This window comes from Flagellimonas lutimaris (assembly GCF_051494225.1).
Classification (GTDB): domain Bacteria; phylum Bacteroidota; class Bacteroidia; order Flavobacteriales; family Flavobacteriaceae; genus Flagellimonas; species Flagellimonas lutimaris_A.
In genome coordinates, this window is sequence record NZ_JBNPYE010000002.1 from 403701 (window position 1) to 461371 (window position 57671).

Sequence of the window (57671 nt, forward strand, 5' to 3'; positions counted from 1 at the left end):
AAATCCGAAATGGCCAAGGCTGTTGAGGCCGGCGTATTGGAGAAGGACGTTTTTGATGACTTTGTGGTGGGCGACATGAGCGAGTCGAACTACGACAAAATCGATTTACATAAAAATATAGTGGATGGCATTACTTTGGTTTCCCCATCAGGGCAGCCGATGAAACGCGAAGCAGACCTTATCGACGTTTGGTTCGATAGTGGTTCCATGCCTTACGCGCAATGGCACTATCCTTTCGAGAACAAAGAGCTGATTGATGATGGTGTTGCATTCCCGGCCAACTTTATAGCCGAAGGTGTGGATCAGACCCGTGGTTGGTTCTATACCCTCCATGCTATCGCCACTATGGTTTTTGATAGTATTGCTTATAAAAATGTAGTCTCGAACGGACTTGTTTTGGATAAGGAAGGCAAAAAAATGTCCAAACGATTGGGCAACGCAGTAGACCCCTTCGAGGTTTTGCCAGAGCATGGACCCGATGCTACACGTTGGTACATGATTTCCAATGCCAACCCTTGGGATAACCTTAAGTTTGATATTGAAGGAATTGTTGAGGTAAAGCGAAAGTTCTTCGGAACGTTGTACAACACCTATTCCTTTATGGCACTTTATGCCAATATTGATGAATTTGATTATTCCGAGGCAGATATTCCGTTGAAGGATAGACCAGAGATAGACCAATGGATTTTGTCCGAGTTGCATACTTTGATCAAGAATGTGGATGAAGCCTACGGAGATTACGAAGCCACTCGTGCAGCACGAATGATTTCCGATTATGTTCAGGAAAACTTGAGCAACTGGTATGTTCGTTTGAGCAGGAGGCGTTTCTGGAAAGGGGATTACCAACAAGATAAAATTTCTGCGTATCAGACTCTTTACACCTGCTTGGCTACCGTAGCCAAATTATCCGCACCGATTGCCCCATTCTTTATGGACCAGTTGTACCGGGATTTGGATGCTACAACGGAAAAGGATGGATTCGAAAGCGTGCATTTGGCTGAATTCCCTGTTTTTGATGCCAATATGGTGAACAAAGACCTGGAGCGCAAGATGCAGTTGGCCCAAAAGATTTCATCTTTGGTGCTTTCCATCCGTCAGAAGGAAAAAATAAAGGTGCGTCAACCGCTTCAAAAAATTATGATTCCAGTATTGGATGATGAACAACGAAGTGATATCGAAGCTGTTTCCAATTTGGTAAAGTCTGAGGTAAATGTGAAGGAAATTGAGATGTTGGACGATGCTTCTGGAGTTCTTGTAAAGCAAATAAAGCCCAACTTTAAGGTTTTAGGCCCAAAATTTGGTAAGGATATGAAAGCAATCGCTGCTGAGGTATCAAAATTGGGTCAAGAGGATATTCAAAAAATTGAACACGAAGGAGAATTATTACTACAGTTGGAAAATAAAACCGTTAATTTACAGTTAACCGATGTAGAGATAAGTTCCCAAGATATCGAAGGTTGGTTGGTTGCAAGTTCTGGTTCCTTAACTGTAGCTTTGGATGTGACCATAGATGAGACTTTAAGAAAAGAAGGTATCGCAAGAGAACTGGTAAACCGAATTCAGAACCTTAGAAAGGAATCAGGATTTGAAGTAACAGATAAAATTGACATTAAAATATTGAAGGATGGCCTAGTGGAAAATGCTGTTTCCAGTAATGAGGATTACATCAAAACGGAAACGTTGACCGCTGAGCTAAACTTTGAAGAGAAACTTGAAGAAGGTGTTGCAATAGCCTTTGATGAGGTGAACACAAAATTGTTTATTCAAAAACATTAAGAAAATGGCAGAAGATTCAACAGTAAGATACTCCGATGCGGACCTTGCAGAATTCAGGGCTCTAATAGAGGAAAAAATAGAGAAGGCCAAAAAACATTTGGACCTTTTGAAGAGCTCTTATATGAACGATGGGAATAACGGTACGGACGATACCTCACCAACGTTCAAAGCATTCGAAGAAGGTTCCGAGACTATGAGCAAAGAGGCGAACACACAGTTGGCCATCCGACAGGAGAAGTTTATACGCGACCTTAAAAACGCCTTGTTGAGAATAGAGAACAAAACTTACGGTGTCTGCAGAGTAACCGGAAAGCTTATCAACAAAGAGCGTTTAAAGCTTGTGCCCCATGCTACATTGAGCATCGAGGCGAAGAACATGCAGAAATAATCGAAACGCCTTCGGGCGTTTTTAGTTATGAGGGCGTTATTGTTTTTTGTGGTCTTTTTTACGCTCGTGAATCTTCACGCGCAAAAATTAATAAGGAAGGCCTTTATTGATCCGCGAACAGAAACCATTCAAATTGATGCCCAATATTGCTACAGAATTGATTTGAAGACCGCATCTTCCAATGAGGTTGAAATCTCTGCCAGTATGGAAGGAGAATATGCCAAAGATTTATTGATTTCTATTGAGCAAAGCGGTACTACCGCTATGATAAGAGCAGATTTCCAACCTCTTTTTATAAACCCTAACGATAAACTCAGCGCGCACAAAGTTGTTTCCATTGCTTTGGAAATAAGTGTGCCCGAGTACAAATACGTAGATGTATTTGGGACCAACACCAACCTGTATGCCACGGGAAAATTTGAGGATTTAAATGTTACCTTGTCCGATGGACGCTGCACTTTGGAGAATGTTTCGGAATCCGTTGAGGTAACAACTCAAAATGGGGATATTTTACTGACAACTCCAAGTGGGGATATTTCTGCTGAGAGTACTTATGGAAAAGTGGAAAGGGAAACAATTCCCTTTGGTTACAACCAATTTGTTCTGAAGACAATAGAAGGGGATATCTTTCTCTCTAAAACAAAATAATATCTATATTTTTGCAATCCTTTTAGTAAAAGCATGAATTTAAAAAAGTCCCTTATTATCATTATACTGATCCTACTGGTGGACCAGATAAGTAAAATCTATATCAAAACCAGTTTTATCCTGGGTGAGGCCCATGTGGTGGCCAGTTGGTTCAAAATTCTTTTTATCGAAAATGAGGGTGCTGCTTGGGGAACAAAACTTAGCGATTTATTGCCAATTTCGGAACCTGTCGGAAAATTGATTTTGACCATATTCCGAATTTTTGCCGTTTTTGGAATTGGATATTGGTTGTGGGATATTATAAGAAAGCAATCACCACGGACATTGATATTGGCAGTTTCTTTAATATTCGCTGGGGCTGTGGGGAATATTATAGACTCAGTTTTCTATGGAATTATTTTTGACCACAGTAACGGACAAGTCGCTACCTTATTTGCCGATGAAGCATACGGAAGCCTATTTCACGGCAAGGTGGTAGATATGCTGTATTTTCCTTTGATAGATACCACATGGCCGGATTGGGTTCCATCTGTTGGTGGAAAACGTTTTCGCTTTTTTGAACCTGTTTTTAATATTGCCGATACTGCCATCAGTACAGGGGTAGGTATTTTGATTGTGTTCAATAAGAAAGCATTTCCAAAAAGTTCGGAAAAGAAAGAAGAGGTTACTGATCAAAATGTATAGATCTTTTCTGGGGTAACACAATAATCCAACTTCACATCATTTTCATGTACATCGCTGATTAGATCACTTTCTGCATCAAAAAAGGATAAACCGATTTTTACAGTTTCTTTTCGACATTTGTGTAAAAAGGTATCGTAGAATCCTTTGCCGTACCCAACACGGTTGCCTTTACTATCAAAAGCCAATAGAGGTACAAAAACTACATCGATTTTGGTTTCAGGTATTTCAATTCCATCCAAAGGTTCAGGAACACCCCATTCACTTTTCTTAAAAGCAGTATTGTCGGTGAGTAAATAGTTTTCCATGGAATGGTTACTTACAACTTTGGGAACTACAACGTTTTTATCCCTCCCCTGCAATAAGGTGATTAGTGGTATAGTGTCCACTTCGTTCTTTTCCTCAATGCTTAAAAATGTATGGTAATAAAAAAAATCCCAGATAGGGATTTCGAGTAAACTGTTTGCTAAGATTAAACTAAAGTCCGAAGCTTGAGATGGAGTAATACCCGTTCTCAGATTTTTGTACTTTTTTCTTAGTTCACGTTTCAACATTTAACTGTTGAAGATTTTGGGTTTGTTTTGGGGCTTTGGATTACTACTCTCCTTTGGTTGCTACGGAGAAAAAGATTTTGAAGAAAAGCATCAAAATCAAGTACATTCCCAAAACAATAATATAGTTTTCCATAGGTTTGTAATTATATGGTTAAATGTAAGTAAAACATTTTGAAAAATCACCATGAACTGCACGTTTAATCGATGAAATGCATCATTTTTAGTAACTGTTTAACAATTTAGACCGAACCTTATCTAGTAAACAGTAGTTTTTCCATAGTTTTTTTACGGAAAAGCCCCAGTTTTGACTTATATGGCTTTTTCTTCTAAAATTCTGATTTTGTGTATACCCAGAAGATTTATTGCATTAAAAAAGATAAATAATAATGTAAATGGGAATTGATAAAGTTTAACAAGAATCCCCATAATTAAAATATAACTTTGTTATAAAGTCTAAACAGTTCATTTTTTAGAGCTAATATGTCCGAGCCGGTTTCTTTAAAAGTACAGTTAAGTTCCCTCCCGAACAATCCTGGGGTTTATCAATTTTATGATTCCGATGATAAAATTCTTTACGTTGGAAAGGCCAAAAACCTTAAAAAAAGGGTTTCCTCTTACTTCAATAAAAAACAGGAATATGGCAAAACTCGGGTATTGGTTAAAAAGATTCATTCCATTAAGCATATTGTGGTGCCCACGGAGTCGGATGCCCTTTTGTTGGAGAACAATCTTATAAAAAAACTGCTGCCCAGATACAATGTTTTGCTCAAGGATGATAAATCCTATCCATGGATTTGTATCAAGAATGAACGTTTTCCCAGAGTCTTCTCCACACGAAAACTCATTAAGGACGGGTCAGAATATTTTGGCCCTTACACAAGCATGAAAACAGTAAGGACCCTTTTGGATTTAATCAAAAGTCTGTATCCACTGCGCACATGCAATTTTGACCTTTCCAAAGAAAAAATAGAAGCTGGAAAGTATAAAGTATGCCTCGATTATCATTTGGGTAATTGTTTGGGGCCTTGCGAGGGGTTTCAAACCGAGAAGGAATATCATGACCAGATTGAAGATATTAGGCAAATCATAAAAGGTAACCTAAAAAGCTCCATACAGACCTTTAAGCAGCAAATGAAAGATTTTGCGGAAAAAATGGAGTTTGAAAAAGCACAGCGCATCAAAGGTAAAATCGATGTTCTTGAGAATTATCAGGTAAAATCTACGGTGGTGAACCCAAAAATCAACAATGTAGATGTATTCACCATAATTTCTGATGAGACACATGCCTATGTCAATTTTTTACAGATTTCCCACGGGGCCATAATTCGGTCGCATACGCTGGAAATAAAGAAAAAGCTGGATGAAACCGACGAAGAATTGTTACAATTGGGTATAACGGAGTTAAGACAACGATTTAATTCAAAATCCAATGAGGTGTATTTGCCTTTTCCGGTCGCGGTGGATAATGATTTAAAGATAACCCTCCCCAAGTTGGGGGATAAACGTAGAATCTTGGACCTCTCGGAACGCAATGCCAAATTTTACAGACAAGATAGATTGAAGCAAATCAAAATAACAGACCCAGACAGACATGTCAAGAGGATAATGGGGCAAATGAAATCGGATTTGCGACTTTCGGAGGAGCCAAGGCATATCGAGTGTTTCGATAATTCCAACATTCAAGGTAGCAATCCTGTAGCCGCATGTGTTGTTTTTAAGGACGGGAAACCTTCAAAAAAGGACTATCGTCATTTCAATATAAAAACAGTTGAGGGCCCGGATGATTTTGCCAGTATGGAAGAAGTGGTCTTTAGAAGATATAAAAGGTTGCTCAACGAAGAAGAACCTTTGCCACAACTTATTGTAATTGATGGAGGGAAGGGTCAATTATCCTCCGCGTTAAAAAGTCTGGAAGTTTTGGGGCTTCGTGGAAAAATCGCCATTATTGGTATAGCGAAGCGCTTGGAGGAAATCTATTTTCCGGACGACCCTGTGCCACTTTATTTGGACAAAAGATCGGAATCCCTAAAAATAATCCAACAGCTCCGGAACGAAGCACACCGGTTTGGCATCACTCATCATAGGAACAAAAGAAGTAAGGGTGCCATTAGTTCAGAATTGGTTAATATTGAAGGAGTTGGCGAAAAAACGGCCCAACAGTTGTTAAAGAGCTTTAAATCCGTAAAACGAATCAAGGAGGCATCCCTGGAAAATTTGACAGCATCTGTTGGAGCGTCCAAGGCAAAAAAAATTTATAAAACCTTTCATAAGTAAGCAATGAGAAAACAAGCTACCATCTTTACAATTCTGTTAGCCTTACTTGGTTTTGTAGGTATGGCCCAAAACACTTCAGAAAACAAACCACCCAAAGTGGGTCTTGTTTTAAGTGGAGGTGGGGCCAAAGGTTTGGCTCACATTGGCGCACTAAAAGTTATTGAGGAGGCGGGAGTTAAAGTTGATTACATCGGAGGAACAAGTATGGGGGCTATAATAGGTGCACTGTATGCATCAGGTTATTCCGCCCAGCAATTGGACTCCATTTTTAGGAGCACCAATTTCGCCACCTTGATTCAGGATAATGTTCCAAGAAGTGCAAAAACATTTTACGAGAAAGAAGATTCAGAACGGTATGCACTTTCGCTACCCTTTGAAAATTTTAAAATATCCTTTCCTCAGGCAATTTCTGGAGGGCAAAACATCTATAATCTTTTGGTGCAGTTACTTTTTCATGTGAAAGATGTACAGGATTTTAGAAAATTGCCCACACCATTTTTGTGTGTAGCCACCAATGTGGAAACTGGGGAAGAAATCCTATTGGACAAGGGATACCTTTCTGAAGCTATAGTGGCCAGTGGAACATTCCCATCTTTATTTGAGCCTGCAGAAATAGATGGCCAAATTTTAATTGATGGGGGCGTTGTGAACAACTATCCGATCAATCACGTAAAGGCTATGGGTGCGGATATCATTATTGGGGTCGATGTGCAACATGATCTGGCAACTAGAGAATCGCTCTCTTCCGCTACAGAAATTCTTCTTCAGATCAATAATTATCGCACGGTAAACGATATGAAGGAAAAGTCCAAGAAAACAGATATTTATATCCGGCCTGATATTGATGAGTTTTCCGTTATCGACTTTGAAAAAGGAAACCAAATTGTAAAGAGCGGTGAAGTATCTGCCAGGGACAAAATTGATGAGTTGAAACAAATAGCCCTGGATCAAAACAGAACTCCAAAACAAAGCAAGAACATCCAGATGATGGACAGTTTAACCGTTAATAGGATGATCATTGAAGGGAACGATAGATATACAAGAGGTTATATAAAAGGTAAATTAAGGTTCAACTTAGCGGAAAAGATTTCCTTCGAGGATTTAAGGCAAGGCATAAACAATCTTTCTGCCACAGGAAACTTTAAGGCGATAAGATATGATCTTGTATCCAACGGGCTGGGTACGGATTTGATTTTGAAGCTCAAAGAAAACCCAACCAAAATGTTCATTAAAATGTCTGCCCACTATGATGATTTATATAAAAGTGCCGCCCTTATAAACTTAACCAAGAAGAATTTTTTATTGAAAGATGATGTGGCGTCTTTTGATTTTATTTTGGGAGACCATATTAGGTATAACATGCAGTATTACTTGGACAAAGGCTATTATTGGAGTTTTGGGGTCAATTCCAAATTAACAAATTTTGATGCGGAAACCGATTTTTCACTGATAAGGGGCAATTTTAATGTACCGAACGACCCTAATATTCAAACAATCAATGTAGATGTAACAGATCTTACCAATCAAGTTTACCTACAAACCGTCCTCCAAGAAGAGTTTGCCTTCACTGTGGGAGCGGAGCATAAATTTTTAAACTATAGCACAAGGACACTGAATCAAATAGATGTAGATGCTGAAATTGTGGCTTCTGCCTCAAACCAAAGAACCACTTTTGATAATTCCAATTATTTTAGTGCTTTTTCTCAAATCAAATTGGACACCTATGACGAAAAATATTTTCCTACAAAGGGACTACTGTTTGACGGGGACATTCATTTTTATGCTTTTTCATCGGACTATAACGAAAACTTCTCCGAATTTGCCGTTGCAAAGGCCAAACTGGGAGGTGTATTTTCCTTATTTCACAATTTAAGTCTAAACCTAGAAACAGAAGGAGGTGTAAAGTTGGGAACATCCCCGGTAGCTTCCTTTGATTTTATTCTGGGAGGTTTTGGAAATAACTTCGTAAATAATTTTGTGCCCTTTTTTGGATATGATTTTCTTAGTATTCCCGGCAATAGTTATGTAAAGGGGTCCGGGCGATTGGATTATCGCTTTGCTCCAAAGCATCATGCACTTTTTTCGGTCAACTATGCCAATGTTGCCGATGACCTTTTTCGTACAGGAGACTGGTTTGAAGAGCCAAGTTTTTCAGGTTATGGATTAGGCTATGGTTTTGAATCTTTCTTGGGGCCTATCCAATTATACTATTCTTGGTCGCCAGAGATAAATGACGGTAATTTTTTCGTTAGTGTTGGGTATTGGTTTTGATGTTATCCCCATATCAAAACACCCAATTATCTTAATAATTTGTCAAAAAAAATGGCAAAACCAATCAATTTACTAGGGGTTTAGTTAAAGTCCGTTAAAAACACTTTTTCCTTCAAAACCTTGACTTATCTTTGACCCACATAAGGGGTGGTTCCCTTATAACTTTAAGTATTGGTTTTTCATAATTTAAAGTTTGGTTGGTTATTTAGGAAAAGCCCAGTCTCAAGACTGGGCTTTTTTTTGTTTATACTATTTTGGAATAAGTTTTGTTTAAGTATAAGTGAACAGCGTGACCCCTAAGGTGATTTTACTAATTTTATACCAATAAAATTGCAAATGAAAAAGATAATAACACCCATACTATTGCTTCTTTTGGCAATGCCGGTTATGGGTCAAAGTTCACGCCCAGCCTTTAAACCAGGGGAATGGCTGAAATTCAGAATCCATTATGGATTCCTGAATGCAAGCTATGCTACAATGCATTTAACTTCAGAAACATTGAACAATGTTCCTGTTTATCATGTTGTAGGAAAAGGAAAAACCACGGGTTTTGCCAGTATGTTTTTTAAGGTGGATGACACCTACGAAAGTTATTTTGGCCAAAAACATGGTAAACCCTACAAGTTTGTCCGAAAAATTAATGAAGGTGGCTATACCAAGGATTTGGAAATTGAATTTAATTATGAAAGGGACAAAGCCGTTTTAATAGATAATAAGAATGGAACAAAACAAGACTTCCAAATTCATGATCAAATTCAAGATCTTATTTCCGCCTCCTATTTTTTGCGGAGCAACTATAACCATGAAGAGTTTGAAGTAGGAGATTCTATCGATTTGGACATGCTTTTTGATGATGATGGGGTTTTTAGGTTCCAGTTGAAATATTTGGGAAAAGAAATCCTCCGGACAAAGTATGGAAAGGTGGAATGTCTTAAATTTAGGCCGTTGGTTCAGTCCGGTCGTGTTTTTAAAGAAAAAGAGAGTCTCACGCTTTGGGTTTCGAACGATTGGAACAAAATCCCTATCCGAATCAAGGCAGATTTGGCCGTGGGATCTTTAAAAGCAGATTTGGATGGTTATAATGGACTAAAGAACCAATTTAAAATATTAATGAAATAGTTTGGCTTTAATGGATAAGGATGCAAAAATCGCTTCCCAAATCAATAAACTAGAGGAAAAGTACAAGAACTCAGGTCAAGACCTTAGTTCTTATTTGGATGGACTTCTTTATCAAAGATATCTCACATATTGGGATTATATACACTTGGATACCCTACTCAGCCTTCAGGTACCACGGACGCATTTTCCTGATGAGGAAATCTTCATTATGTACCATCAAATCACAGAGCTGCACTTTAAACTGATCCTTCATGAACAGAAACAGATTGTAGAGGACAAGTCTCAAGACGTTCAATTTTTTATAGAAAAAGTTAGGCGGGTCAATAGTTATTTCCAGGCGCTAATATCTTCTTTTAGCATTATGATAAAAGGGATGGAGAGGGAACAATTCCTTAGGTATCGAATGGCATTGCTCCCCGCAAGCGGATTCCAATCAGTACAATATAGGATGATAGAATTTTACGCTACTCCTTTAGAAAATATGATTCACTCCTCCGAAAGGGAATCATTTTCATCAGAAAACAGCATAGAAGAGCTTTTTGAGCATGTTTATTGGAAAAAAGGGGCGACCGACATGGCGACTGGTGAAAAGACATTGACTCTTAAACAGTTTGAAGTAAGGTACACACCAAGACTTTTACGAATAGCCAACCAAGTGAAGAACAGTACCATATATCAAAAATATCTTCAACTTCCCGATGCATCCAGAAACAATGAAGAGCTGATTTTAGCGTTAAAAGAGTTAGATTTGAATGCCAATGTAAATTGGCCGTTGATGCACATGGGATCGGCACACAGATATTTGGCAAGGGAAGGCAAGGATGTGGAAGCAACTGGAGGTACCAATTGGAAGGAGTATTTACCACCAAGTTTCCAGAAAATAATTTTTTTCCCAACTTTGCATACCAAAGAAGAGTTGGATACATGGGGTAAGCAATGGGTAGATCATGTTTTTAATCCCGACAAAAAATAAACAAGGAATAGAAGAACGATGCGGAAAATTATTGGGGCAATTTTGACGCTGGCAGTGCTGGTGTCTTGCAAGCAAGCGAAGGAACCGGTCAATGAAATAGCGAAGGCGGAAACAATTGAAAAACTTCCGGAGCTGCAGTATGGATTTAATCTAGATGAATTTCATGTGGTTCACGATACGGTTCGCAGGGGAGATAGTTTTGGCGAGCTCATGCTCAAGAACAAAGTGGATTACCCTAAAATCGCTGCCATTTCAGAAAATTATCGAGATACTTTTGATGTTCGAAAAATTCAGGTAGGAAAACCCTATGTGATATTAAAATCCAAAGACACTTCTGAAGTAGCTGAGGTTTTTATTTATCAGAACGACAAAATTAATTACACCGTTGTAGATCTTCGCGATTCTACAAAAGCCTACAAGAGCAAGAAAAAAATAAAATTGGTGGAGCGTGAGATAGGTGGAGTTATCGATCATAGTTTATCCATGTCCATTGATACTTTGGGAGTAGATTATAATCTTACTTTTGCACTTTCAGATATTTATGCATGGACCATCGATTTCGGACGATTGGACAAAGGAGACAAATTCAAGGTCGTTTTTGAGGAGCGTTATATCAATGATAGCATTTATGCAGGGATTGGCTCTGTAAAAGCAGCTTATTTTGAGCATAAAGGAAAAACCATTTACGCCTTTCCATATATTTCCGATGCTACCCAGAATATATTGGAGTATTTTGATCAAGATGCCAATAACTTACGCAGTACCTTTTTACGTGCACCGGTTAAATTCCAGTATCGATTGTCTTCTCGTTATAACTTAAGAAGGAGGATTGCCTACTACGGTAATAAGGTAAGACCTCATAAGGGAACCGATTTTGCAGCACCTATTGGAACGCCTATTGTAGCTACGGCAGACGGAACTGTTACCGAATCGACTCGAAGAGGAGGAAATGGTAAGTACGTTAAGATTAAGCACAACGGAACCTATAGTACGCAATACCTGCACATGAAGGCCCAAAATGTAAAACGAGGTGATTTCGTGCGACAAGGCGATGTAATTGGTTGGATCGGGATGACGGGCAATACGGGAGGACCACACGTTTGTTACCGTTTTTGGAAGAATGGAAGACAGGTGGACCCATTTAAAGAGGAACTCCCTGCTGCAGAACCTATAGCAGATTCATTGCGTGCAGACTACTTGGCATACATTCAACCTTTACAAGATCAATTGGATTGTATCGAATTCGTTTACCCAACCCCAGTAGAATCCGAAGAAACCTTAATATCATACACCCAGTAATGGCGCTACCCACAATCAACCCTACCACAACAGAAGCCTGGAAAAAACTCCAAAAACATTACCAAGAAACCAAAGATGTACATTTAAGGGAATTGTTTTCTAAAGAAGAAGATCGTGGAAAAAAGTTTTCTATACTTTGGAACGATTTTTTGGTGGACTATTCAAAGAATAGGCTTACAGATAAAACCCTGAAGTTGCTTTTGGAACTGGCCGATGAGGTGGGACTAAAAGATGCGATAAAAAGTTATTTTGGTGGAGAACTCATCAACCAAACCGAAGGTAGGGCCGTACTCCATACTGCTCTCCGCGCCCAAAAAGGCGATGAGATTTTTGTAGATGGGGTTAACATTGTTGATGAGGTTTTTGAAGTAAAGGAAAAAATAAAATCCTTTTCGAAAGCCGTTATTTCTGGAGAACGAAAAGGGCATACAGGCAAAGCCTTTACCGACATAGTTAATATTGGAATCGGCGGGTCGGATCTTGGACCTGTAATGGTGACCGAAGCACTCAAATTTTATCAGAATGACTTAAAAACCCATTTTGTAAGCAATGTGGATGGTGATTTGGTCCACGAAGTGTTAAAAGAACTCAATCCGGAGACCACATTGTTCGTGATTGTTTCAAAATCGTTCACTACTCAAGAAACTTTGAGCAATGCTTTGACCATTAAAAAGTGGTTCTTGCAAAGTGCATCCGAAAAAGATGTAGCTGCCCATTTTGTTGCGGTGTCCACTAACCTTGAAAAAATTGAGGAATTTGGTATTGCCGAAGATAATGTGTTCCCTATGTGGGACTGGGTCGGTGGAAGGTTCTCACTTTGGAGCGCCGTTGGCTTGTCTATTGCCCTATCAGTGGGCTACGAAAACTTCGAATCACTTTTGGAAGGAGCCAACGAAATGGATATCCACTTCAAGGAAACTCCTTTTGAGGAGAACATACCGGTGATGTTGGCATTGATCAGTGTTTGGTACAATAATTTTTATGGGGCAGAGACCGAAGCCATTATCCCTTATACACAATACTTGCACCGTTTTTCCGCGTACTTGCAGCAAGGTATCATGGAGAGCAATGGAAAAAGTATGGATCGGTCTGGCAGTAAAGTAGGCTATGAAACTGGAACCATAATTTGGGGAGAGCCAGGTACCAATTCGCAGCACGCCTTTTTTCAGTTGATACATCAGGGAACAAAATTGATTCCAACGGATTTTATTGGTTACAAGAAATCCCTTCATGGAGATGTGGATCATCATAATAAGTTGATGGCCAATTTCTTTGCGCAGACCGAGGCCTTAATGAATGGTAAAACTGCAGATGAGGTAAAGCTAGAGCTGGAATCACAAGGGCTTTCAGGAGAGGAACTTCAAAAATTGCTTCCGTTTAAAATATTTGCAGGAAACAAACCTACCAATACCATATTAATCGAAGAACTGACACCAAAAAGCCTAGGCGCACTCATTGCACTTTATGAGCATAAGATATTTGTACAAGGCGTGGTTTGGAACATCTTTAGCTATGACCAGTGGGGTGTGGAATTAGGGAAACAATTGGCCAAAAATATTTTGGCTGACATCGAGAATTCAACAATCAGCAAACACGACAGCTCCACATTAAACCTTTTGCATTTTTTTAAGGGGTAAATTATCATCTTTTTAAATCCGTCCAAAAACTCTAAGCAATTGTTTTTCAGATAACTTGTTTTGTTAATTTAGTGTTAACTATATTTGCATGATTTTAACTTTGGCTTAATCGCAGAGTGTCAAAAATAAATCACTTTTGCAGGGCTAATTAAACACTTAAACACTGATTAAATGAAAAGAATCTACTTGGCTATTGCGGCTATTTTTGTTTCCGCGATGGCATTTTCACAAGGAACTCTTACTGGTACGGTTGTCGATGGAGATAACGGCGGGCCACTACCAGGGGCAACTGTAATGGTTAAAGGAACCAGGACAGGAACATCAACCGATTTTGATGGAAACTTTACGTTGGAAGTAAACCAAAGCTCAGGTACTTTGATTGTTTCCTATATTGGATTTGTTTCCAAATCAATTCCTTTTTCCTCTGCAGGTAATTTAGGAAGCATTTCTTTGTTACCAGATGCCGAAGAACTTGGTGAGGTTGTGGTAATAGGTACCGGTATTATTGACCTTGCAACGGACAGACAGACACCAATCGCTGTTTCTTCTGTGCCGATTAAAACGATTCAAGAGAAGATAGGTACTCAAGATGTTACCATGACATTGGTTAACACGCCTTCTGTTTACGTTTCAGGTCAAGCAGGTGGTTTTGGTGATACCAACATGAGAGTAAGGGGATTTGATCAGGATAACACTGCCTTCCTTTTGAACGGTCAGCCAATCAACGGCATGGAAGATGGGAAGATGTATTGGTCAAACTGGTCCGGTATCAATGATATTGCTTCGGGTATTCAAATTCAAAGGGGTCTAGGTTCCTCAAAATTAGCCATTTCCTCTGTAGGTGGTACGGTTAACTTTGTAACGAAAGCCACAGAAATGAACGAAGGTGGTTTTGGTTATGCAACCGTTGCCAACAACAATTATATAAAAACATCTGCTGGGTACAATACTGGTATTTCTGACAAAGGATGGGGTATGAGCGTTATGCTTTCTCACTGGCAAGGTGATGGTTACAACGAAGGTAACTTTGGAGAAGGACAAACCTATTTCATCTCTGTAGGATATAGACCTAACGATTCACATAACTTCAACTTTTTGATTACCGGTGCTCCTCAGTTCCATGATCAAAACTTTACTAAACCAATTGCTGATTACTTGGAGTATGGTAGAAGGTACAACAACAACTGGGGAACCTACAACGGTCAATATTTGACTGAAAGAAGAAACTTTTACCACAAACCGGTTGCTAACCTTAACTGGGACTGGAATATTAGTGAAACTGCTAACCTTTCTACTGTACTTTACGCTTCTTGGGGTAACGGTGGTGGAACAGGTAACCGAGGTAATAGGATTAGAACGGACGAAGGACGTATAGATTATGACGCTATTTATGCATTCAACCAAAGCGTACCAGATGGTGCGGGAGGGTATTTTGCAGCAGGTGGAGGTTATGTGACAAGAGCATCCATGAACTTGCACAATTGGTACGGTTTGATTTCAAACTTTGAAAAACAACTTAGTGATAATTTGACTTGGAATGTTGGTTTCGATTTAAGGACCTACTACGGTAAACACTTCAGGGTGGTTTCTGATTTTCATGGTCTAGATTCTTGGCAAGAAAACATTCGTTTGGTCGACCAGAACAACAACCATGAGCCTTACGGTACTTACGGTACATACAAACAAGTAATTGCTACTGAATCCTTCAGGCCATCTGGTTGGGCAGCTGCCTTCAATTCTTACCCAGAGGACCAAAAGATTGCCTATAGCAACGACGAACGTATCTCTTACGGTGGATTTTTCACTCAATTGGAGTATGCTACAGATACATTCTCTACCTTCTTCCAAGGTTCTCTCTCAAATCAGTACCACCAAAGATTTGATCCATATCAATATGCGGACCAAGCTTTGATCGATGGAACTTCTTCTCAATGGACAGGTGAGCCATTGCCAGCTGGTATCGAGCCGGGTACGGATTCTGAAAAAGTGAATAATTTTGGTTACAATGCAAAAGCAGGGTTTAGTTACGCCCCAACATCTCAACATAGTTTTTATGCAAATGCTGGGTACTATAGCCGTCAGCCATATCACGACAACATTTACTTGAACTTTACCAACCAAGTGAATCCATTGACCGAAAATGAGAAGATTCTTGGTCTGGAAGCAGGATATGGTTTTTCTAGTTCCATGTTCTCTGCTAACTTGAACTTGTACAGAACTTCTTGGAAAGATAGGGTTGTAACAAGCTCTGACGTGGTGGACGACGTGGTTACGTTTGAAACAAACTTTGGTACAGAACAATTGCACACAGGTGTGGAAGTAGACTTTAAATTCAGACCGGTTTCAGGACTTTCCATAAATGGTTTCGCATCCATCGGAGATTGGAAATACCAGGGCAATGCTGTTACTCAAGTTACCGATGAGGAAAGAAATGTAATCAGTACTGAAACTAATGATTTTGACGGAGGAAAAGTTGGTGGGGCTGCTCAAACTTCCGGTGGACTTGGATTCTACTACAGAATCAACGACAAGTTTTCTATTGATTCTGATTGGAGATATTATGGAGACCTTTATTCTGATGTTGGAGCTGTAAAGGAAAATTTGAAATTGCCTGCATATAGCTTAATGGATGCTGGAGCAACTTTTAGCGTGCCATTGGGGGTAAATAAAACAAAGCAGTTGAAAATTAGAGCTAACGTGAACAATGTATTGAATCACATCTATATTTCTCGTTTAACAACAACTAATTTTGTTGAAGCCGGTGATGAGACCTATAAAGGAATCAATGTCTCCAATCAAGGTTATTTTGGATGGGGTAGAACATGGAACGTAACATTACGTTACGATTTCTAATCAGGCCTTTTTATAAAATCAAAAGCCCTTCGCTTCTGCGAGGGGCTTTTTTTATGTTCAAAATTCCGTACTTTTAAGCACACAAACTATACCTAATGGAAATCATCAAGAACCTACACTCATATTTGGCCTACGTGGTTTTGGCCGTTTTAGTAATTGCCGTAGTCAATGCCATAGCCGGCTGGTTGGGCAAAAAGGATTTTACCATGCAAAAGGACCTACGTGTAAGTCTATTTGCACTTATACTAAGCCATATTCAGCTTTTGGTGGGTCTGCTATTGTTCTTTACATCAGCGAACGGACTTAAGGCGATTCAAACCTTGGGAATGGGCGGATTAAATGCTCCTGCACGTTTATTGGCGGTAGAGCATCCATTTATCAATATCATAGCCTTGGTTTTGATAACCATTGGGTGGTCGCGTCACAAAAAGTTCATGGAAAGCGATAAAAAATTCAAGACCATCTCCATTTTTTATGGCCTTGGATTGTTATTGATTTTAAGCCGTATTCCTTGGGGACAGTGGTTTGCATAAAAGCAATGTAATGTCTTCCCACGAAGGCGGGAATCTCAACCAAGTTATTTCAACAACCCTTAAATGGTCACGTAGTTTACCTCTGTGATTATAATGTGGTCCAGTAGTTCTATTTCCAAAATGGCAGCAGCTTTTTCCATACGTTCCGTAAATGCTATGTCCGCCTCACTTGGCTCTAATTTACCTGAAGGATGGTTATGGCAAAGGACAATCTTATGACATTGCTTGGCTGCGGCCAAACTTAAAACTTGTACTGGCGTAACAATATTTCTGTTGCTCGTGCCAATCGTCACCAGTTCAATATATTCAATGTCATTGGTGGCGTTGAGCCCAATGGTCCAAAAATATTCTTTTTGCCTGTGGAGTCTGTTTTGTCGCCACAAAACCTTTTGCATAATACGGGCAATATCATCGGTGCCAGATATATGCTTGTCCTCGTCTTTGGGAAGTCGTACAGTCATGAGTTAAAGATATTAAATGTTTTGTCACCTTGAGCGCAGTCGAAAGGTAGGGAAAACATCTCGACTGCGCTCGATGTGACATTCAGTTGGGAATCCATCACTCCACCTCCTTCAGCAAAAATAAATACGCCGGAAAGTGGTCGCTATACCCGGCCGTATAACTGCCGCCCGAGTAGGTGCGTAACGGATAGCCTTTAAACCGTCCTTTGTCGGTTCGGATAAATGCGGGTGCAAAAATGCCCGCTTTCCAGAAGGAAAGAGTTGTTCTGTCTTTGGTTACCAAATTGGAAGTCATAAACATCTGGTCGAATAGGTTCCATTTGTCCCGGTAGGCCAACGAACCCACGCCTTTTTTAAACATCGCTTCCATGGGGTTGTACAGGCTCACACTATCCAACTGACGTTTTTTACCCTTGGTTTTCAGGATTTTTTTCAAGCTGTCATCGATTGGGTCGTCATTTAAATCGCCCATAGCTATGATTTTCGCATCCAAATCCAATTCCTGAATGGAATCTATGATACGTTTGTTCAGCAAAGCCGCTCTTACCCGTAATGGCGAACTCTTTGCGGACCCGCCCCTTCGGGAGGGCCAATGGTTCACGATAAAATAGATGTTTTCACGATCCATAGTGCCGCCAACCACCAATTGATCACGGGTGTATTTCCTTTCGCTCATTTCATCAAACAATAATAGCCGATGACTTTTAAACGACGATGGGATAAACGCTGCCTTTTTATAAAGTAGTGCCACATCAATTCCGCGCGCATCCGGGGAATCAAAATGAATGATACCATAATCCTTTTCCCTTAAATTGTGGTGTTGCACTAAATCTTCAAGCACATCCAGATTTTCCACCTCGCACAACCCCACGATATCCGGCGAGGTTTTAGAGGTGTCTTCTCCAATTTTAGAGATGACCTTGGATAGGTTTTCAACCTTTTGAAGGTAACGCTCCTGTGTCCAATGATAGCGTCCCTCGGGAGTGCGGTCATCATCAAAAGTGAGTGAATCGTTTACCGTGTCGAACAAGTTTTCACAGTTGTAAAAAGCAATTGTTCTTAAGGTGTATGTCTTGGACTTTTGTCCATAAAGTGAGGTCGATATTAATACAAGTAGGCATATTAATAATCGCATTTTATTTTGATTTTGCAGCTAAAATAAGTACAATTGTCCGTTTTTTCGCAGTTTGTACAGCAATTACAACCCCTTTTTTATTAATTAACCTACAATAAGTTATGAGGCTAGCCATATCAGTGGCCGTGCTTTGTTGTTGTAAATCGCTGTGTGGACAACAAAGTACTCTAATTACAGGGCAATTGTTGGAAAAGGGTTCGGATACGCCCATTTCCAATGCAACAATTACCCTTGAAAGCACCTCCCAAGAATTTACGACCACCAGTGGAAAATTTGAAATTAACGTATCTCAAACGGGAGAGCAAATGCTCCGTATTTCCGCATTGGATTTTATTTCGAAGCGGTTTTCGGTGTATGTGGAAGGAAATCCGATTGATTTAGGAATAATTTATCTGGAAAGGGATATCGTCCACGAACAAACCGATAATTTAATTTCACTCACAGATGGGGATTTGTCGGATGATTTTGAATCCATTTCCAGCTCGATGGGATTGTTGCAATCCACTAGGGACATATTTCTGAACCGTGCCGCTTTTGATTTTGGCCAGGCCTTTTTCAAGGTCCGAGGTTACGATTCACGAAATGGACAAGTGCTGATGAATGGCGTTCCGATGAACAAATTTTTTGATGGCAGGCCGCAATGGAACAATTGGGGCGGACTCAATGATGTGGTTCGTAACCAAGAATATACCAACAGCCTAACCTTGAACCCAAACACCTTTGGTGGACTATTGGGCAACACCAATATCAATACCCGCCCTTCCCATTTTCGTCCTGGATTGCGCTTGTCCTCATCAATGTCCAACCGTACCTATCGAAACAGGCTGATGGCCACTTACAATTCAGGAGAAAAACCAAGCGGGCTGGCCTATTCCGTATCCGCTTCGCGCCGATGGGCCAAAGAAGGTTATGTGGAAGGCACCTTGTACGATGCCTACTCCTTTTTTGGAGCCGTAGAGTATCAATTCAATCCACAAAATAGCATCACTTTTACTGCGATATTGGCGCGAAACCGACGGGGACGTTCTTCTGCTTTGACCGAGGAGGTTTTTGATTTGATGGGTGGTCAATACAATCCGTATTGGGGCGAGCAAGATGGTAAAATTCGTAACTCCAGAGAGCGAGAGATTTTTGAACCCTTGTTTCTGTTCAATTATTCGCTGGAAAAAAAGAAATTCAATTTAAATGTAGGTCTTGCCTATCAAACGGGAATCAATACAAGGAGTCGACTAGGGTATTACAATGCGCCGAATCCCGACCCGACCTATTACCGCTATTTGCCCAGTTACCACATCAACAGTTCCATTGGAGCGGATTTTATCAATGCAAACTTGGCAAAAGAAGCATTTTTGGAAAATCCACAGCTCAATTGGGAGCAATTGTACACGGCAAATGCCAACAATGGCGAAAAAGCAGCCTATTTACTTTATGATGATGTAGCCCAGAACACGACCATTTCGGGCGCCACTAATTTTAATTATGTGATGAACGATTTCATCAAATTGGGATTTGGAGGGAATTACAAGACCACGACATCCGAGAACAATGCAGAAATTTTGGATTTATTGGGCGCCAGTTATTATGAAGATATGGACACTTTCTCCAACACCTTGAACGATGTTGATGGAGCAATACAGAAAACCGAAGGCGAAAAGTTCAATTACCATTACAATTTAGATGCCTCGCAGATGGAAGGATTTGCACAAATACAATTGACCTCCAACAAATGGGATGGATTTGTCTCGGCTTCGTATTCCAGTTTCAATGTGCAGCGTAATGGATTCTTCAAAAATGAGCGCTATTTGGAAAATTCCTTTGGAACAGGCGAAAAAGAATCCTTCTCCAACTTGGCATATAAAGGAGGATTTACGTATTTCTTGACTGGGAGACATTGGTTCACGGCCAATGCTGCAATGGTGGAGCGGCCACCCATTATTCAGAACATATTCATTAATCCACGGGAAAACAACGAAATAGTTCCCGAGCTTCAAAAAGAGGTAGTAAGCAGTGTGGATTTAAGCTATTTCGTCCGTTTGCCCAGCTTAACGGGTCGTATCAGTGCATTTTACACACGGTTTCAACATACCACAGACATCAATTTCTTCTTTGTGGATTCAGGACTCGGCTCCGATTTTGTGCAGGAAGTGATTACAGGTCTTGACAGGCTTCACAAAGGCATCGAGTTCGGATTTGAATACGAAGCATCATCCAGTGTAAAATTGACCGCAGCCGGAAATGTAGGCCATTATGTATATGCGAGCGACCCATCCGTTCAAATCAATTTTGATACAGCGGGCGCCGAAGAAGACCTCATCGCTACCGAAGGAAACATAGATTTGGGTATCGCCACGCTCAAGGATTTAAAACTGGCCCAAGGACCACAAACTGCAATGGCTTTTGGCGTTTCCTACAGAGCCCCAAAATATTGGTGGATAAGCGGCACGACCAATTATCTCACAAATAATTACATTAATCTTTCCACCATTACCAGAACGTCCAGTTTTCTGATGGACCCCGAAACAGGTGAACCTTTTCCAGGCGCATCTGAGGAGAATGTGGCAAAATTGTTAAAGCAACATAAACTGGATGACATCTACTTGCTCAATCTGGTCGGTGGTAAATCTTGGCTGATAGATGGCAAGTACATCAGTTTTTTTGCCAGCGTAAACAATGTTTTTGATACGGTTTTCCGCACAGGCGGCTATGAGCAGAGCAGAAATGGAAATTTCGGTCAGTTGAAACGGGATAATCAGAGTGGTTCCCCATCTTTCGCACCAAAATATTGGTACAGCTACGGAAGAACCTATTTTTTGAATTTGGCCATTAGCTTTTAATCTACTTCTTATGCAAAATTTGATTTTTAAAACCGTTTTAATTATTGCTTTAGCCACTTTTTTAAGTTGTGCAGATGGTAGGGAATTTGACATGCGGAAGAATAATTGCACGACCGACATTTCCGCCAATATTACTTTTGACGAGTTGGATGCATTGGTGCAAGATGACGTGATTCAGATTCAAGACGATTTGATGTTGGAAGGCTACGTGATTTCATCAGACCGAGCCGGGAATTTTTTCGGGGTACTTTACCTGCAAGATGCATTGAGCAATCCATCAAAAGGAATTCAACTGGAAATTGATTTGAGGGAATCCCACTTATGGTTTCCGGAGGGAAGCAAAGTTTTGGTGAAACTGAAAGACCTCTATCTTGGTAAAAGAGGTAGCAACATCAGAATCGGTAGTGTTTTCTCCTCTTTTGGGAATCTTTCGATAGGAAGATTGCCCTCGGGGAAAGTTTTTGACCATCTTTTTGTGTCTTGCGATGAACAAGGGCCTCCAGAACCATTGATTACCACCATTCCCGAAATTGAAGAGTTGCCATCAAACATATTAGTCCAACTGGATGGTATAGAGTTTGAAGAAGATATTCTAGACGAAACCTACGCCGTTGCCCAAGAAGAAACTGAACGAACGCTTTTGGATTGCGAAGAAAATGAGATTACGCTTTTAAATAGTGGTTATGCCGATTTTCAAGACGAACTATTGCCCGAATCAAATGGCACGCTCACGGCAATTTTAACCAAGGATGGAGACACTCCTCAGTTGATAATACGAACGTTGGAAGACGTAAATTTCACAGAAGAGCGATGCCCGGAGATTATTACTGAGTTTACATCCAATCAAATCTTTATTTCTGAAATGGCCGACCCCGACAATAATTCTAGTGCCCGTTTTGTAGAACTGTATAATTCGACATCCGAGCCTTTGGATTTGAACCTTTGGACCCTCCGTAGATATACCAACGATAATACTGAGGTAAGTTCCACTATTGATTTGTCAGGTTTGATTGTTGGACCAGAAAGTACTTTGGTAATTTCTCCCAATGCAGCAGAATTTGAACTGGTCTATGGATTTGCTCCCGATTTAGGCGTTTCCACCAACAGTCCTGCTGATTCCAATGGAGATGATAATTTGGAGCTGGTAGACCCTTTTGGAACCGTAATCGATGTGTTTGGAATAGTTGGAGAAGATGGTTCGGGAACCAATCATGAATTTGAGGATGGGCGTGCCGTTCGTAATTTAGATATTTTGGATGGAAATCCTGTTTACACTTTTAGTGAATGGACCATTTTTAACGATTCGGGCGAAGCTGGCACCACGGATTTACCCCAAAATGCCCCTGAGGATTTTACACCTGGTCAGCGGGAGTGAGAATAAGAAGGGGTACCAATGCATTGTGTTTTTCTTCCAAACAAAGTAAACTAAAAAACAAACAGTAAATTTTACCAAACATCAGACAATCAGAAGGTTGTAGTTAATTGTTAAAAAAATACGTAAATTGAACTACAACCTTAAAACTAAAATTATGAGAACACTTGTACTAACGTTGTTATTTGTCTTTGCCCTTGGTTTACATTGTGAAGCGCAGCGGATTTCAAAAAATGCACTTGGAGTGCGTATTGGCGATGATGATGGATTTGACTCTCTTGGAGCTGAGATCAGTTATCAATTGGGCCTTACTGATGCAAAAAGATTGGAGTTTGATTTGGGGATAAGAAGGGAAAAAGATGTTTATGATGCTTTTAAAGCAGTCGGCTTGTACCAATGGGTAATGCCATTGGACAATTCTATTCATTGGTATGTTGGCGCAGGTGGGGGAATAGGAAATGTTGATTATAAAAACTTTGGGTCCAATACATTTGTATTGGCGGCAGGAAATATAGGCATTGAATATAATTTTAAAATTCCGCTATTATTGTCGTTGGATGCTCGTCCCGAATTTGGTTTTGGAGAACAGGATGACTATGGGGATGGTTTTGATTTTGATTTGGGACTTGGAATACGATTCCAATTTTAATTATAATAAAACACCCCTTTTTAAGGGGTGTCTGATTTAAAAAGCTTTATACTTAAATTTTTGCCCACCTACCGAAGCATCGGCCATAAGGCCCGCTTTGGGCAGGGCGAAAACAGCTACGCCATCTTTGTATTTGGCCTCAAATGCAATTCCAGATTTCAAGGCAACCGCAGAGGTTTCTGCCGCAAATTGGAATTTCTCGGTTTTAAAACGTTGCAGGTCCACATTGGTCTCAAAGAAAATCACCTCAATAATAGCTTGCCCACCAGCTTGTAGTCCAATATTTAATTTTTTAAGGTCGGCCATACCAATGGCATTGCCCTTTTCGTAAACTACACCATTACCCGATGCACCACCGATAATAAAACCACCTTTCCCAACATTAGGAAAGATGACATACCCGGCCGATTCATTAAAAAAGCGTTCCAAACCTGAGCTTGTCTCCAATAAGGTGGTTTTGGCCTTTTCCGCATCGGCCATAATCTTTCTATCTTTTTTATTCTGTGCAATAGTACTTGTGCCAACCAAAAGCACTGCAATTACTAGAATAGATTTAATGAGTTTCATAGTGTCTCTTTTTTAAGAATTATTCAAAATTAAAGAAAGAACCCCTTCTTTTATGGAAAGTCTTTGCCAATTAATGTTAAGAAAAGCCAAGTGATTGAAGTTTCCAATTTATTCTATTTGGTTCTATAGATAACAACTATGTTTTAATAGTATTTTAATATCAAACCTCTATACAAACAACTAACATTTTCGTATTTTTAAGTTGACTAAAAATCTAATTTTAAACAACATACTATCATGAGTAAAGAAATAGCAAATGGCGCAGATGAAGGCATGTGCCCATTTTTAAATGGCGAACTTAACCAAGCTGCAGGTGGGGGTACTTCCAACCGCGATTGGTGGCCCAATATGTTGAATCTAAATATACTTAGACAACATTCATCTCTTGCCAATCCAATGGATGAAGATTTTGATTATGCTAAAGAATTTAAATCTTTGGATTTGGAGGCTGTAAAGAAAGATTTGGCGGATTTAATGACCGATAGCCAAGATTGGTGGCCAGCAGATTATGGACATTACGGACCGTTTTTTATTCGTATGGCATGGCACAGTGCAGGAACTTACCGAATCTCGGATGGTAGAGGTGGAGGAGGTACCGGCAACCAACGTTTTGCTCCACTGAACAGTTGGCCCGATAATGCCAATCTGGATAAGGCAAGATTGTTGCTTTGGCCTATCAAACAGAAATATGGTAAAAAGATTTCTTGGGCCGATCTTATGATTTTGGCAGGTAATGTTGCCCATGAAACCATGGGATTGAAAATGTTCGGTTTTGCTGGTGGCCGTGAGGATATATGGCAACCCGAAGAAGATATTTATTGGGGCTCGGAAAATGAATGGTTGGACAATAAAGATCGATACAATGAGGACGGAGAGCTCGAAAAGCAAATGGGCGCTGCGCACATGGGATTGATATACGTTAACCCTGAAGGACATAATGCCAATCCAGACCCTGTTGAAGCGGCCCACTATATAAGGGAGACCTTCGGTCGTATGGCAATGAATGATTATGAAACAGTAGCCCTTATTGCAGGAGGACATACCTTTGGTAAAACCCACGGTGCCGCTTCCGATGCAGAATATTTGGAACCAGAACCGGCAGGAGCTCCTATAGAGATGCAAGGATTGGGTTGGAAGAATAATTTTGGAACAGGAAAAGGCTCTGATACCATTACTAGTGGTTTGGAAGGAGCTTGGACCGATACTCCAACAAAATGGAGCCACACCTTTTTGAACAACTTGTTCAACTACGAATGGGAATTGACGAAGAGTCCGGCTGGAGCACACCAATGGAAACCTAAAGGAAACGCTGGCGCGGGAACAGTGCCAGATGCTCATGACCCCAACAAAAAGCACGCGCCTTTTATGCTGACTACGGATCTTTCACTTCGTTTTGACCCAGAATATGAGAAAATCTCCAGACACTTCTTGGAAAACCCCGAGGAGTTTGCAGATGCCTATGCCCGTGCTTGGTATAAGCTGACGCACCGTGATATGGGACCTGTTTCTCGATATTTAGGACCAGAAGTACCTCAAGAAGAATTGATTTGGCAAGACCCAGTTCCTGCAGTAGACCATGATTTGGTTGATGATGAGGATATAGCAGATTTAAAGTCCAATATTCTAGCTTCTGGTTTGAGTATTTCAGAATTGGTAAGCACTGCTTGGGTTTCAGCTTCCACATATCGGAATTCTGATAAGCGTGGAGGTGCCAATGGAGCGCGCGTACGCTTGGCTCCTCAAAATCAATGGGAAGTAAACAATCCTGCACAGCTGAAAAAAGTATTGGATACATTGGAAGGCATTAAGGATGAGTTCAACCAAGCACAATCTGGTGGTAAAAAGATATCCTTGGCCGATTTAATTGTACTAGGGGGATCTGCTGCCGTTGAAAAAGCAGCAAAAAATGCTGGTAAAAATATTACTGTTCCATTTACTCCAGGTAGAACAGACGCTTCGGCTGAAAAAACTGATATAGAGGCTTTTGAGGCTTTAGAGCCACTAGCCGATGGCTTTAGAAACTTCACAAAAATGAAGTTCAGTGTTCCTACTGAAGAATTGTTGGTGGACAAAGCTCAACTTATGACCTTGACTGCCCCCGAAATGACCGTCCTTGTTGGAGGTATGAGAATGATGGGTGCTAACCAAGATGGATCCAAACATGGTGTCTTTACAGATAAATCTGAAGCATTGACCAACGACTTTTTTGTAAATCTTTTGGATTTGGGAACAGAATGGAAAGATGTTTCTGGTGATGAGCAAGTGTTCGAAGGCAGAGACCGAAAAACAGGAGAAGTAAAATGGACCGGAACTCGCGTAGATCTAATTTTTGGGTCTAATTCTGAGCTTAGAGCTATCGCTGAGGTTTATGGTTGCGCAGATTCCCAAGACAAGTTTATAAAAGACTTTGTTGCTGCGTGGACCAAAGTAATGAACCTAGATCGCTTTGATTTGGATTAATTAATCCATTCAGAGTAAAAAAATAGAAAAAGAAAATTAATTTCAAATGCTGCCATAACCCATAAGGTTGTGGCAGTTTTTTTATAACTTTCACATAGCTATGAACCAAAAAGAAGAACTCTTCGATCAAATACGTAATGGGAACTCACAATCCGTTGAGAACCTATTGGAAAACAATCCAAAATTTCTGGAGACCAAAGACGAAAGGGGTTCCACCCCATTATTGTTGGCGGCTTATTATGGGCATGAGGACATTGTAGAACTTTTATTGAACAAAGGAGCCCAAGTGGACGCTCTGGACGGTTCAGGAAATACTGCTCTAATGGGTGTTTGCTTCAAAGGGTTTACCAGCATTGCACAAAAATTGATTGGTGCTGGGGCCAATGTCGGTCAAAAAAATGCCATGGGTGCAACTTGCCTCATCTACGCTGTAACCTTCAATCGAAAAGATATCGCTGAACTCCTCCTAAAAAATGGTGCTGATGCCTCTGTAAAAGATACCAGAGGAAAAACAGCGATGGACTTGGTTTTAGAGCAAGGAAATAAGGAAATGGAAGAAATTTTAAAAAAATACTAGATGCCCACAACTTTGAACATTGCCTTGATTCAGTCGGATTTATACTGGGAAGACCCGGTTAGCAATCGGAATATGTTTGAAGAAAAGATAGGTAGCATTCCCGATAATATAGATTTGATCATATTGCCTGAAATGTTCACAACGGGTTTCACCATGGAACCAAATAACATTGTCATATCCGAAGGAGAAGGCACGGTAAAATGGATGAAGCGAGTGGCACAAGATCACAAGGTAGCACTTATTGGAAGCATCATTTTCCAGGAAGATGGGAAATTCTTCAACCGTTTATATTTTATTTCATCAGAAGGAGAGATAGAAACGTATGATAAAAAACACACTTTTACCTTGGCAGGTGAAGATGAAGTTTACGAAGCAGGCAGTAAAAAACTCATTTTTGAATACAAAGGATTCAAAATTTGTCCCATGATCTGCTATGATCTCAGGTTTCCGGTTTGGGCCAGAAATACGGAAGATTATGATGTACTGATCTATGTGGCCAATTGGCCCAAAAAAAGAATCAATGCTTGGGATACGCTCTTAAAAGCAAGGGCAATAGAAAACATGGCCTATTGTATTGGAGTGAACAGGATAGGGAATGACGAATTGGGATTTGAATACCCCGGTCATTCCGGTGTATATGATGTGCTTGGGGAACCAATGGCATTTTCCAAGGAAGAAGAAATACTATATGCAACGTTGGACAAAGAACATATTGAGTCGACCCGAAAAAAACTAAAGTTTTTAGAAGATAGGGACCGTTTTAGTTTGATAGAATAAAGGTTTCTTCCTTTTCCCAGTTGGCCCTAATTTCAATAACACCTGGATAATAGCTTACTCTTTCAGGCTGGATTTTTTCGAGATAGTTTCCTGTGTCCAATTTGCCGTTTCCATTTTCATCCAAGATAACACGTGCTATATAGTTGCCCGGATCTAAATTATTGAATTCGAAAATTTTGGATTCAGAAGCAATGATCTCTCGTTGTACTTCTCCTTTTTCATTGGTCAATTGTACAATTACAGGAAAGGTTATATCACCACCAAGAACCATTCTTAAAGTACCATAATCTGCAAGGCTGCCTGTGGATAAATTGTAGGCCAATGTATCATTTTTAACGCCAAAGAAATCGGTAATGGCCCCTGGCAATAACGAAAAGGAATATTTTTGATTGGGCTCTTTTTCAAAATCAAAATCAATTTTGTTTTTTAAAGTGTCCAATGCATAGGTGTATCTTACAGGAATGGAATCGCTCACATTCAACGAAATATTGCTAGTATCCAATTTTGTAACGGGCGTATTGGCCAAAATACAGAAAGTGTCCTCAAAATTAATTTTTCCGCTAACCGAGGTAGATAGTTTTAGTGAATCCATAGGGAGGTCACGGAGTTTAACCGTAAAAGTATCAATTGCTTGTACTTTACTATTCCTGACCGTAAATATGATGGAATCCATATCGGTAGGGGTAAACCAATAATTAAGGGTGTCCTTGTCCCTTTCTTTTAAGATTTTGGTCCTAACGGAGTCGGGTAGCGAAGTCAAGGTTTCAATATTAAAATCCCTATAATCCCCCTGATACCCAAATATAATCTTGTTTTTGGCCACGAAACTTGGAACGGAAAGTTTGTAATTCAACTGTTCCCTGAACAGATTCAATAAATATATTGAATCGGTTGGAATTGAAACAGTATCCTCGATAAAGCCAATTTTATCCTGTCCTTGGTCGAACATGTTGTTCTTGTTTACATCTTTTAGGCCAAACAATGCATATTTTCCCGCTTTCAGGTTTCTTAACTCAAAAAGGGGCAAACTATCCCCTGTATTGGTAATATATAATGGCGGTTGTTTATAAATGATAGAATCGTTGTATGTACTATCCATTTCATAGAGCATAACGCTAATAAAGTCATCTACTTTTCTGTTGATAGCATCTTTTACCGCACCAGAGAGTGTAAGTGAGTCAAGATAATCCCCAGTGGAGAACACATAACTCAAGAAACTATTCGGGTTACCTTCGTTATTGTCAACAATACTTTGTCCAAAATTAATGGTGTATGTGGTATTTTCTCGGAGAGTATCCTTGATTACTACCTCAATATATTTGCTGGGCGTACCCATAGGGATTATTTCGGCCGGGTGCTTAAATGGGGGTGACACCACTAATTGGTTCTGTACATCTTCCAACTTGATGAGTTCATCAAAATAGAGGCGTATTTTTTTTGCCTTAAAATTGGTGGAAAAATTTTCGGGTTCGGTCCTTAACAGTCTTGGAGGTGTAACGTCTTTTGGGCCACCGCTGGGAGTACCTCGTTTGGCACATTGCCATAAGGCCAGGGCCATGAAAGCGAAAAAAAGAAGTCCCAACGATTTTTTTAAGTGCACCATGCCTAAAAATAATGTGGAACAAAGAAACAACTAATTTGAAAACTGGGATACCGCATTAATAAATTTTAACCCTCTGGTACCATGGCCATACTCAATACCGAAACCTCCATGTTTTTTTGTTGGAGAAGTGTTTGTGCACAGGATTCAATGGTTGCTCCCGTAGTAATAACATCGTCCACCAAAAGCACATGTTTAAATGTCCGGCTTTTTGAAGTATCTAGTTTAAAGGCATCTTTTGAACTTTTCCACCGCCATTGTCGACCTTTTTTGGTCTGGGTTTTTATGTTCTTTACTTTAATCAGCCAATCATCACAATATTCTGCTCCTATATTTTCTGCAATCTTAAGAGCAAATTGAGCAACTTGGTTATAACCTCGCTTTTTTTGTTTTTTAGGGTGTAAAGGAACTGGAACAACGGCATCAATGTAGTTGAGATGTCCATCCTCTTTTAAACGGGCACCACACCAATCTCCAAAAAAGCTTCCAATTTGCTCCTGATTTTTGTATTTGAGCCAATGCAATAAATTTTTTACAAGTCCATTTTTTGAAAAAAACACAAAAGAAGCAGCTTTTTCAATAGGAATTCTACCATAAAATATACGGTCCACTTCATTTTCTTCCAGATAGTTATGATCGGTGAGTGGCACATCGTGTCGACAAACGGCACACAAAATGTATTCTCCACCATATAATTGGGCATTACATCCAAAACATACCCTTGGCAATAGGATGTTGTTAATCTCGTTTATTATCTTAGCCAACCTTTTTGGTGTCAAATCTTTTACATTTTTAGAGTAGTCTGTCAATCTCATGAACCCCCAAGATAACAATTTCAACTACAAGATTATCTTTGCCGCAATGGCAGCGGTTATTGTGGGGATTCTTATTGCCTTTTATTACAGCTACGCACAATCCAAAAACCAAATGATTTATTTGGAAGAGGAAAAGGGGCTTTTAGTAAAAGATTTAACATTGATGAGAGCTGAGGTTGATCGTTTATCAGGTCTTAATGAGGTAAACGAAATTGAGTTACAAACCTCTCGATTCAGGGTACAACAACTGCTCGATTCTGTGGGTAGGTTAAACTTCAGTATTACCAAATTAAAAGAAACCAGAAAGGAACTTCGCAAATTGGAACTGCGTTTTGACAGCCTAAAGCTCAAGAACAACTTTCTTCGATACAACAATAGCTTATTGGCAAGTAAGTACGATGAAACCTTAAAACAGTTGGAAGAACTGCGGGGCAGGGCCAACAACATGCAACAGACAGAATCTTTGCTGCGCGAGACCAATAAGGAACTTACTAGGGAACTCCGAATAAAAAGCTATTTAAAATTGCAGGATGCCGAAGGTAGCGGATTTAGGTTAAGGGCAGGCAGACCCATCAAGACCAATAAGGCTTCAGTAGTGGAGAAGCTGAGGGGGTGTGTCACCGTTCTAAGTGACCCCAATTCGGATGGGGACATTAAAGTGCTGTATCTTCAGTTTTTGGGTCCAAACATGGGGGTTATCGAGGATAATGCCAGTACTATTTCAGTAAGTGGGAACACTTACAGTAAAAAAGTGGAGATTATATATACTGGAAAGGAAATCAGTATTTGTGATGCCATCACTGTTCCAGAAGGCTCTCTGCCCGAGGGAATTTATACCCTAAATGTCTTTGAAGACGAAAGATTGTTGGCTTCTACTGAATTTCAACTGAAATAGCATACTTCTTTTTGGGTAAAATTCTATTTTTGCCCAATGGCAAATCAGGAAGACATTTTTAAGAAGGTTATCTCCCACGCAAAGGAATACGGATATGTATTTCAATCCAGTGAGATTTATGATGGACTCAGTGCAGTTTACGACTACGGTCAAAACGGAGCTGAGCTAAAGAAGAACATTCGCGAATATTGGTGGAAGGCCATGGTGCAGCTCAACGAGAACATTGTTGGTATCGATGCCGCCATATTTATGCATCCAACTACTTGGAAGGCCTCGGGCCACGTGGATGCCTTTAACGACCCTTTGATTGATAACAAGGATTCCAAAAAAAGATACCGTGCCGATGTTTTAATCGAGGATTATGTAGCCAAGATTGAAGCCAAGATTGAAAAAGAGGTAAAAAAGGCTGCCAAACGATTTGGCGATAGCTTTGACAAAGAACAATTCCTTGCGACCAATAATAGGGTAATCAGCTATCAGGAAAAAGCTGATAGTATCCTAAAACGTATGGGAAAATCTCTCGAAAATGAAGATTTGGCCGATGTAAAGGCTTTGATCGAGGAATTGGAGATTGCATGTCCACTTTCAGGATCTAAAAACTGGACAGATGTCAAGCAGTTCAACCTAATGTTTGGAACAAAGTTGGGAGCATCTGCCGATAGTGCCATGGACCTGTACCTTCGTCCAGAAACAGCACAAGGTATATTTGTCAACTTTTTGAACGTTCAGAAAACTGGAAGGATGAAGATTCCGTTTGGGATTGCCCAGACAGGTAAAGCCTTCCGTAACGAGATCGTAGCCCGTCAGTTTATCTTCCGTATGCGGGAATTTGAACAGATGGAAATGCAATTCTTTATAAAACCAGGCACCCAAATGGAGTGGTATGAAGCTTGGAAGGAAAAACGTATGAAATGGCATCTTTCCCTTGGAATGGGTGAGGACAATTACCGTTTCCACGACCATGAAAAATTGGCCCACTATGCCGATGCCGCTGCGGATATCGAATTTAAGTTCCCTTTCGGATTCAAGGAGTTGGAGGGAATACATTCCCGTACCGATTTCGATTTGAGCAAGCATGAGGAATTCTCAGGTAAAAAACTCCAATATTTTGACCATGAGGAAAACAAGAGTTATACCCCTTATGTGTTGGAAACTTCCATAGGATTAGATCGTATGTTCTTGGCGGTTTTCTCCAATTCATTGCAAGAAGAGGAACTTGAAAATGGTTCAACGCGTACTGTACTTAAGATTCCAGCAGTTCTTGCGCCTAACAAGGTAGCTGTACTTCCATTGTTGAAAAGGGACGGTCTCCCCGAAGTTGCCCAAAAATTGGTGGATGACCTAAAATGGGATTTTAATGTGGATTATGATGAAAAGGATGCGGTAGGTCGTCGTTACCGTCGCCAAGATGCGGTAGGAACACCATTCTGTGTCACGGTTGACCATCAAACATTGGAAGACGAAACGGTTACCATTAGGCATAGAGATACCATGGAGCAAAGTCGTGTGAAACTTTCAGAGGTGAAGGATATCATCTCCAAAGAAGTGGATATGCGCTATTGGTTACAGAAAATCTAAGGTTTAGAACAAGCCCGTAATTTCACCATCATCATTGATGTCGATTCCTTCGGAAGCTGGATGCGCTGGCAATCCGGGCATGCGCATAATGTTACCCGTTATCGGAATCAAGAAACCAGCGCCAACGGCAATTTCAATCTCTCGCACCGTAATGATAAAATCCTTGGGTCTGCCCAACAGTTTTGGATTGTCTGACAAGGATTTTTGGGTTTTTGCAATACAAACGGGCAATTGATCTAGACCAAGGTCAGTAATTTTTCTTAAATCAGCTTTGGCTTTGGAGGTATAATCCACGTATTCTGCACCATAAATTTCGGTAGCAATGGTTGCTATTTTGTCTTTTACAGTTGATTTCCAATCATAAAGTGGTTTGAATTCCGAAGCATTGGATTCTACGATTTCAATAACTGATTTGGCCAAATCTTCTGCACCTTCACCGCCCTTCTCCCAAACATTGGCAACGGCTACTCGAACACCTTTTGATACCGCTAATGCTTTGATTGCCGCAATTTCTTCATCGGTGTCCGAAACAAACCGATTGATGGAAATTACGGGAACCACGTGGAACTTGGCAATGTTTTCCAAATGTTTTTCCAAATTGGGGAGCCCTTTTTTCAAAGCTTCCACATTGGGTTCTGTCAAGGATTTTAAATCCGCACCCCCGTGATATTTCAACGCTCGTATAGTGGTGGTAAGTACTACGGCCTTGGGTTTCAATCCTGCACTTTGACATTTGATATCAAAGAATTTTTCAGCTCCCAAATCAAAGCCGAAACCGGCTTCTGTTACGGTGTAATCAGAATATGACATCCCCATCAAGGTAGCGATCACTGAATTGGTTCCTTGGGCAATATTGGCAAAAGGACCTCCGTGAATAATGGCCGGGTTCCCTTCAATGGTTTGTACCAAATTGGGTTTAATGGCATCTTTTAATAAGGCTGCCATGGCACCTTCAGCCTTTAAGTCTTTGGCATAGATAGGTCTTTTGTCGTAGGTATACCCCACAAATATGTTTCCCAATCGCTTTTTTAGGTCACTCAGGCTTTCGGCCAAGCAGAGTATGGCCATGATTTCCGAAGCGGCCGTAATATCAAAACCGGTTTCCCTTGGTATTCCCGAAGTAGTACCTCCAAGTCCCACGATTATATGACGGAGGGAACGGTCGTTCATGTCCATTACTCGTTTCCAACCAATGGTTCGAGGGTCCAAGAGTACGGAATTGGTCTTACTCTGAATATTGTTGTCAATAATGGCCGATAATAGGTTGTGTGCCTTTTCAATGGCTGCAAAATCACCCGTAAAATGTAGGTTGATGTCCTCCATGGGCAATACTTGGGAATAGCCACCTCCAGTTGCACCTCCTTTTATCCCGAAAACAGGTCCTAAGGAGGGCTCGCGTAAAACTACTGTGGATTTTTTGCCCAATCGATTTAACCCTTCGGAAAGTCCGATGGACATGGTCGTTTTTCCTTCTCCAGCTGGAGTGGGCGAAATGGCCGAGACCAAAATAAGGTTACTTTCTTGTGCTTTTTTTCGATTTATGGCTTTCAATGGAAGCTTTGCCTTGTATTTCCCAAACATTTCGATGTTCTCAGGGTCGATTCCAAATTTTTCTGCAATGGTGGAGATGTGTTTCAAAGAAACACCTTTGGCGATTTGTAAATCGGTCATAGTGTAGTTTTTTGTGCGTAGGGGGAACAAATATTTTTCCCGAAATTGATAGACAAGATACTATAATTCGAGGAGTAAAACTATGACATTTGTAACCCTTGGGAGATCTAATCCACTCTGTGGCCTTGGGTAGTGAAGGAAAGTCCTTGTTGTCCCGATGTTGAAATCATGACACCTTCAAAATAGGGTTCGTGGGAGTTGGGTTTTATGGACCATTGAAAAAGGAAGTTGGCACCAGTTCCACCGGACTGGTCTTTTTCATCAATCACAATCTCCACGGTTTCCATGGGTCTGATGTAAATGGGCTTATCAAAATAGGTTCTTATTGGTGTGCCCTTGGTATCAAAATATTCTGCTTTATTAATGTATATGGTATCCTTAAGGTTGGTGTTCCGCATACTGATGGTACTGGTGAGGTTATGGGTACGATGTTCCGTTTCACTATAAATCTCGGAATATACAGACAGATACGAAGTGCCATTCACCAAAGAATCTTGTTCCGAAATGGTTGCAGTGCGGTTATTCCAATTCACGGGGTCCACAGAACTTACTTCTTTGGGTTGCTTTTCGGAACAGGCTGCCAGGACCATCAATGATAAAAATAGAAAGAGGTGCTTTGTCATGGTATCGTGGAATTGGTTTCTAAGATACGGATTACGCCTCAAAAGAAGTTTTAGGACAACCACATTTTTAATTCCTCAAAAAGTTCCTCGTTGGCCGAATAAATGCCATTGAACTCGGAGATGAGATAGAGGTCGTTTTCGTGTGCAAACTTAAAACGGATTGGGGCCCAGGAGTTCTCATTGTCCTGGGTGTTGAATGTTTTAAAAGTGTCGTCATAGCCATAGTACAATTGTTCTATCTCTTCTTTGGGAATGTTGAACTGTATTTCTTCGTCGTGAAAGATGTCGTAGCCCACAAAGGTGATGCCACTCGCATTAAAGGTAATCGACCCCTTGTAGTGAAAGGGAGGTGGGGCAACTACAATGTTGGATTGAATCCAGTCCAGCCAAGTTCGGTGCTTGAAATCACTTTTAAAGATCAAAAAGCTGTTCTTTACGACCATGCTCCTTTTTTAAGGTTTGTTACCCTAAAATTAAAACATTAATATGGCTTTTTAGGTCGATTTTTGCTGTTTTCTGTATAACAGATAGGAATATATGACGGGGATCAAGACAATAACTAAAGTGATGGTCAAAAACATCTTGGTATTCACCTCATTTTTCAATAGTAAACTGCAAACGATTACCAAAAGACCACCTATGAACCAGACCTTGCCTCCCAATCTGTGGGTCTCCTTCCATATGGATTCGCTTTCGAGCGTCCACGGGGTACGGATGCCGATAAAGTAATTGGCCTTTATGGTCTTGAAGTAGTTGCCCAGGATCACGTACATCACCCCAAGGATAAGGAACATGGTGTTCGGGTTCCCAAAACTACCTGTTTTGGTAGTATGGATGATGAACAGGGCCAGCACCGACATAAATGTAGTAAGGATCAGTTTAAGGGATTGGTATTTGTTCCCCATTTTTTGGATCTGCTTTTTTGGGTCGATGTATGGCACTACCAAAAAGATAGCATAAATCAATACAGGTAACAAAATGGGAATCAGGATCAATTCCGATTTATCACCGTAGCGGTCCGCTTCGCCCGTAATGTTGTAGTGCAAGGGTACCTGCTCGGGCAATTGGTTCCACACATAGGCCAAATACAGAAAGGGGAGTAGCACAATACCGATCAGCGGGAGTTCCTTTTTTAGATTCATAATTATTTCTTTAAGGTTAGTATCCAATTGAGCAAATCTTCCAAAATGGTGGTGTTAAGGGAGTATTCCACAAATTGTCCCTTTTTTTCGCTGGTAACCAGGTTGGCTTGGCGCAGTATGTCCAAGTGGTGTGAAATACTGGGCTTGGAAATGTTGAACCGTTCGGCGATCTCCCCCGCGTTCATGTCCTTTTCCTTGAGCAGTTCCACGATTTGCCTACGGGTTGTATCATTCAGGGCCTTGAACAGCGAATTCATTTACTTTGTTTAGTTATTTAGACAAATATCTAAATAATAATTCATTTTTCAAAACTATTTATTGATAAACAGGTGTTTAGGGGGTAATCACTACTTCATCCCATACAACGCCTTCCCAGCTTCCTCGTATTTGTCGCCAGCATTCCAAAATAGGGTGTCTGGGGTGTTGGCAATCAACCGCCCGGTGTATACATAGCCTTGGTAAAATTTTAAGAGGTAGCCGTAATCCAAAGAGTCGGCCTCATCAGCAGCCTGATGGTAGTATTTAAAGATTTCGTCGTTAAAACTACTGAACCCGGTGGAGTAGGTAGGGGCAGGAACTCCTTTTTGGGCAAAACTCACATTATCGCTGCGGTCAAAAAGTCCTTGTTCGGGAGCTGGGTCGCCAATGGCCTTTAGGCCAAATGTGGAAGCCCCTTTTTCGATCAAGGGTTGGGCCGAGGTACGCTCCAAACCGATAATGGTGGCCAAAGAAGTATCGTTATATCCGCCACCATCGGTATTAAAGCAATAGGACATTTGGTTTAGCGGAATCATGGGATGGTCCGCATAATATTTACTGCCCAACAAGCCTTTTTCCTCCGCTGTGAATAAAATGAACAGGGCCGAACGTTTGGTAGGGTATTTGCCCAAGTTTTCAGCCATCGAAAGTACAGCGGTGACCCCAATGGCATTGTCGCGTGCTCCGTTGTAAATGGAATCGCCTTCGGCATTGGGTTGGCCAATACCAATATGATCGTAATGTGCGGAATAGATCACATATTCGTTTTTCAGTTTTGGGTCCGAACCTTCGATCATGCCCACCACGTTTTGGGTATGCAAAGTGGTCTTGGACTGCCCGTCCGATGCAAGACTGTACAATAGCTGCATGTCTTTGACAAAACCTGGGTCATCGGTTTTGGTGTTCACCCAAGCATGGGGCATTTCGGCAGTCTCCGTGTTTTCATCGGGATTTTTAACTTGGGTACTTCCACCGATGTAATGTTTCAGTCGGGTCCACATGGCTTCATCAAACTGTACCAGTTCCAAAAGACCTTTGGCTCCGGCGTCCTTGGCACGTTTCACCTTTTCCCTACTGCTACGGAACATTTGGCCAGGGTCTTGCCCTGCCTCACTTCCTCCCAGCACAACCACCATTGCACCGGAAACGTCCATGCTTTTAAAATCGTTCTCGGTACCATAACCCAAAAACACGGCTTCACCGGATTGGTCAATTTCCGGCATGGTAAAAGCGGCCAATAAAGGGTAGGTTGTTCCATTTAAACTGAGCTCCATATAATTTGGGGCACCGGTTTGTATCAAATCAAATTTTTGGTAATACGAATCGGTTTCGGGAACGGGCTGAGCTCCATTCCTACGCAATTCATTGGCCAAATAACTGGCTGCAATTTTATTGCCCCGAGTTCCTGAAGCCCTACCTTCCAAAAGATCGTCGGCCAAAAAGTAGATGTGGCTTTTTATGGTGTTCTCGTTTACCGTGGCAGCGGCTTTCTCCTGGTCTGTTTGTGCGGAAAGGGTTCCAACGAACAAAAATGCGAAACAAAGGATGGTAAATTTTTTCATGAAGTGTCTGTGGTTTTGAGGGTAATGTTTTTAAAGATAACCAAAAAGCTTATTGGCCCGAAGGGATGGTACCCTGTTCGTTCAGGATGCCCTCCATTTTTAAGTGGGTAATCACTGGCTTTTTGGCCATGCGAACCAAACTTACATGATCAAAAGCCATAGAGTCCTGCGGATTCTGACTTCCACCCGTGGTGCCCAAAATGGTATAGCTATGTCCTTTGCGCATTTGGTTGGAAAAGGAGTGGAAATGCCCGTTAATTACGGTGTATTCACGGTCGGACAATACATCTTCCAAAGGTCCGAGACCTTTTTCGTCTTCGCGCATCCAAAGTGGTTTATGCATAAGGACAAAAGTCCATTTTACATTGGGATTAGCTTCCAGCACTTCTGTAAAGTAATCCAGTTGAGCTTGGCTCATCCCACCTATTCTACGTTCTGGCATGTGGTAATATTCCGACTCTTCATAAGTGCCTTCAATTTCGCCATCAATGATTTTTAATGCTTTAGCTCGGGCTTTATAGATTTCCATCATGCGTTCTTCTTCATAATCTTCGGAGTCCATCATTAAAAACAAAACGTCTTCATATATAAAATGATAGTAGCGGGGCCCAAAACGGTTTTTCCAGAACTCACGCATCACGGGATTGGTAAGGTCGTGATTGCCTCCTAAATGGAAAAAGGGCATGTTCAATTTTGCGGTCCGATCATCAAAAGAATCCCACTCTTTTTTAAGTTGAGTTGTATCCTCGGTACCGCCATCAATTAAATCGCCCACACTGAGCACAAAAGTGGGGTCGAGCATGTTCAATTGCTCAACGGCTGTGATATAAACGCCTTCCCTTTCCCCTCCGTTGAGGTCAGAGATAATGGCAAACGTAAAATCGTCCTCCGTGGGTTCAAATGTTTCGCTGGTCCAAGGTTTGGGCCCTGTGTTTACATCGTGCTCGAACTTTGAGACTTCGTTTTTAATTGTGGGTTCTACGTTTTGTTTACATCCAATTAAGGCCAATAAGGCAAGGAAAAAGAGAAGGTTTGTTTTCATTGTTTTTAGTTTTTTCTGTAATCTAATGCAGGCTTTCTATCACCCAATAAAGCTTCGTATTTAAAATCGGAACCTCTTCTTTTATTGAAATCGGCTTTTACGGCATCCAAAAGTTTCGGGTTTTTGAACAGGTCCATGGCAGATAAAGCTATGGTTTTGGCAGCCACCATCATCCCTTTAAAACCAATATCGGTTCCTCCAGCGGCTACGGCTTGCCAACTGTGTGCAGGTGTTCCGGGCACCCAAGTGGCCGTATTTACCGCTGCTGTTGGAGCGTTCCAGCTCACATCGCCCGTATCTGCGGAAGCTTTACCATAGGTAAACTTCATTGGTTGAATTTCACCAGCGCTTTCAATGGGTTTGGGAACTCCTAAAGTTTTTTGAATTTCTTTGGCGAACTCAATGTCCTCCGGAGTGTATTCCACACCACCGACAAGAGTCATGTTATTGTGCATTATTTTGGAAAGCGGTTCATTCGGTAGTTTCTCATAAGTTCCACCGATAATCTCGTAGGTCATTTCGGTTTCAGTTCCAAGAGCAGCACCTTCTGCAGCTTTAACTACACGGTCCCAAACAGCTTTAACTTCTTTTCTGTTAGAGTGGCGAATTACGTAGTATACTTCAGCTTCTTTTGGGACAATGTTGGGAGCGTCTCCACCTTTGGTGATGACGTAATGGATACGGGTTGATTCGGTAGTGTGCTCGCGCAACATGTTCACCAAATCGTTCATTCCTTCTACGCCGTCCAAAGCGGAACGGCCCAATTCTGGTGCCATTGCGGCATGTGAGGACTTTCCTGTAAATCGGAACTTACCGGAAATAGTGGCCAGATTGGTACTAGGGTTGGATGCATTCCTATCACCTGCATGCCAAGAAACAATGGCATCCACATCATCAAAAAGACCTGCACGGACCATGTATACTTTTCCAGAGCCTCCTTCTTCGGCAGGTGTTCCGTAAAAACGAACAGTACCCGATTTGCCAGACTCTTTTAAATAATCTTTGGCGGCAATGGCAGCTGCCATGGAGCCTGTTCCAAACAAGTGGTGGCCACATGCTTGCCCAGGAGCTCCGGCTACTCTTGCTTTTCTAAAAGGAACGGCATCTTGAGACATGCCGGGAAGGGCATCAAATTCACCTAGCACTCCAATCACTGGACTTCCTGAACCATAGGTTGCCGTGAATGCTGTTGGGATTCCTGCTACTTCTTTTTCAATGGTGAACCCTTCTTTTTCTAATTCTGATTGCAGTAAGGCAGAACTGTTTTCTTCCAAATAGCCAAGCTCTGGATTGGTCCAAAGTTCCTTGGCAATTTCTTTGTAATGGTCTTTTTTGGCATCTAGGTCGGCAATGATTTTTTTCTTGTCTTTTTGTGCAAAGGCCGCTGAAGAAATTAATACAATGGCGAGGCTAAGCAGAAGTGATTTTCTCATTTTTGAGGTTGGTTTTGGTTGTTTTGTTGGTATTAGCAATGCTACCAAAGATAACACATAAACTCAAGAAGCTATCCCAATGTATTTTTGCAAAACCTGAAAAATGAATCACTTTTCCTTGATGGGAATCCAAAATTCCTCTTCAGAATCCGGATGTTCTCCTTTGTATTTTTCACCCATCAGGGCAAAGTAGGGTCTTGCATCCATTTCATATTCGGAGTCGGGTAGCCATTCTCCATAAATATATTGGAAAGTGTCTTTTATTTCGCTTGGTTTTCCTTTATAATTAAATACGGCATATTGACCTTCGGGTAGAGTCATAGAATTCATGCCAAGAGGAATCATTTCAATTTCAGATACAGCTATGGCCGCCCATTTTTCAAATTCTTGGGTGGGGTCAAAATTTTGAAAAAATGTGGTGGTGGGATAAATTTCGACGGAATACAAATCAGAATTCACGATGTTTTTGATTTCCTTTTTTCTTGGGGCAAAGTTCTGCCAAAGTTCAAGGGTCTGATCTTGTGCAAAGGACATGGTCATTTTTTGACCCACTAATTTGGTTTGGGGGGAGGTTTGGATGCTAGGGAGCATATTTGAAGTTTAGACTTTGTGTTGGTTAATGAGTATTGGTTTTTGTCAATTCTTTGAATGATCTCATGAATTTTTTCAATTTCCTTTCTGTTTCATGATCCGTAATTTCCCCCTCTGCATTTATCTTTCCTTTTATTCCTTGGATAAGAAGAGTGGTGTCTTCTGTAAAGATGGTTTGAACGGTTTTCATAATCAATTTTAGTTCTTCATGCCCTTTTTCGCCACTAGCAGAAGCGGTAATCAGTCCGATGGGCTTATCGGTAAAAACAACAGTGGCCACACACCATTCAATGGCATTTTTAAGCCCGCTGGGAATACTGAAAACATACTCGGGTGTACAGATAATGATCCCATCCGCATTGGCAATTTGATTTCTGAAGGGAACGATTTCTTCAGGTACATTTGTATCGGTAAATTCTGTTCTGAAATGTGGTAACTGTGCCAAATCATCCCATATGTGAAAATCAAATTCGGTTTTTCCCAATTGTGCCAAATATTGAAGGATGGCCAGATTTGCCGAATTCCGACTGGCACTTCCACAGATTCCGATTATGTTTTTCTTTTTAACCATGGTAATCCAATTCTCGGATCTATTTTTTACGGTTCCGTAAATTCTCTTCCACTCTGAACACCACAATTTTTTTGATGAGGTCATACGGCATGGGCCGATCTAATGGAAACTGCACCGAACCCTTACCCTGTTTATATTGGGACAATTCTGCAGCAAATTGTTCATGTCCCGAAGGCGTGGCATAGAATCCGATGTGATTCTTGTAACCAGCAAAATAAACCAAGGGTTTGCCGTATGTCTTGTATCCCGGCATGCCGTATGCCAAAAGTTCCACTGCCTCTGGAGCCGCTATTTTGATGATTTTCCGAATCTCTTGCAAGTGGTGTTGTACTTCTTCGGGAAATTTAGAAATGTATTGCTCTATTTCATTCATGGTCAGCCTGTTTTGATTTTAAAGATAAATGAAACTTTTGAGCACAATCAATCAAAAAACATAGTTTAGTTGCAATCCTCCAAAATAATTGCGTCCATTGCCTGGGTAATAATATCTGGGCTGTGCGCCACCGAAACCAAACGCATTGATCAATACGGATTGGGCATAATTGCTATCAAAAATATTATTGATTCCGGCATTCAATCCCAAATTGACATGAGATGAAATAGCGGTTCGGAACCCTAGCTTGGCATGGAACACATTAAAGGAATCGCTACTGATGGAATTGGCATCGGTCATGGGAATTTCACCCACAAATTGGTGTGTCAGGTTAAGCTGTAAACCATTGGTATGCCTAAAATCAATTCCCGAGCTCAACCGATGTTTTGGCACTCCTGTAAGTGGATTGCCTGAATAGTCATTGTCCCCATCCACAAAATCAACAAAACTATGGTCATTCAAGGTGTAACTTAAGTAAGGTGAAAATCTAATGGCCTGAGATATTTTTCCTCTATATTGTACGTCAAGCTCAAGCCCTTGGTGACGTGTCTTTCCCGCATTTCTGCCTATATATTGGTCCTCTCCTACACGTTGGGCCACCAGTAGATTTTTTACGTTCATTCGATATAATGCGAGGTTTGTAGATAACCTTTTATTAAATAGAATCCATTCTGCACCCAACTCATAGTTCACTCCAGTTTCCTGCGCAATATCTGGGTTAATGATTCCGTCTGGGGTTAGAGTTTCTTCCAAGCTTGGATTGGAAAAACCTCTACTCATATTGGCATAAATATCTCCGTTTTTCAATTGATAGTTGAGTCCTAGGTTTGGCAACAATATAGCATCAAAATTACGCTTGGCCGAAGCATTGCTTTCCCCTTGATTGAACAAATCTCTAAAATCATAATGGGTCTTGTTCAAATTGAGTCCGACTTGGGCAGAAAGTAGAGTTATGATAGGATAGGTCAGGGTTCCAAAAAGATTGAACTGTCTTCGGAATTCCGTATTGTCGCTCAGTTGTGTTCCTTGCAAGCTCCCATTGCCATCATTTTCTTCGTACAGATTCTCAAAAGTGCCCCAATGGTATTCGTCTTTGTAGTATTCGCCACCAAAGGTGAAGTCTGCTTTTCCCCAATTGCCTTTAAATCGACTCCGAAGACCAAATCCATTGGTAAACTCATCCAAAATATTGAAAGGTCTCGGTTCGTAATGATCCAAGTAGGTATAGAAAACACTGGTAGTATTTTGAAGAGATTCTGAAAATTGATAGGTGTATGATAGCCCAGTCAAAATGTATTTGTTGGCTTCATAACCTTGTGCTGCCAACCAATTTGCTGCGGCACGTGTGGGATCTTCCTCAAAATCGGTCTGGTTGATGGAACTTGGAATATGAGCTGTATAGTCAATATAATTCACTAAAAGTGCCATACTGCTTTTTTGTCCCGTCCGGAACTGGGTGTTCAATAATAAGCCATCACGTTGAAACTGACTGTTCTGTCTAAAGCCATCGGTTTCTAAATGGTTATAGCTAAAGCTCAAATCGAAACCATCTTCCGAATGAGAAAAGGTAAGGTTATCCTTGAGCATATTGTAAGACCCCATCGTGAATGAATTGATGAGTTGGGTCTTGTCTTGAAGGGAAGCCTTAGTATCCAATAGAATAGCACCGCCGAGATTGGCACCATAAGCCGTGGCCTTTGGACCTTTAATGACCTCTACCGCACCTAAATTCTCAAAATCGTAGGCCTCAATCGTAGAGGAACCCGTACCATTGGTCACTGGAATACCGTTAAAGTACATTCGGAGTTTATTGGTTCCGTAGGGAGTTCTTGCTCCGATGCCCCGAATAGTGATTCGGTTGGTGTTGATGGCTCCCGAAAGGATATAAACACCTGAAATTTGATTGATGGCAGATGGGATATCCGTAGGATTGAACCGTTCAAATGTTTGAGCAGCTATTTTTGATGAAGAAGTAATTCCTGTTGCTTTTTTAGGAATGGCATCTTGGATCAAGACCACTTCATCCAATTGGGTTATGGAATCTTTTGTAGTGTTTTGCGCTTTAATGGTATGGAAACAACACAAAAGTAGACCAAGCAAAAATCCATTTGTATTTTGATGGGATAGTTTCAAAGTAAGTGAGGTTAATTTTTTAGGGTGACTGTTTTTCCTTTTTTTGCACTTTCTCGGGCTGCATCCAGTATTTCAACAACCGTCATATTGTTTTCCAGAGAAGAAAGGTCGTTAGGGCCTAAACTAATATTGCCCCTTATCACGGCCGCAAATAAAGAAAATGGGTCGTTATGGGGTTGAGTACGTTCTTCAAGGGTGATTTGTTCTTCATGGAATCCATCATAACCCTCGGCAATCCGAATGCGAAGGGTATTTCGGTTGTCGGCATAAATCGCCCCTGTGAGGCCATAAAGCTCCATATCTTTTCTTCCGATAGGCCAGTTCCATGAAGGTTCCAGGATAGCTTGGCAATCGTTATATGTAAGTATTATCGTGGCATCATCGTCCACATTGGGGTTATTGTTGGCTTGAAGTTGTTGGGTAACAGCGGTTACAGTATTGGGCTTTGCTCCCTTTTTAAGCCAAGTCATTAAATTGGCCCCATAACATCCAAAATCTGTTATGGCCCCACCTCCATTGAGCACTGGGTCCTGTAGCCAATCCAAAAATTCTTGATTCACACCGATTTTTACCGGCCCCCGATGACCATCGCGAACAATTACCTTGCGCAAATCGCCAATTTTTCCATTATCAAGCAGTTCTTTGGCCCTATGGTTTGAGGGGTACCAAGTTGTTTCGTAATTGGTTAACAAATGGATGCCATATTTTTCTGCTAACGTTTTCATTTTTTTTGCATGCCCCATATTTACAGCAAGCGGTTTTTCAACCATTACATGAATTCCTTTGGGAGCACAAGTTTGTACGACCTCCAAATGGTCATAAATGGTCCCAAATGCGGTAACAGCTTCAGGTTTGGTGGCCGAAATCATTTCTTCCAAACTATTATAGACCAAATCCATGGAAAAACCATGTTGATCTGCATAACGTTGTGCCAATTCCCTATTGGATTCCGCGATACCAACAATTTCTATATCACCAATATCCTCTCTACCCAAAATCCAATGCACATGGGTATGGGTAAGACCCGCGATGCCAATTTTTAGTGGTTTGGTTTGGGCATGCCCAAGGAAAAAGTTCAAACAGCAAAAAAATAGAATGAGTATATATCGAATCATTACGGGGTTTTTTGTGAGACCATAAAAATAGGAACTAATTGGTAAGGTTGTTCAATAGTGTTTGGGTGTTCATAATTTGAGCAAATTCATCTTTTAAATTTGCCAATTCAGCGTGAAAAATAACATCTGCACTGTATGTATTGCCATCGTACCCAATTTTATCAAATGCCGCAGTGGCATCTGAAACCAAAACTACGTTGAAGCCCAAATTTGAGGCCATCCGAACTGAAGTGGAAATGCAATGCTCAATGGTGAGCCCTGCAATAACCAAGTCGGAAATGCCTTGTGCTTTTAATCGTGCTTCTAAATCAGTTCCTATAAAAGCGCTGTTCACCGTTTTTTCAAATATAGGTTCGTTGATTATGGGTTGTACTTCTGGATGAAAATCGTTGCCCATTTTACTGGGATGCAGTGGTGAGCTAAGGTTTGTGGAATTATGTTTTACATGGAAAATGGGTAATTGTTTTTTTCTGAAATAACTTAGTAGTCTACCACAATTTTCTTCTGCCTCTGGATTGTTTCTTTCTGTGCCATAATACTCCATTTCTTGGAGTCCACGTTGGATGTCAATCAAAAGAAGTGCGGTCATGAGGATGAAATTTTTCTAAAATTACGGCAAAACATCAAGAAAGAACACTTTGATTCTTTTCATTGATATGCCTATTGGAAAATTCAATTTTAGGGAGCCGTTTACAATAGCTATTTTTGAACAAATTTGCGTTTATGAAAATTGTATCCTACAATGTAAATGGTATTAGGGCGGCCTTGAAGAAGGGATTCATTGAATGGTTGGAGTCTGTAAGTCCTGACGTGGTCTGTTTACAAGAGACTAAAGCCATGGAAGAACAAGTAGATACTTCTCTTTTTGAAGAAGCTGGGTATTCGCACAACTATTGGTTCAGCGCCCAGAAAAAAGGATATAGTGGAGTGGCTTTACTTTGTAAACATGAGCCGGACCATGTAGAGTTCGGAACAGGAATAGATTACATGGACCATGAAGGACGTAATATCCGTGCCGATTTTGGTGATTTGTCCGTGATGAGCATGTATTTGCCTTCTGGAACCAATATGGATCGTTTGGATTTTAAATTGACCTACATGGACGATTTTCAAAAGTATTCGGAGGAACTTCGAAAAGAACGCCCCAATCTTATTGTTTGTGGGGACTATAATATTTGTCATGAAGCGATTGATATCCACGACCCTGTTCGGAACAAAAATGTTTCTGGATTTTTGCCCGTAGAGCGCGAATGGATAGGTGATTTTATGAAAAGTGGTTTTATTGATAGTTTCAGACATTTCAACAAGGAACCTGACAATTATACCTGGTGGAGTTACCGAGCCAATGCACGGGCCAATAATAAAGGCTGGCGTTTGGACTATGGTATGGTGGCGGAACCCTTAGAAGATAGGTTAAAGCGTTCCGTGATTTTGTCCGAAGCCAAACACAGTGATCATTGTCCAATTTTATTGGAGGTTGAAAAATAACATCGGCGTAAAGACTGATGTTTTTGTTTCAGTACCTTTAACCGTCCTAAATTTTTAAAAATGAAGTACACCAGAATTCCACATACCGATATACGAATCAGTAAAATTTGTTTGGGCACCATGACCTGGGGCCGCCAAAACAATGAAGATGAGGCTCATGAACAAATGGATTACGCCTTGGACCAAGGTGTGAACTTTTTTGATACGGCCGAACTATACCCGGTTCCGGCCAAGAAGGAATTATATGCCGTGACCGAAGAACTGATTGGAAATTGGTTTAAAAAGACCGGTAATCGGGATAAAGTGGTGCTTGCATCTAAAATAGCAGGGCCTGGCCACGCTGCCAACCATATCCGAAGTACTGGATTTAGCAAGGAATCCATAATTAGTGCGGTGGACGGTAGCTTAAAGCGTTTACAAACTGATTATATTGATTTATACCAACTCCATTGGCCAGAACGAAACACTAATTATTTTGGTCAGCGGGGTTATAATGCCCATGCTGTTGATGTTTGGGATGACAATATCCATCAAGTTTTGGAAACCTTACGCGATTTGATTGCTGAAGGCAAAATCCGTCATGTGGGTTTATCTAATGAAACCCCTTGGGGAACCATGCGCTATTTGGAAGAAAGCAAAGTGCACCAATCCCTTCCTCGTATGCGTACCATCCAAAACCCTTACAGTCTTTTAAACCGACTTTTTGAAGTGGGGCTTTCCGAGGTTTCCATGAGAGAGCAGATAGGATTATTAGCGTACTCACCTCTTGGATTTGGAGTGTTGAGTGGAAAATACCTAACTGAAATTCCTCCAAGAAAAGCAAGGGTGACCTTGTTTCCGAATTATAACAGATATAGCGGGGAAAAGGCCGTTCAGGCTACCGAGAAGTATGCTAAATTGGCCAAAGAACACGGTTTGAGCATGGCGCAAATGGCCTTGGCTTTTGTAAACACCAGACCCTTCTTGACCAGTAATATTATTGGAGCAACCAGTATGGAACAACTCAAGGAAAACATAAAAAGTATAGAGGTAAATCTTTCCGATGAGGTATTGGAAGGAATTGAGGAAATCCACAAAACCATTCCAAACCCAGCACCGTAATTTACTCTAACATATAAGCACGGTATTCATCACCTGAGGCCGTACCCATTTTACCGCCTCCACAGGAAATTACCAAGTATTGCTTGCCATCAACTTGATAGGTAATGGGTGTGGCATAACCCCCAGCAGGAAGTTGGTCTTCCCACAGTTGTTTGCCCGATTTCATGTTAAAGGCACGGATTTTTTCGTCCTTGGTAGCTGCAATAAAGAGTACACCACCTTTGGTGACTACCGGACCGCCATAGTTTTCAAGTCCCGAAACGGGAACATTCGGGTCGTCCAAACTTTCCTCATGCCCCAAGGGCACTGTCCACAGATATTCACCGGAGTTAAGGTCGATTGCATTCAAAGTTCCCCATGGCGGTTTTACCACAGGATAACCCCTATCATCTTTGAATCTCGCAAAACTGGCCACGGAATAGGGAACATCTACTTTTAGTTTTTCCACTCTATGATCTTTGGCCTCTTCCATATCCAATACAAAGACTGTAATGGCATTGGTTTCCTCTTCGGAAAGATTGGGCATGCCGGGCATGGCACCACGCCCTTTTTGGATAATGGTTTTGATGGAATCGGATTCCAGACGCAATTTCACATTCTGAAGCTCGGGGATTCCATTCAAACCCTGTAAATTGCCACCATGGCATCTGGCACAATGGATTTGAGCTAAGCTTTGTCCCATACTTGTGCCTTCCGAATCTCGGGCAACTTCTTTCATTTTAATGATCCAAGCCATCTCATTGGCATTCACGTACAGCACTCCATCACGAGGGTCAAGAGCTGCTCCGCCCCATTCGGCGCCACCGTCTGCACCTGGGAATAGAATCACTCCAGTGGTGTCCATCGGGATAAACTGCCCTTGGGATGTAATGGATTTGAATTTTTCCAATACGGTTGGATTGTCTTCGGCTTCATTCCCTTGTACCAAATCATCAACAAAAGCAGTTCGGTTCGGGGCATACAAATCATCCTCCGTCAAAATTTGACGAGCAAAAGGAGCTGGCTTTAAAGGCAAAGGCTGGGTTTCGAACGCTTTTTCTCCAAGCAAGGTAGAACTTGGATAGGTTTTTTCCTTGATAGGGAACAAGGGCTCCCCCGTTATTCGGTTGAATACGAATATATGACCACTTTTGGTGACTTGTGCCACCGCTGGAATGGTTTGTCCATCCCTAACAATATCTACTAAATTGGGAGGTGCTGGTAAATCTCGGTCCCAAATATCGTGGTGTACCATTTGAAAATGCCAAATGCGTTCACCGGTATTGGCATTTAGCGCCAAAAGAGAATTAGCAAACAGGTTGGATCCTTCGCGTTCTCCACCGTACCAATCAAAAGCGGCCGAGCCGGTTGGGATGTAAACGATGCCTTGCTCGTTGTCCAAGGCCATACCTGGCCAGCTGTTGGCACCCCCAACTTTTTTGTAGGCTTCGGCAGGCCAAGTATCGTAGCCAAACTCCCCTGGTTGGGGAATGGTATGGAAGGTCCAAAGGATTTCACCGGTGAGCACATCATATGCTCGGATGTGCCCCGGGGAAGAACCCGGCCCTTCGCCAACTCGGGTACCTTGAATTAGGATATTTTTAAAAACCGCTCCTGGGGTGTTGGAGACCACGGATAATTTGCTTGGGTCCCTGCCCAAACCATTCCTTAGGTCTATGCTGCCTTCGTCACCTAAATTGTTAATGGGCTGGCCAGTTTCAATATTGATGGCATACAGTTTTGGTCCTGAGGAAAAAAAGATACGGCTGGGAGCCGTGCCATCAGATTTCCAATAATTCAATCCACGGTTGAGCCCCAAACCTGATTCGTCTTTGGTTTTTGGTGAAAACTTCCAGATTTCTTCCCCTGTCTTTGCGTTGATGGCGAACAATTCAATGGCAGCATTTACCCCGTAAAGTACACCATCTATCATTAATGGGCTGGTTTGTATCTGAGTTGTTCTACCTTCTTGTAATCCTCCACTCTTATAACTCCAAGCTAGTTTTAATTGTGAAACATTGGTTGTATCGATTTGATTTAGGTTGGAAAAGTGTGTCCGTTCTGGGTCACCCAAATAATGTTCCCAAGTGGTGAAATAGGGTTTGTTTGCTTTGTTTGAATTTGGGCTGGAACAGGAAGCCAAAATAGCTAAAGAAAAAAGGGGTAAATATTTTTTCATGTGCAGTTTGAAAGTTTCTTAAATATAGAAAGAAACTTGCAATCACTGGCTATCCGAACAGATGAGCGACGACATCCTCAATCTTGGACACTTTTTGAATCTGTATGCCCGATTGTTTTAATCCAATCTTGTTATTTTTGGAGACAAAGATTTTGGAGAAGCCCAGTTTTTCGGCTTCAAGAATCCGTTGGTCTACCCGTTGCACTGGTCTTATTTCGCCTGCAAGGCCAACTTCGGCGGCAAAACAAACTCCTTTTTCAATGGCGATGTCCGAATTGCTGGATAGGATGGCGGCCATTACGGCCAAATCAATGGCGGGATCATCCACAGAGATTCCGCCGGTAATGTTTAAGAAAACGTCTTTTGCACCCAATTTGAAACCTGCACGTTTTTCCAAAATGGCCAAGAGCATGTTCAATCTTTTGGCATTGAATCCTGTAGCGGAGCGTTGCGGTGTTCCATAAACAGCGGTGCTTACCAAAGCTTGGATTTCAACCAACAAGGGTCGCATACCTTCTACGGTGGCAGCGATGGCGGTTCCGCTGAGGTCTTCGTCATTTTTGGAAATCAATACTTCGGACGGATTGTTCACTTCGCGCAATCCGCTTCCCTGCATTTCGTAAATGCCCAGTTCGGCGGTTGAACCGAATCGGTTTTTGAGGGAACGAAGAATACGATACACATAGTTTCTGTCCCCTTCAAATTGAAGAACGGTATCCACCATATGTTCCAGAATCTTGGGACCTGCAATGGTGCCGTCTTTGGTGATATGTCCCACCAAAATAACAGGTGTGTGGCTTTCCTTTGCAAATTTGATGAGCTCGGCAGTACTTTCTCGGATTTGTGAAATGCTTCCCGCAGCGGATTCGATATAATCGGTGTGTAGCGTTTGAATGGAATCGATGACGACCAAATCAGGTTCAATGGTTGAAATCTGCTGAAAAATATTTTGAGTTTTAGTCTCGGTAAGGATGTAACAGTTTTCGCTGTTGGGCTGAATACGGTCGGCACGCATTTTTATTTGCCTTTGACTTTCCTCGCCTGAAACATATAAGATTTTATAGGGTAGCTTCAAAGCAATTTGAAGCAATAGCGTACTTTTTCCAATACCTGGTTCTCCTCCCAACAGGGTTAACGATCCTGGCACCAATCCACCTCCCAAAACACGATTGAACTCTTGGTCCAAAGTGTCAAGTCTAAGTTCTTTTTCTTGTGTGATCTCGGAAACACGTAGCGGTTTGTTGGCCTGTTTGGCGACCTTATCGGTTTTCCAACTTTTTTTGTCCTCTTTTTGGACCACTTCTTCCACAATGGTGTTCCATTCCTTGCAAGAGGAACATTGCCCGATCCACTTGGGAAATTGGGTTCCACAGTTCTGACAAAAAAATGCTGTTTTGGTCTTGGCCATTCAAAATAAATGAGGGGCCCAAAGATATGGATTTACATGGATGATTAGATATTTGGATTGTTAGAAAGTTGGAATTTTAGGGGAAATAATTCAACTATCCAATAATCGAGGAATCTATCCCGCTAATACCCAAAGTCCGCTTTGAGGGCATCAATTTTATCGAGGGCCAAATCCTTGGTCAAAAAGTCGATTTCTTCCAATTGGAACGCTTTTTCAAATGTTTTGAACGCTTTTTTCGGCTCTCCTATAAACTCATAGTACTCTCCTTCAAAATAAAAACCCATCATGGTGTCGGGATATTCCTTTTTGCAAAGGTCGGCCAAGGGTTTCAGGGATTCGTAGTCTTCCTTTTTTAGGCATGCAGCATATATGGCCATTATATCATTAAGTTCCACGGATTTTTCGAAACCGAATAAATCTTCAATCATTTGGTATCGATTCTCCAAATAGTTGAAAACAGGTTCTCCAGAAGTAAGAATATCGGACTTGTATTCGGCAGGTGTAATGGGTCTGTAAATGCTAAATACATTATCAAAAGCTTTGCTTATTCCATAAGCTGCAATAGAAGTATGGTCTGCACTTTCGTACTCATCAAAAAAGTAATGTAGGGATTCTTTATCAATGGATTCGATGCTGAGGTTCATTTGAAGGATACGCTGCCTATCGTCCGAGGGCTGTTTTTCCACAATCAAATTATAAAAAATGGTTTGGTCCAATTCTGATAAACGGGCGGGAACCCTACTTTCCATTTCGGTAGCCAAAACGGGTGAGATACTTACGAAGGAGTTGAAAAATGAACGTTCTTTAAATAAATAATAATTTCCAAAATTGGCAGTGATATCGTATCCCACAAACATTTTAAAGGGTGCAATGTTATAACTGGTCTCCAAGTAAGGAATCAATTCGGTGCCTAAAAATTCGAAAAACTTTTTTCCTTTCTCGGTTGGTAAACCTGATACTTCGTCGTAGGCACAATCTTCCCATCTTAGGTCATTTTGTAGTTGATCTACTCCTACGACAATAGCTTCGGGCATGCGATCAAAGCGACTTTGGAACTTTACATTGGCCACCACAAGGTCAAAAAGATGTTCTGCATCCAAAACCACAATCAATGGGTATGATTTTTCTTCGTTATAATCTTCTGGAAAATAGTAGGAAACATCTCTGCGCTCTTGTAGTTTGAACGATTCAAAGATTTCCTTTTTTACTTGACCACTTATGTTCAAGCAAGTAAAGCCTATCAGTAGAAATAGACATTTTTTCATTGGTTAAGATTTAGGCGGCTGGGGTTTACCGATTTCTATTCAATAACGGTAATACGATAAAGGATATTGTACCAAAAACCACCACCATTAAAGTCTGTGCGATCCACATGATCCAACCGAATGCATCACCTGAAACCGAACTAATGCCATAAATGCCGAGAGCAGCACTAACGGCTATGGGGTATAGGCCGATTCCACCATTGGTAGTGGACATAGCGAAGGCTCCAGCCACAAAAGCTACCAATAACTCGCTCAAAGTGAGTGTAATGGTCTCTTCCACAGTGTGTTTTATGACCCAGAACATACCAACATATGCAACCCAGATAAAAAGTGTGTGGAAGATGAAGGGCCATTTGTTTTTCATTTTGAAAACACTGAGCACACCGTCCTGCAGACCGTTTAAAAATCCTTTGAGCTTAAGTGCAAAAGGCGATTTGGACTTTCTAATGATGTAAGACCCCAAAAACAATCCAACGATACCAACAAATAGAATTCCGATAGCACCGATAATGTTCACCCCTTTTTCTTCCAAAAAACCGAGGATAAAATCGGTTTGTAAAAGTAAGGTGATCGTGATGATAATTAGAAGCATCAATAAATCTATGACTCTCTCGGTGACGATGGTGCCGAACCCTTTTTCAAAAGGGACATTTTCATAAGTGGTGAGTGCGGTGGCCCTAAGGATTTCACCAGACCGGGGAATACCCAAATTGGCGAAATAGGAGATCAATACAATAAAAACGTTGTTTGAAATTTTGGGTTTGTACCCCAGAGGCTCCAAAAGGTAGTTCCAGCGTATGGCTCTTGAAATATGGCTCAATATTCCAATAATTACAGAAAGAGTGACCCAAAATGGACTGGCATTGGAAATGTAATGGATAATCTGCTCTCGCTCTTCGGGTGTTGTGGAGTTGTAAGAGTACCAAACCAAAAACAACCCAAAGGCTATGGGTACAAATATTTTAAGGAATTTTTTTAGGGAATTGCCCAAAATTACTTGAGTAGATTGGTTTCCTCGTTGGGGAACACCAATGCTGGATTAAATGTTTTTGCTTCTTCGATATCCATCCAAGCATATGTGATAAGGATCAATACGTCTCCAACGGCCACTTTTCTGGCAGCAGCTCCGTTAAGGGTCAGCTCACCGGAACCTCTTGGTCCTGGAATGGCGTAGGTTTCCAATCGCTCACCGTTGTTGTTGTTTACAATCTGTACTTTTTCGCCTCTAATTATGTTGGCGGCATCCATAAGATCTTCGTCTATAGTGATGCTTCCTATATAGTTAAGGTCTGCTCCGGTAACTTTTACTCGGTGAATTTTAGATTTTACGACTTCTACTTGCATGGTGCAAAATTATCAATTCAATCTTAGATTATCAATTAAGCGTACGCCGTCTGCGTAAACGGCAATAAACGCCCTATATTTTTGATTGTCCTGTATTTTTAAAGCTGGAGTCAATGTGTTCTCATCGGCAATTTCGAAATATTCCAGGTCAAACAAAGGATGTTGTTCAAATTCGGCTTTTACCCAATCCTTTACATTTATAGCACTTTTCGTGCCAAATTCGGCTTTGGCAGCTTGCAGTGTTTCGTAGATAAAACCAGCCTCTTCGCGGGTTTCCTTGGATAGCCTTTCATTGCGCGAACTCATGGCCAAACCGTGCGGTTCTCTTTCAATGGGGCAACCTATAATAGTATAGGGCAAGTTCTTGATTTCGGCCATTTTTCGGATTATCTGTAATTGCTGAAAATCTTTTTCTCCAAAATAGGCCCTGTCGGGAGCTACGGTTCTTAGGAAAAGTTCCACAATGGTGCCTACCCCATCAAAGTGTCCGGTTCTGAATTCCCCTTCCATTACTTTGTCCAAACCATCAAACTGGTAGGACTTGGAGGTGACCTTGTCTTCATAGATTTCATCGACAGTGGGTGCAAATACCACAATGTTGTCCGAAACCTGTTTTAAGAGTTCAATATCCTTTTCAAAGGTTCTTGGATATTTCTCTAAATCATCTTTTTTGTCGAACTGCGTAGGGTTTACAAAAATGCTTACGACAACCATATCATTTTCTGCAAGGGCTTTTTTTACCAAGGAGATATGACCGGAGTGAAGTGCACCCATGGTGGGTACCAGACCAATGGTGCGGTCTTTTTTACGCTCTTCCAAAGTAAAGGCGTTCAGTTCTTTTTTAAGGTCGAATATCTTCATATACAGGTACAAAAGGGTGCAAAAATACTATAAATACAGCTAATCAGCATAATTTTTGTACTTTTGCAGCTATGTTTTTCGGATAAACAAAAGAAAGTGTTTATGAATGGTAAAAAGGTATTGTTTGTATCTTCTGAATTAGTTCCCTACCTCCCAGAGAATCCTGTTTCCTTAATGTCGTACGAAGCGCCTAGAATGGTGAACAGTAACGGTGGGCAAATACGGATATTTATGCCCAGGTATGGAAATATTAACGAAAGGAGACATCAATTACATGAGGTAATACGTTTATCGGGGATGAACCTGGTAATTAACGACATGGATATGCCATTGATTATAAAGGTAGCATCCATTCCAAAAGAGCGAATACAAGTCTATTTTATAGACAATGATGAATATTTTAAAAGAAAGGCCACCTTCACCGATGCGGATGGCAATTTGTTTCCGGACAACGATGAGCGAGCCATTTTCTTTGCAAAAGGGGTTGTTGAAACGGTAAAAAAATTGAATTGGTCTCCGGATATCATCCACGTACACGGTTGGATGGCTTCGATGGTGCCACTTTATCTAAGAAAATACTACGCGGATGAGCCATTGTTTTCTGAAAGTAGAATAGTTACTTCCGTTTATGGTAAAGATTTTGAAGGAGAGCTGGATAGTGCCATGATAGATAAAATTGCATTTGATGGTATTGACAAGGAAGAAATTTCCGCCTTGTCAAAGCCCGAGTATAATAATTTGTTAAAGGTTGCCGTAGATCATTCCGATGCCGTTATTTTAGCCGCGGAGGATTTGTCGGATGACCTAAAAAGCCATATTGACAATCTTTCCGTACCAGTATTGCCCTATGTTTCCCTTCAGGAAGCAGAAGAGGCATACACAAATTTCTATAATACAGAGGTTTTAAAATAGATTGAATGAGATTTTCCAAGATTTTCAAAGTTTCGGCGATGGTTGGAGCTTTGTTTTTACTAATTGCCTCTTGTGAAGATGAATTGGACACCATCGGTGAAGGTGTTATTTCAGGAGAGCCTTTCACAACTGGTAAAGTGGAGTACGATGTCTTTGCCTATAACAAAGGGATTAACGCAGTACAAACAAATAAACTTCCATTGTACCAATTGGGAACTTTTAACGACCCGATTTACGGACAAAGAAAGGCGAGTATCATTTCCCAACTTTCACTGCCAAACGTTTCTCCAACTTTTGGAGACCTAAGTCAGGCTAAAGAAGATGAAGCGGATAACGATCAAGAGAACGAGACAGTAAAAGAAGTTATATTGTTTATTCCTTTTCAGACGGCTCCATCTCCTGATTCAGATGGTGATGGTATACCTGATGAATTGGAAAGTGGCGCGGATGCGGAAGACCCTAATTCCGACTATGATGGTGATGGCGTTACCGATAACCAAGAGCGAGTTATAGGGTCAAACCCTTACAATCCTGATGAAGACGGTACTGGGGATGATTTTGTAGCCAACATCTACCCAAATAGGTTCGATTTGGACAGTATTTATGGGGATAGAAATCAAACTTTTGATTTGGTGGTCTCAAGGTCTAATTATTTTCTTCGCGACCTAGACCCAAATTCCAATTTTGAAGAAGCCCAAGAATATTATTCCAATCAAGATTTTTCTTCTTTTATAGGAGAGGAACTTACCATGGATGGTCAGAAAACCGTGGTAATTGATGATACGGAAATGTTGATTTATGCCGAGGATGATCCAGAAACCGAAGATGTGGACGAGTCGCAAACTGTAGTGGATTCACGAGTTCCTCCAGGGATACGGATTCCTTTGAATCCTGACTTTTTCCAACAAAACATCTTGGAAAAAGAAGGACAATCAGAGTTGTTGAGCCAATCCAATTTTAGAAACTTCTTTAGAGGAGTCCACATATCTGGAACAAACATGGACGAATTGATGTTCTTGCTCGATTTGACTGAGGCCAACATTACCATCACCTACGAGTACGATGATTTTGATCCCGAAACCCAAGAGACAGCCATTGCGGAACGTGACTTTGTTTTGAGCTTTTTATCTGGGAGCGCGCAATCTGGAATTTCCGGTAATGCTGTCAACGCTTTCGAAAATGAAATTTTCCCTACGAATGTAGCAAGTGCTCTGGACAATGGTGAAAACGCTTCCAGAATATATGTTAAAGGAGGTGGTACACTTACAGAAATTAGATTGTTTGATGAGATTGAAAACGGAGGTTCCAACATTATTGACCAAATCAAACAGAACAATTGGGTGATCAATGAGGCCAATCTCGTATTTTATGTGGATAGAGAAGCATTGGGAACTTCTGTTGTAGAACCGCCGAGGCTTTATTTGTATAACGCAGAAACCAATCAACCCTTGTTTGATCTATCCAATGAGGATTTTTCCCCCACTAATGCAGGGAACAACCCATTAAGATATTTTCAAAACCACGATGCTTTGCTGGAATCAGAAAATGATTTGGGTGTAAAATATACAATTCGAATTACCGAACATATCAATAATATTATTGTAAGGGATTCTACGAACGCCAAATTAGGGCTGACTTTGACCCCGAATATTGCTATTACTGCTGTTCGAGAAGCCATCGGCAGTGATTTTCAAGGAATCAATTACCCTATTGGAGCAACAATGAGTCCTTTAAGTACGGTGTTATATGGAAGCAATGTGAGTGGAGGGGAAGAAGAGAAGAAGTTAAAGTTGGAAATATATTATACCGAAGCCAACTAAAAATACGGGTTTGTCGTTGTTTTTTGAAGGTTTATCGTTTTATAGAACCATAACTACATACTTTTACGTATACA

General features: G+C 41.0%; 50 protein-coding genes (1 of these 50 only partly in view). 24 read left to right on the plus strand and 26 right to left on the minus strand.

The window, feature by feature from the left end; genetic code table 11:
* The 4 genes in view from ileS to ACQQ5U_RS07045 are tightly spaced (at most 33 nt apart) and all read left to right on the plus strand, a layout consistent with a single transcriptional unit that may run on beyond the window.
* On the plus strand, window positions 1–1776 hold the 3' portion of the coding sequence (gene ileS / locus ACQQ5U_RS07030) for an isoleucine--tRNA ligase (RefSeq protein WP_437396277.1). 1626 nt of this gene lie to the left of the window's left edge; 1776 of the gene's 3402 nt are visible here — the last part of the coding sequence; its start codon lies off the left edge, out of view; it ends in the stop codon at window positions 1774–1776.
* Window positions 1777–1780: 4 nt separating this feature from the next.
* Window positions 1781–2164 (plus strand): TraR/DksA family transcriptional regulator, encoded by a 384-nt coding sequence (locus ACQQ5U_RS07035; RefSeq protein ID WP_437396278.1) that lies wholly within the window; start codon window positions 1781–1783, stop codon window positions 2162–2164.
* A gap of 27 nt (window positions 2165–2191) precedes the next feature.
* A complete protein-coding gene (locus ACQQ5U_RS07040) occupies window positions 2192–2812 on the plus strand; it encodes a hypothetical protein (RefSeq protein WP_437396280.1) in 621 nt (206 codons plus the stop codon).
* Window positions 2813–2845: 33 nt separating this feature from the next.
* Window positions 2846–3496, plus strand: a complete 651-nt coding sequence (locus ACQQ5U_RS07045; protein WP_437396281.1) for a lipoprotein signal peptidase — start codon at window positions 2846–2848, stop codon at window positions 3494–3496.
* On the opposite strand, the gene ACQQ5U_RS07050 is transcribed toward ACQQ5U_RS07045, so the two are convergent.
* Window positions 3484–4047 carry a 5-formyltetrahydrofolate cyclo-ligase gene (locus ACQQ5U_RS07050; RefSeq protein WP_437396283.1) on the minus strand — a complete coding sequence of 188 codons (564 nt, stop codon included), beginning with the start codon at window positions 4045–4047 and terminating at the stop codon, window positions 3484–3486. The two genes, ACQQ5U_RS07045 and ACQQ5U_RS07050, sit on opposite strands and share 13 nt — an antisense overlap.
* A 480-nt stretch (window positions 4048–4527) precedes the next feature.
* Between ACQQ5U_RS07050 and uvrC the strand changes: the two genes are divergently transcribed.
* From uvrC to ACQQ5U_RS07090, 8 genes are all read left to right on the plus strand, one after another.
* Window positions 4528–6321: an excinuclease ABC subunit UvrC gene (uvrC, locus tag ACQQ5U_RS07055; RefSeq protein WP_437396285.1), complete on the plus strand. Its 1794-nt coding sequence runs from the start codon at window positions 4528–4530 to the stop codon at window positions 6319–6321.
* A gap of 3 nt (window positions 6322–6324) precedes the next feature.
* Window positions 6325–8592 (plus strand): patatin-like phospholipase family protein, encoded by a 2268-nt coding sequence (locus ACQQ5U_RS07060; protein WP_437396287.1) that lies wholly within the window; start codon window positions 6325–6327, stop codon window positions 8590–8592.
* Between the two features lie 336 nt (window positions 8593–8928).
* On the plus strand, window positions 8929–9711 hold the full coding sequence (locus tag ACQQ5U_RS07065; RefSeq protein ID WP_437396288.1) for a DUF3108 domain-containing protein: 783 nt from the start codon (window positions 8929–8931) through the stop codon (window positions 9709–9711).
* Window positions 9712–9721: 10 nt separating this feature from the next.
* Window positions 9722–10684, plus strand: coding sequence for a tryptophan 2,3-dioxygenase family protein (locus ACQQ5U_RS07070; protein ID WP_437396290.1), 963 nt, complete (start codon window positions 9722–9724; stop codon window positions 10682–10684).
* Window positions 10685–10702: 18 nt separating this feature from the next.
* Window positions 10703–11983, plus strand: coding sequence for a peptidoglycan DD-metalloendopeptidase family protein (locus tag ACQQ5U_RS07075; RefSeq protein WP_437396292.1), 1281 nt, complete (start codon window positions 10703–10705; stop codon window positions 11981–11983).
* A complete protein-coding gene (pgi, locus tag ACQQ5U_RS07080) occupies window positions 11983–13620 on the plus strand; it encodes a glucose-6-phosphate isomerase (protein WP_437396293.1) in 1638 nt (545 codons plus the stop codon). The genes ACQQ5U_RS07075 and pgi overlap by 1 nt, the downstream gene beginning before the upstream one ends.
* A gap of 171 nt (window positions 13621–13791) precedes the next feature.
* Window positions 13792–16473: a TonB-dependent receptor gene (locus tag ACQQ5U_RS07085; protein WP_437396295.1), complete on the plus strand. Its 2682-nt coding sequence runs from the start codon at window positions 13792–13794 to the stop codon at window positions 16471–16473.
* 95 nt (window positions 16474–16568) lie between these two features.
* A complete protein-coding gene (locus ACQQ5U_RS07090) occupies window positions 16569–17006 on the plus strand; it encodes a hypothetical protein (protein ID WP_437396296.1) in 438 nt (145 codons plus the stop codon).
* 59 nt (window positions 17007–17065) lie between these two features.
* Here ACQQ5U_RS07090 and ACQQ5U_RS07095 read toward each other — a convergent pair whose 3' ends face one another.
* Window positions 17066–17467, minus strand: coding sequence for a JAB domain-containing protein (locus ACQQ5U_RS07095; RefSeq protein ID WP_437396298.1), 402 nt, complete (start codon window positions 17465–17467; stop codon window positions 17066–17068).
* Window positions 17468–17564: 97 nt separating this feature from the next.
* The gene (locus tag ACQQ5U_RS07100) at window positions 17565–18602 is read right to left on the minus strand and encodes an endonuclease/exonuclease/phosphatase family protein (RefSeq protein ID WP_437396300.1); all 1038 of its coding nucleotides are present in this window, start codon (window positions 18600–18602) and stop codon (window positions 17565–17567) included.
* A 101-nt stretch (window positions 18603–18703) separates the two neighbouring features.
* Between ACQQ5U_RS07100 and ACQQ5U_RS07105 the strand changes: the two genes are divergently transcribed.
* From ACQQ5U_RS07105 to ACQQ5U_RS07115, 3 genes are all read left to right on the plus strand, one after another.
* The gene (locus tag ACQQ5U_RS07105; protein ID WP_437396302.1) at window positions 18704–21436 is read left to right on the plus strand and encodes a carboxypeptidase-like regulatory domain-containing protein; all 2733 of its coding nucleotides are present in this window, start codon (window positions 18704–18706) and stop codon (window positions 21434–21436) included.
* 10 nt (window positions 21437–21446) lie between these two features.
* Window positions 21447–22811 carry a DUF5689 domain-containing protein gene (locus ACQQ5U_RS07110; protein WP_437396304.1) on the plus strand — a complete coding sequence of 455 codons (1365 nt, stop codon included), beginning with the start codon at window positions 21447–21449 and terminating at the stop codon, window positions 22809–22811.
* Between the two features lie 154 nt (window positions 22812–22965).
* Window positions 22966–23457 carry a hypothetical protein gene (locus ACQQ5U_RS07115; RefSeq protein ID WP_437396306.1) on the plus strand — a complete coding sequence of 164 codons (492 nt, stop codon included), beginning with the start codon at window positions 22966–22968 and terminating at the stop codon, window positions 23455–23457.
* A 36-nt stretch (window positions 23458–23493) separates the two neighbouring features.
* On the opposite strand, the gene ACQQ5U_RS07120 is transcribed toward ACQQ5U_RS07115, so the two are convergent.
* Window positions 23494–24024 (minus strand): hypothetical protein, encoded by a 531-nt coding sequence (locus tag ACQQ5U_RS07120; RefSeq protein WP_437396307.1) that lies wholly within the window; start codon window positions 24022–24024, stop codon window positions 23494–23496.
* A 237-nt stretch (window positions 24025–24261) separates the two neighbouring features.
* Here ACQQ5U_RS07120 and katG point away from each other — a divergent pair, with 237 nt between their 5' ends.
* The 3 genes from katG (at window position 24262) to ACQQ5U_RS07135 (ending at window position 27838) form a co-directional block, all read left to right on the plus strand.
* Window positions 24262–26484: a catalase/peroxidase HPI gene (katG, locus tag ACQQ5U_RS07125; RefSeq protein ID WP_437396309.1), complete on the plus strand. Its 2223-nt coding sequence runs from the start codon at window positions 24262–24264 to the stop codon at window positions 26482–26484.
* A gap of 100 nt (window positions 26485–26584) precedes the next feature.
* Window positions 26585–27061, plus strand: coding sequence for an ankyrin repeat domain-containing protein (locus ACQQ5U_RS07130; RefSeq protein ID WP_437396310.1), 477 nt, complete (start codon window positions 26585–26587; stop codon window positions 27059–27061).
* Window positions 27062–27838: a nitrilase family protein gene (locus ACQQ5U_RS07135; protein WP_437396312.1), complete on the plus strand. Its 777-nt coding sequence runs from the start codon at window positions 27062–27064 to the stop codon at window positions 27836–27838.
* Here the strand turns inward: ACQQ5U_RS07135 and ACQQ5U_RS07140 are convergent.
* Window positions 27822–29420 (minus strand): Ig-like domain-containing protein, encoded by a 1599-nt coding sequence (locus tag ACQQ5U_RS07140; RefSeq protein ID WP_437396314.1) that lies wholly within the window; start codon window positions 29418–29420, stop codon window positions 27822–27824. The genes ACQQ5U_RS07135 and ACQQ5U_RS07140 overlap by 17 nt on opposite strands.
* A gap of 86 nt (window positions 29421–29506) precedes the next feature.
* Entirely contained in the window at window positions 29507–30253 is a 747-nt protein-coding gene (locus ACQQ5U_RS07145; RefSeq protein WP_437396316.1) for a ComF family protein, read from the minus strand.
* Between ACQQ5U_RS07145 and ACQQ5U_RS07150 the strand changes: the two genes are divergently transcribed.
* Together ACQQ5U_RS07150 and ACQQ5U_RS07155 are read left to right on the plus strand one after the other, a co-directional pair.
* Window positions 30252–31148, plus strand: a complete 897-nt coding sequence (locus tag ACQQ5U_RS07150; protein WP_437396318.1) for a hypothetical protein — start codon at window positions 30252–30254, stop codon at window positions 31146–31148. The genes ACQQ5U_RS07145 and ACQQ5U_RS07150 overlap by 2 nt on opposite strands.
* 36 nt (window positions 31149–31184) lie before the next feature.
* Window positions 31185–32726: a glycine--tRNA ligase gene (locus ACQQ5U_RS07155; protein WP_437396319.1), complete on the plus strand. Its 1542-nt coding sequence runs from the start codon at window positions 31185–31187 to the stop codon at window positions 32724–32726.
* Window positions 32727–32729: 3 nt separating this feature from the next.
* On the opposite strand, the gene ACQQ5U_RS07160 is transcribed toward ACQQ5U_RS07155, so the two are convergent.
* The 14 genes from ACQQ5U_RS07160 to ACQQ5U_RS07225 form a co-directional block, all read right to left on the minus strand.
* Window positions 32730–34397 (minus strand): formate--tetrahydrofolate ligase, encoded by a 1668-nt coding sequence (locus ACQQ5U_RS07160; protein ID WP_437396321.1) that lies wholly within the window; start codon window positions 34395–34397, stop codon window positions 32730–32732.
* 107 nt (window positions 34398–34504) lie between these two features.
* Complete coding sequence (locus ACQQ5U_RS07165) at window positions 34505–35020, minus strand: DUF3124 domain-containing protein (protein ID WP_437396323.1); 516 nt, start codon at window positions 35018–35020, stop codon at window positions 34505–34507.
* Window positions 35021–35070: 50 nt separating this feature from the next.
* Window positions 35071–35463, minus strand: a complete 393-nt coding sequence (locus ACQQ5U_RS07170; protein ID WP_437396325.1) for a hypothetical protein — start codon at window positions 35461–35463, stop codon at window positions 35071–35073.
* A gap of 51 nt (window positions 35464–35514) precedes the next feature.
* On the minus strand, window positions 35515–36162 hold the full coding sequence (locus ACQQ5U_RS07175) for an SdpI family protein (protein WP_437396326.1): 648 nt from the start codon (window positions 36160–36162) through the stop codon (window positions 35515–35517).
* Between the two features lie 2 nt (window positions 36163–36164).
* On the minus strand, window positions 36165–36419 hold the full coding sequence (locus ACQQ5U_RS07180; protein WP_437396327.1) for an autorepressor SdpR family transcription factor: 255 nt from the start codon (window positions 36417–36419) through the stop codon (window positions 36165–36167).
* 90 nt (window positions 36420–36509) lie between these two features.
* On the minus strand, window positions 36510–37982 hold the full coding sequence (locus tag ACQQ5U_RS07185) for a M28 family peptidase (protein WP_437396329.1): 1473 nt from the start codon (window positions 37980–37982) through the stop codon (window positions 36510–36512).
* Between the two features lie 49 nt (window positions 37983–38031).
* Window positions 38032–39024: a metallophosphoesterase family protein gene (locus tag ACQQ5U_RS07190; protein WP_437396331.1), complete on the minus strand. Its 993-nt coding sequence runs from the start codon at window positions 39022–39024 to the stop codon at window positions 38032–38034.
* Between the two features lie 5 nt (window positions 39025–39029).
* Entirely contained in the window at window positions 39030–40457 is a 1428-nt protein-coding gene (locus tag ACQQ5U_RS07195) for an amidohydrolase (protein WP_437396333.1), read from the minus strand.
* Window positions 40458–40565: 108 nt separating this feature from the next.
* On the minus strand, window positions 40566–41048 hold the full coding sequence (locus ACQQ5U_RS07200) for a GyrI-like domain-containing protein (protein ID WP_437396335.1): 483 nt from the start codon (window positions 41046–41048) through the stop codon (window positions 40566–40568).
* Between the two features lie 25 nt (window positions 41049–41073).
* Entirely contained in the window at window positions 41074–41619 is a 546-nt protein-coding gene (locus ACQQ5U_RS07205) for an NADPH-dependent FMN reductase (protein WP_437396336.1), read from the minus strand.
* Between the two features lie 19 nt (window positions 41620–41638).
* Entirely contained in the window at window positions 41639–41992 is a 354-nt protein-coding gene (locus tag ACQQ5U_RS07210; protein ID WP_437396338.1) for an iron chaperone, read from the minus strand.
* Between the two features lie 51 nt (window positions 41993–42043).
* The gene (locus tag ACQQ5U_RS07215; RefSeq protein WP_437396340.1) at window positions 42044–44125 is read right to left on the minus strand and encodes a TonB-dependent receptor family protein; all 2082 of its coding nucleotides are present in this window, start codon (window positions 44123–44125) and stop codon (window positions 42044–42046) included.
* An 11-nt stretch (window positions 44126–44136) separates the two neighbouring features.
* On the minus strand, window positions 44137–45240 hold the full coding sequence (locus ACQQ5U_RS07220) for a Gfo/Idh/MocA family protein (protein ID WP_437396342.1): 1104 nt from the start codon (window positions 45238–45240) through the stop codon (window positions 44137–44139).
* Window positions 45241–45274: 34 nt separating this feature from the next.
* Complete coding sequence (locus tag ACQQ5U_RS07225; RefSeq protein ID WP_437396344.1) at window positions 45275–45829, minus strand: cysteine hydrolase family protein; 555 nt, start codon at window positions 45827–45829, stop codon at window positions 45275–45277.
* Window positions 45830–45963: 134 nt separating this feature from the next.
* On the opposite strand from ACQQ5U_RS07225, the gene ACQQ5U_RS07230 reads away from it, so the two are divergent.
* Both ACQQ5U_RS07230 and ACQQ5U_RS07235 read left to right on the plus strand, forming a co-directional pair.
* Window positions 45964–46728: an exodeoxyribonuclease III gene (locus tag ACQQ5U_RS07230; RefSeq protein WP_437396346.1), complete on the plus strand. Its 765-nt coding sequence runs from the start codon at window positions 45964–45966 to the stop codon at window positions 46726–46728.
* Window positions 46729–46788: 60 nt separating this feature from the next.
* Window positions 46789–47829 (plus strand): NADP(H)-dependent aldo-keto reductase, encoded by a 1041-nt coding sequence (locus tag ACQQ5U_RS07235; protein WP_437396347.1) that lies wholly within the window; start codon window positions 46789–46791, stop codon window positions 47827–47829.
* A gap of 1 nt (window position 47830) precedes the next feature.
* Here the strand turns inward: ACQQ5U_RS07235 and ACQQ5U_RS07240 are convergent, their stop codons facing one another.
* The 6 genes from ACQQ5U_RS07240 to panC form a co-directional block, all read right to left on the minus strand.
* On the minus strand, window positions 47831–49987 hold the full coding sequence (locus tag ACQQ5U_RS07240; RefSeq protein WP_437396349.1) for an outer membrane protein assembly factor BamB family protein: 2157 nt from the start codon (window positions 49985–49987) through the stop codon (window positions 47831–47833).
* Window positions 49988–50036: 49 nt separating this feature from the next.
* Window positions 50037–51395, minus strand: a complete 1359-nt coding sequence (gene radA / locus ACQQ5U_RS07245; protein ID WP_437396351.1) for a DNA repair protein RadA — start codon at window positions 51393–51395, stop codon at window positions 50037–50039.
* A gap of 122 nt (window positions 51396–51517) precedes the next feature.
* On the minus strand, window positions 51518–52660 hold the full coding sequence (locus ACQQ5U_RS07250; protein ID WP_437396353.1) for an alpha/beta hydrolase: 1143 nt from the start codon (window positions 52658–52660) through the stop codon (window positions 51518–51520).
* Between the two features lie 25 nt (window positions 52661–52685).
* On the minus strand, window positions 52686–53651 hold the full coding sequence (locus ACQQ5U_RS07255) for a lysylphosphatidylglycerol synthase transmembrane domain-containing protein (RefSeq protein WP_437396355.1): 966 nt from the start codon (window positions 53649–53651) through the stop codon (window positions 52686–52688).
* Window positions 53652–53653: 2 nt separating this feature from the next.
* On the minus strand, window positions 53654–54004 hold the full coding sequence (panD, locus tag ACQQ5U_RS07260) for an aspartate 1-decarboxylase (RefSeq protein ID WP_119606997.1): 351 nt from the start codon (window positions 54002–54004) through the stop codon (window positions 53654–53656).
* A 12-nt stretch (window positions 54005–54016) separates the two neighbouring features.
* A complete protein-coding gene (panC, locus tag ACQQ5U_RS07265; RefSeq protein ID WP_437396357.1) occupies window positions 54017–54865 on the minus strand; it encodes a pantoate--beta-alanine ligase in 849 nt (282 codons plus the stop codon).
* A gap of 102 nt (window positions 54866–54967) precedes the next feature.
* On the opposite strand from panC, the gene ACQQ5U_RS07270 reads away from it, so the two are divergent.
* Both ACQQ5U_RS07270 and ACQQ5U_RS07275 read left to right on the plus strand, forming a co-directional pair.
* Window positions 54968–55777, plus strand: a complete 810-nt coding sequence (locus ACQQ5U_RS07270; protein WP_437396359.1) for a glycogen/starch synthase — start codon at window positions 54968–54970, stop codon at window positions 55775–55777.
* A 5-nt stretch (window positions 55778–55782) separates the two neighbouring features.
* Window positions 55783–57597, plus strand: a complete 1815-nt coding sequence (locus ACQQ5U_RS07275) for a DUF4270 family protein (RefSeq protein ID WP_437396361.1) — start codon at window positions 55783–55785, stop codon at window positions 57595–57597.
* Window positions 57598–57671 lie beyond the last annotated feature (74 nt).

What these genes read in the sequence shown, in the direction of transcription:
- ACQQ5U_RS07035 (WP_437396278.1), top strand. Translation starts at nt 1,781, where the DNA reads ATGGCAGAAGATTCAACAGTAAGATACTCCGATGCGGACCTTGCAGAA.
- ACQQ5U_RS07040 (WP_437396280.1), top strand. Translation starts at nt 2,192, where the DNA reads ATGAGGGCGTTATTGTTTTTTGTGGTCTTTTTTACGCTCGTGAATCTT.
- ACQQ5U_RS07045 (WP_437396281.1), top strand. Translation starts at nt 2,846, where the DNA reads ATGAATTTAAAAAAGTCCCTTATTATCATTATACTGATCCTACTGGTG.
- ACQQ5U_RS07050 (WP_437396283.1), bottom strand. Translation starts at nt 4,047, where the DNA reads ATGTTGAAACGTGAACTAAGAAAAAAGTACAAAAATCTGAGAACGGGT.
- uvrC (WP_437396285.1), top strand. Translation starts at nt 4,528, where the DNA reads ATGTCCGAGCCGGTTTCTTTAAAAGTACAGTTAAGTTCCCTCCCGAAC.
- ACQQ5U_RS07060 (WP_437396287.1), top strand. Translation starts at nt 6,325, where the DNA reads ATGAGAAAACAAGCTACCATCTTTACAATTCTGTTAGCCTTACTTGGT.
- ACQQ5U_RS07065 (WP_437396288.1), top strand. Translation starts at nt 8,929, where the DNA reads ATGAAAAAGATAATAACACCCATACTATTGCTTCTTTTGGCAATGCCG.
- ACQQ5U_RS07070 (WP_437396290.1), top strand. Translation starts at nt 9,722, where the DNA reads ATGGATAAGGATGCAAAAATCGCTTCCCAAATCAATAAACTAGAGGAA.
- ACQQ5U_RS07075 (WP_437396292.1), top strand. Translation starts at nt 10,703, where the DNA reads ATGCGGAAAATTATTGGGGCAATTTTGACGCTGGCAGTGCTGGTGTCT.
- pgi (WP_437396293.1), top strand. Translation starts at nt 11,983, where the DNA reads ATGGCGCTACCCACAATCAACCCTACCACAACAGAAGCCTGGAAAAAA.
- ACQQ5U_RS07085 (WP_437396295.1), top strand. Translation starts at nt 13,792, where the DNA reads ATGAAAAGAATCTACTTGGCTATTGCGGCTATTTTTGTTTCCGCGATG.
- ACQQ5U_RS07090 (WP_437396296.1), top strand. Translation starts at nt 16,569, where the DNA reads ATGGAAATCATCAAGAACCTACACTCATATTTGGCCTACGTGGTTTTG.
- ACQQ5U_RS07095 (WP_437396298.1), bottom strand. Translation starts at nt 17,467, where the DNA reads ATGACTGTACGACTTCCCAAAGACGAGGACAAGCATATATCTGGCACC.
- ACQQ5U_RS07100 (WP_437396300.1), bottom strand. Translation starts at nt 18,602, where the DNA reads ATGCGATTATTAATATGCCTACTTGTATTAATATCGACCTCACTTTAT.
- ACQQ5U_RS07105 (WP_437396302.1), top strand. Translation starts at nt 18,704, where the DNA reads ATGAGGCTAGCCATATCAGTGGCCGTGCTTTGTTGTTGTAAATCGCTG.
- ACQQ5U_RS07110 (WP_437396304.1), top strand. Translation starts at nt 21,447, where the DNA reads ATGCAAAATTTGATTTTTAAAACCGTTTTAATTATTGCTTTAGCCACT.
- ACQQ5U_RS07115 (WP_437396306.1), top strand. Translation starts at nt 22,966, where the DNA reads ATGAGAACACTTGTACTAACGTTGTTATTTGTCTTTGCCCTTGGTTTA.
- ACQQ5U_RS07120 (WP_437396307.1), bottom strand. Translation starts at nt 24,024, where the DNA reads ATGAAACTCATTAAATCTATTCTAGTAATTGCAGTGCTTTTGGTTGGC.
- katG (WP_437396309.1), top strand. Translation starts at nt 24,262, where the DNA reads ATGAGTAAAGAAATAGCAAATGGCGCAGATGAAGGCATGTGCCCATTT.
- ACQQ5U_RS07130 (WP_437396310.1), top strand. Translation starts at nt 26,585, where the DNA reads ATGAACCAAAAAGAAGAACTCTTCGATCAAATACGTAATGGGAACTCA.
- ACQQ5U_RS07135 (WP_437396312.1), top strand. Translation starts at nt 27,062, where the DNA reads ATGCCCACAACTTTGAACATTGCCTTGATTCAGTCGGATTTATACTGG.
- ACQQ5U_RS07150 (WP_437396318.1), top strand. Translation starts at nt 30,252, where the DNA reads ATGAACCCCCAAGATAACAATTTCAACTACAAGATTATCTTTGCCGCA.
- ACQQ5U_RS07145 (WP_437396316.1), bottom strand. Translation starts at nt 30,253, where the DNA reads ATGAGATTGACAGACTACTCTAAAAATGTAAAAGATTTGACACCAAAA.
- ACQQ5U_RS07155 (WP_437396319.1), top strand. Translation starts at nt 31,185, where the DNA reads ATGGCAAATCAGGAAGACATTTTTAAGAAGGTTATCTCCCACGCAAAG.
- ACQQ5U_RS07160 (WP_437396321.1), bottom strand. Translation starts at nt 34,397, where the DNA reads ATGACCGATTTACAAATCGCCAAAGGTGTTTCTTTGAAACACATCTCC.
- ACQQ5U_RS07165 (WP_437396323.1), bottom strand. Translation starts at nt 35,020, where the DNA reads ATGACAAAGCACCTCTTTCTATTTTTATCATTGATGGTCCTGGCAGCC.
- ACQQ5U_RS07170 (WP_437396325.1), bottom strand. Translation starts at nt 35,463, where the DNA reads ATGGTCGTAAAGAACAGCTTTTTGATCTTTAAAAGTGATTTCAAGCAC.
- ACQQ5U_RS07175 (WP_437396326.1), bottom strand. Translation starts at nt 36,162, where the DNA reads ATGAATCTAAAAAAGGAACTCCCGCTGATCGGTATTGTGCTACTCCCC.
- ACQQ5U_RS07180 (WP_437396327.1), bottom strand. Translation starts at nt 36,419, where the DNA reads ATGAATTCGCTGTTCAAGGCCCTGAATGATACAACCCGTAGGCAAATC.
- ACQQ5U_RS07185 (WP_437396329.1), bottom strand. Translation starts at nt 37,982, where the DNA reads ATGAAAAAATTTACCATCCTTTGTTTCGCATTTTTGTTCGTTGGAACC.
- ACQQ5U_RS07190 (WP_437396331.1), bottom strand. Translation starts at nt 39,024, where the DNA reads ATGAAAACAAACCTTCTCTTTTTCCTTGCCTTATTGGCCTTAATTGGA.
- ACQQ5U_RS07195 (WP_437396333.1), bottom strand. Translation starts at nt 40,457, where the DNA reads ATGAGAAAATCACTTCTGCTTAGCCTCGCCATTGTATTAATTTCTTCA.
- ACQQ5U_RS07200 (WP_437396335.1), bottom strand. Translation starts at nt 41,048, where the DNA reads ATGCTCCCTAGCATCCAAACCTCCCCCCAAACCAAATTAGTGGGTCAA.
- ACQQ5U_RS07205 (WP_437396336.1), bottom strand. Translation starts at nt 41,619, where the DNA reads ATGGTTAAAAAGAAAAACATAATCGGAATCTGTGGAAGTGCCAGTCGG.
- ACQQ5U_RS07210 (WP_437396338.1), bottom strand. Translation starts at nt 41,992, where the DNA reads ATGAATGAAATAGAGCAATACATTTCTAAATTTCCCGAAGAAGTACAA.
- ACQQ5U_RS07220 (WP_437396342.1), bottom strand. Translation starts at nt 45,240, where the DNA reads ATGATTCGATATATACTCATTCTATTTTTTTGCTGTTTGAACTTTTTC.
- ACQQ5U_RS07225 (WP_437396344.1), bottom strand. Translation starts at nt 45,829, where the DNA reads ATGACCGCACTTCTTTTGATTGACATCCAACGTGGACTCCAAGAAATG.
- ACQQ5U_RS07230 (WP_437396346.1), top strand. Translation starts at nt 45,964, where the DNA reads ATGAAAATTGTATCCTACAATGTAAATGGTATTAGGGCGGCCTTGAAG.
- ACQQ5U_RS07235 (WP_437396347.1), top strand. Translation starts at nt 46,789, where the DNA reads ATGAAGTACACCAGAATTCCACATACCGATATACGAATCAGTAAAATT.
- ACQQ5U_RS07240 (WP_437396349.1), bottom strand. Translation starts at nt 49,987, where the DNA reads ATGAAAAAATATTTACCCCTTTTTTCTTTAGCTATTTTGGCTTCCTGT.
- radA (WP_437396351.1), bottom strand. Translation starts at nt 51,395, where the DNA reads ATGGCCAAGACCAAAACAGCATTTTTTTGTCAGAACTGTGGAACCCAA.
- ACQQ5U_RS07250 (WP_437396353.1), bottom strand. Translation starts at nt 52,660, where the DNA reads ATGAAAAAATGTCTATTTCTACTGATAGGCTTTACTTGCTTGAACATA.
- panD (WP_119606997.1), bottom strand. Translation starts at nt 54,004, where the DNA reads ATGCAAGTAGAAGTCGTAAAATCTAAAATTCACCGAGTAAAAGTTACC.
- panC (WP_437396357.1), bottom strand. Translation starts at nt 54,865, where the DNA reads ATGAAGATATTCGACCTTAAAAAAGAACTGAACGCCTTTACTTTGGAA.
- ACQQ5U_RS07270 (WP_437396359.1), top strand. Translation starts at nt 54,968, where the DNA reads ATGAATGGTAAAAAGGTATTGTTTGTATCTTCTGAATTAGTTCCCTAC.
- ACQQ5U_RS07275 (WP_437396361.1), top strand. Translation starts at nt 55,783, where the DNA reads ATGAGATTTTCCAAGATTTTCAAAGTTTCGGCGATGGTTGGAGCTTTG.